The sequence below is a fragment of the Geodermatophilus amargosae genome, assembly GCF_041028265.1.
In the GTDB taxonomy this organism is placed as follows: Bacteria; Actinomycetota; Actinomycetes; order Mycobacteriales; family Geodermatophilaceae; genus Geodermatophilus; species Geodermatophilus amargosae_A.
Map to the genome: position 1 here is coordinate 113432 of NZ_JABGCW010000014.1, position 54302 is coordinate 167733.

A 54302-nucleotide genomic window follows, 5' to 3' on the forward strand; every position below is an offset into this window, starting at 1 on the left:
CAGGCCCATGACCGTCATGCCGCCCATCGAGTGCCCGACCAGTACGACCGGCCCCTCGGGGACCCGCGCGGCGAGCACGGTGCGCAGGTCGTGGGCGAGCTGCTCGATCGTCGAGTGCTCGGCCGGGCCGCGCGAGGAGGACCCGTGGCCCCGGTGGTCGTAGAACACCAGCCGGGCCCCGGGGCGGTGCCCGTTGGCGGTGGCCAGCTCCGCGCCCAGCGAGCGCCGCTGGTAGGTCCACGACGCCATCGACAGCGTGTACCCGTGCACGAAGACGACGGTCAGCGGCGCGTCCAGCGGGCCGATCTCCTCCACCGCCAGCAGCACGCCGTCCTCGGCCTGGACCAGGGCGGTGCGGTCGGCCCGGCGCGACGCGGCACCGAGCGGGTCGTCCTCGCGCAGCTCGGCGTCGCTGGCGCCCTCCGGCAGCGCGCCCGTCGGGCTGACCCGGTCGGCGCGCACCCGCCGGGTGGCGATCCGGGCCACGGCCACGCCGACGGCGGTGGTGGCCGCCGCCAGGCCGACGACGGCGCCGGCGATCCCGACCGCCGGGTGCCGCTCCAGCGCGCCGGTCACGCCCGAGCGCGCCGGTCCGCTGCCGCGTGCCATCAGATCGCCCCCGCGGACCCGACGTGGCGGCGCGTGAAACGCCCGCCGACCCGGGTCACCAGCTCGTAGTGGATGGTGTCGACCGCGTCGGCCCACTGCTGCGCGGTCGGCTCACCGCGGTCGCCGGGGCCCCACAGGACCACCTCGTCGCCCGGCGCCACGGCCGCGTCGCCGACGTCGAGGACGAACTGGTCCATGCAGACCCGCCCGGCGATGGTGCGCTGCGCGCCGCCGGCGAGGACCGGCGCGCGGTTGCCCGCGGCCCGCGGCACGCCGTCGGCGTAGCCGACCGGGACCAGCGCGAGCGTGGTCTCGGCGTCGGTCGTGTAGGTGTGGCCGTAGGAGACGCCGGCGCCCGCGGGCACCCGCTTGGTCAGCGCCACCCGCGCGCGCACGGTCATCGCCGGCGTCAGCCCGTGGACGCCGGCGTCGCCGCCGAGCGGGTCGAGGCCGTAGAGGGCGATCCCGGGGCGGACCATGTCGTACCAGGTGTCCGGCAGGGCCACGGTGGCCGCGGAGTTGGCCAGGTGGCGGCGCCCGTGCAGCCCGGCGTCGTGGGCGATCCCCACGGCCTCCTCGAAGAGCCGCACCTGCGCGCCGATCGTCGGGTGGGTGGGGGCGTCGGCGTAGGCCATGTGGCTCCACAGGCCCACCACCTCGACCTCGCCGTCGGCCTGCGCGCGGGCGGCCGCGGCGACCAGACCGGGCCAGTCGGCCGTCGTGGCGCCCTCGCGGGACAGCCCCGTGTCGGCGAACAGGTGCAGCCGCGCGGTCCGGCCGGTGCCGCGGGCGGCGGCGACCACCTCGGCGAGGCCCCACTCCGCGTTGACCGACACCTCGACGTCGGCGGCCAGCGCGGGCGCGAAGTCGGTGCCGGGCGCGTGCAGCCAGGCCAGCAGGGGCGCGCTCACCCCGGCGGCGCGCAGCGCGAGCGCCTCCTCGAGGACGGCGACCCCGAGCGCGTCGGCGCCCCCGGCGAGCACCGCCCGGGCGGCGGGCACCAGCCCGTGCCCGTAGCCGTCGGCCTTGACCACCGCCATGAGCGGCCGGCCGACCCGCCCGCGCAGCACGGCGGTGTTCGCCGCGATCGCGTCGAGGTCGACGACCACCTCGGCCCGGGGTTCGCTCACGCCTCCGAGTCTCGCAGGCCCGGGCCGCGCACCCGGCCCACGGTCGCGGAGAGCCGCCTCACCAGGTCGCCGGCGATCAGCGGCCCGGTCTCGCTCGCGACCTGCCCGGCGCGGCCGTGCAGGTGCGCGGCCGCCGCGGCCGTCTCGGCGGGCGGGGTGCCCCTGGCGAGCAGGGCGCCGAGGATCCCGGAGAGGACGTCGCCGGTGCCGGCGGTGGCCAGCTCGGTGGTGCCGGTGGCGTTGACGAACGCCGTCCCGTCGGGGTCGGCGACGACGGTGGCGTTGCCCTTGAGCAGCACGACGGCGCCCAGGTCGGTGGCCAGCCGCCGGGCGCTGCCGATGCGGTCGGCGCCCACCGGGACACCGAAGCGCTCGAACTCGCGGTCGTGCGGGGTGAGCACGGTGGGCGCGCTGCGCCTCCGCACCAGGTCGGGCTCGCGGGCGGCCAGCGTGAGCGCGTCGGCGTCGACCACCACGGGCAGGTCGGTGGCCAGCACCTCGGCCAGCACGCTGCGGGCGTCGTCGTCGGTGCCCGCGCCGGGGCCGACCACCCAGGCCTGCACGCGGCCGGCGTCGCGGGGGCGGGCGTCGGTGACGATCGCCTCGGGCCAGGAGGCGCGCACGCCGTCGGCGGCGGTCCCGGCGTAGCGGACCAGGCCGGGGCGGGTGCGCAGGGCGGCGCCGGTGCACAGCACGGCGGCACCGGGGTAGGCGGCCGAGCCCGCGACGATGCCGACGACGCCGCGGGAGTACTTGTCGTCGCCGTCGCCGGGCGGCTCGAGGTGCGCGGCGACGTCGTCGTCGGTGAGCTGGTGTGCGCGCGGCCGGGTCAGGTGCGGGCCGAGGCCGATGTCGACCAGGTGCACCGTGCCGGCGTACCCGCGCCCCTCCCCCACGACGAGGCCGGGCTTGACCGCGCCGAAGGTCACGGTGTGGACGGCGGGGAAGGCCGCGCCCTCGACCGCGCCGGTGTCGGCGTCCACCCCGCTCGGGACGTCGACGGCGACTCCGATCCCCGGGCCGGTGGCCGCGCGCTCCGCCAGCCGCGCCGCCTCCGGCCGCAGCCCACCGCGGCCGCCGATGCCGGCGATCCCGTCGAGGACGAGGTCGGCTCGGTCGAGCCCGTCGGGGTCGCCGGGGCCGGCCACCCGCCCACCGGCCCGGCGCAGCGCGGCGAGCCCGGCGGGGTGCGCGCGCGCGGGATCGAGCAGGACGGCGGTGACCCGGGCGCCGCGGGCGGCGAGGTGCGCGCCGGCGAACAGCGCGTCCCCGCCGTTGTTGCCGCCGCCGACCACCGCGGTGACCCGCGTGCCGTGCGCCCGGCCGAGCAGCCGCAGGCAGACGGCGGCCAGGCCGGTGGCCGCCCGCTGCATGAGAGCGCCCTCGCGGGTGCGGGCCAGGAGCACGTCCTCGGCGGCGCGCACCTCGGCGACCGTCGACAACCCGATCACCGGGGACTCCCGCTCTGCGCGACCCCACCCTCGGCGACGACCACCGCCGAGGCGATGCCGCCGTCGTGGCTGAGCGAGAGGTGCCAGCTGGTGATGCCCAGGTCGGCCGCCCGCTGCGCCACGCTGCCGCGCACCGCGAGGTGCGGGCGGCCGTGGTCGCCGACGGTCACCTCGGCGTCGTGCCAGCGCAGGGCTCCGGGTGCGCCGAGCGTCTTGGCCACGGCCTCCTTGGCGGCGAACCGCGCGGCCAGCGACTCCGCGGTGCGGGCGCCCCCGGAGGGTGTCGTCTGCTCCTCGGCGGTGAACAGGCGGTCGCGCAGCCCGGGGGTGCGCTCCAGCGACTCGGCGAAACGGGCCACGGGGACCACGTCGATCCCGACCCCGACGATCACCGGCTCAGTCTGCCGTGCGCCCGCCCGGCCCGCCGTCCTGGCTTCCCGTGGAGCGTCCTGGCTCACCGTCGACCGTGAGCCCGGACGCAGCACGACCAGGTCACCTGATCCTGCTGCGGGCCCTCACTCGACGGTGACGCTCTTGGCCAGGTTGCGCGGCTGGTCGACGTCGAACCCGCGGGTGTCGGCGATCTCGCAGGCGAGGATCTGCAGCGGCACCGTGGTGACGACCGGGGCGAGCAGGGTCGGCGTGCGCGGCACCCGGATCAGGTGGTCGGCGTAGGGGACGACGTCCTCGTCGCCCTCCTCGGCGATGACGATGGTGCGCGCGCCGCGGGCCCGGATCTCCTGGATGTTGGAGACGACCTTGCCGTGCAGCAGGCTGCGCCCGCGCGGCGACGGCGCGATGACCACCACCGGGGTGCCCTGGTCGATGACCGCGATCGGGCCGTGCTTCAACTCGCCGGCGGCGAAGCCCTCGGCGTGGATGTAGGCGAGCTCCTTGAGCTTGAGCGCGCCCTCCAGCGCCACCGGGAAGCCCACGTGGCGGCCGAGGAACAGGATCGTGCCGGCGTCGGCCAGCGACCGGCCCAGCTCGCGCACCGGCTCCATCTGGGTCAGCACCTGCCCGACGGCCTCGGGCAGCCGCTGCAGCTCGTGGACGATCGCGGCGACCTCGTCGGTGTACTTGATGCCGCGGATCTGGGCGAGGAATAGGCCGACCAGGTAGCAGGCGACGATCTGCGCCAGGAAGCTCTTGGTCGAGGCGACGGCGATCTCCGGGCCGGCGTGGGTGTACAGCACCGCGTCGGACTCGCGCGGGATGGTCGACCCGTTGACGTTGCAGATGGCCAGCACGCGCGCCTTCTGCTCCTTGGCGTGGCGCAGCGCCATGAGGGTGTCCATCGTCTCGCCGGACTGGCTGATGACGACGACGAGCGTGGAGCGGTCCAGCACCGGGTCGCGGTAGCGGAACTCGCTGGCCACCTCGACCTCGACCGGGATGCGGGTCCAGTGCTCGATGGCGTACTTGGCGATCAGCCCGGCGTGGTAGGAGGTGCCGCAGGAGACGACGAAGATCTTGTCGATGTCGCGCAGCTCCTGGTCGGACAGCCGCACCTCGTCGAGGATCAGCTCGCCGTCCTCGCCGAGGCGGCCGAGCAGGGTGTCGGCGACCGCCTGGGGCTGTTCGGCGATCTCCTTGAGCATGAACCAGTCGTGACCGCCCTTCTCGGCGGCCGCGGCGTCCCAGTCGACGGTGTAGGCGACCGGCTCGACCGGGGCGCCGTCGAAGTCGGTGACGCTCAGGCCGCGGGCGCGGTCGATCTCGACGACCTGGTCCTGGCCGAGCTCGCGGGCCTCCCGGGTGTGGGCGATGAACGCCGCGACGTCGGAGCCCAGGAAGTACTCGCCGTCGCCGACGCCGACCACCAGCGGGCTGTTGCGGCGGGAGGCGACCAGCGTGTCGGGCTGGTCGACGTGCGCGGCCACGAGGGTGAAGGCCCCCTCGAGCCGGCGGCTCACCGCGCGCATCGCGTCGGCGAACCGGCCGGGCCCGTCGGGCTGCTCGTCGTAGGCGGCGGCCAGCAGGTGGGCGACGACCTCGGTGTCGGTCTCGGAGACCATCTCGATCCCCGCGGCCTCGCACTCGGCGCGCAGCGCGGCGAAGTTCTCGATGATCCCGTTGTGGATGACGGCGACCCGGCCGTCGGCGGACAGGTGCGGGTGGGCGTTGCGGTCGGTGGGACCACCGTGCGTCGCCCACCGGGTGTGGCCGATGCCCAGCGTCGCCTCGGGCAGCGGGGAGTCGGCCAGGGCCTTCTCCAGGTTGGCCAGCTTGCCCGCCTTCTTGGCCGAGGTCAGCTCACCGGAGTCGGCGCCGCCCACCCGGACGGCCACACCCGCGGAGTCGTATCCGCGGTACTCGAGCCGGCGCAAGCCCTCCAGGACGACGTCCAGGGCGTTCTGGGGACCGACGTAACCCACGATGCCGCACATGTGGACAGAGGGTACCGGCGGAGGCGGACCGATCCGTCCACTCGCGTCCGGGACACGGTCGGGCCGCACCATCCGTCACAGCGACATCGCCGTCCTGCGACGCCCCGGGACGCGGAGGCCTCCGGCCGCCACCCGCCGGACCGACGCCCGGGTCAGGACCAGGGGGTGACCGGGCGGGAGCGGTTCACGCCGTCGACGGCGACGTCGACGCGCTCGTCGGAGAAGCAGAGCAGGTCGCGCAGCTGCGCGGCGTCGGGCAGGGGGTCGCGGTAGCTCCACACGGCGTCCCGGACGAGTCCGTCCCCGGTCTCCGCCGACCAGTGGCTCGCCTCGCCCTCGTAGGCGCACCACGTCCGTGTGTCGCTGGGCACCAGGGTGGCGGTGACGTCCTCGGCGGGCAGGTACCAGCGGGCCGGCAGCAGGGTCTCGAACACCAGTCGCGGCCGGGTGGACTCCGCGAGCAGCCGCCCGCCCGAGGACACCCGGACGTGCCGGGAGCCGGCCCGGACGTCGATCCGGTGGAAGGGGTCACGCGGGTGTCCGTGCAGCGGCTCGTCCTCCTCGTACCAGGCGTCGGGACCGTCGAAGTCCAGGACGACGTACCCGGCCAGCGCGGGGTCGGCCGGGCAGGAGCCCTCGACGACGCGGTCGCTGCCCGGCACCCGCACCCCGACCGGCTCCCCCGGGGGTGCTGTGCGCCGCGAAGGGGACCCGCGGGTCGAGCACCCGCAGTGCCGTCACGTCGGGGAGGGCGGAGCCGGTGCCGGCGGGCGCGTCCAGCGCGGCCGGACCCGGTGCGGCGGCGAGTCCCGCGGGCAGGTCATCGGCCGGGACGGCGTACGCCGGCACCACGCGGCGCGGCTCCCAGACCAGCAGCGCGCGCTCGGTCCGCGCCACGACCGCGCCGTCGGCCTCGGCCGGTACCTGCTTCGTCGTCGGCTCGTACCGCAGCTGGTCGAGCGCCCCGGCGAGCGGGTCCCGCATCCGCACGGTCACGGCGTCCCTCCCGCCTGGACGGTCGGGCACAGGATCGTCCGGGGCAGCGCCCCGGTCCGGGGCCGCAGGGCTCAGTCGACGGCGGCGACGACGGCGGCCAGGCGCTGGGCGATGCCGTCGGCGAGCTGCTGCGTCGGCGCCTCGACCATCACCCGCACCAGCTGCTCGGTGCCCGACGGGCGCAGCAGCACCCGGCCCTCGTCGCCGAGCTCCGCCTCGGCGGCGTTGACCGCACCGGCCACCGTGTCGCTCTCCACGACCCGGATCCGGTCGCGGACCGGCACGTTGACCAGCGTCTGCGGCAGCCGCTGCACGACCGAGGCCAGCTCGGCCAGCGAGGCGCCGGTGGCGGCCATGCGGGACAGCAGCGACAGGCCGGTGAGCGTCCCGTCGCCGGTGGTGGCGTGGTCGAGGAAGACCAGGTGGCCGCTCTGCTCCCCGCCCAGGGACAGGCCGCTGGCGCGCAGCGCCTCGAGCACGTAGCGGTCGCCGACGGCGGTGGTCTGCACCGTGATGCCGGCGTCACGCATCGTGTGGTGGAAGCCCAGGTTGCTCATCACCGTGGCGACGACGGTGTCCTGCCGGAGCTCGCCGCGCTCCTTGAGGCCGAGCGCGCACACGGCGAGGATCGCGTCGCCGTCGACGACCTGGCCGTCGGCGGTGACCGCCAGGCACCGGTCGGCGTCGCCGTCGTGGGCGATGCCGAGGTCGGCGCCGGTGTCCCGGACGGCCTGCGTGAGCGGGCCGAGGTGGGTGGAGCCGATGCCGTCGTTGATGTTCCAGCCGTCGGGCTCGCCCCCGATGACGGTGACCTCGGCGCCGGCGCGGCGGTAGACCTCGGGAGCCACCGTGGCGGCGGCGCCGTGTGCGCAGTCGACGACGAGGCGCAGGCCGGACACCGGCGCCGGCAGCGTGCCCAGCAGGTGCGCGGCGTAGTCCGCGGCGCCGTCGGTCAGGTCGCGGACCCGGCCGACGTCGCCGCCGGTGGGACGGACGCCGTCGGTGCTCCGGCGGGAGGTGGCCACGGCCGACTCGATCGCCGCCTCGAGCGCGTCGGGCAGCTTGTGGCCGCCGCGGCTGAACAGCTTGATGCCGTTGTCGGGCATCGGGTTGTGGCTGGCCGAGATCATGACGCCGAGGTCGGCGCCGGTCCCGGCGGTGAGGAAGGCGACAGCCGGCGTCGGGAGCACGCCCACGCGCAGGACCTCGGCGCCCGCGCTCGCCAGGCCCGCCACGACGGCGGCCTCGAGCATCTCCCCGCTGGCGCGGGGGTCACGGCCGACGACCGCGACGGGACGCGAGGTCCCGTCGCGGTCGGCGAGCACGGTGGCGGCGGCACGGGCCACCGACAGGGCCAACTCCGGCGTGAGGTCGGCATTGGCCCGACCCCGGACGCCGTCGGTCCCGAAGAGGCGACCCACGGCGGTGCCGGTCAGCGCTTCGAGTACTGGGGCGCCTTGCGGGCCTTCTTGAGCCCGTACTTCTTGCGCTCGGTGACGCGGGGGTCACGGGTCAGGAAGCCGGCCTTCTTCAGGGCCGGACGGTCGTCGGGCTCGACCTCGATGAGCGCGCGGGCGATCGCGAGGCGGAGCGCACCGGCCTGACCGCTGACGCCGCCACCGTGGAGGATGCCGACGACGTCGTACTGCTCGCCCTTCTCCAGGATCACGAACGGCTCACGGATGAGCTGCTGGTGCACCTTGTTGGGGAAGTACTCCTCGATGGTGCGGCCGTTGAGCTTGAACTGGCCGGTGCCGGGGAGCAGCCGCACCCGGACGATGGCCTCCTTGCGCCGGCCGACCGTCTGGACGGGACGCCCGTCGGCGTCGGTCACGGTCGTCGCCGTGGTCATGGGGGAGGTCACTGGGCCACCTGCTTGATCTCGAAGGTCTGGGGCTGCTGCGCGGAGTGCGGGTGCTCCGGCCCCGCGTACACCTTGAGCTTCTTGGCCATCTGCCGGCCGAGGCTGTTGTGCGGCAGCATGCCCTTGACGGCGCGCTCGACGACGCGGTCGGGGTGGGTGCGCAGCTGGTCGCCGACGTTGATGGCGCGCAGGCCGCCCGGGTAGCCGGAGTGGCGGTAGGCGGTCTTCTGGTCGCGCTTGGAGCCGGTCAGCGCGATCTTGTTGGCGTTCACGACCACGACGAAGTCACCGACGTCGACGTGGGGCGCGAACTGGGGCTTGTGCTTGCCGCGCAGCAGGATCGCGATCTGGCTGGCGAGTCGACCGAGCACCACGTCGGTGGCGTCGATGACGTGCCAGTCCCGTGCGATCTCGCCGGGCTTGGGGGTGTACGTGCGCACGGCGCTCGTGTCCTCCGTCGTCGTCGGGGTGGCTGGTGGGATCGCCTCACCGAGCACGGGAGACGGGGCGGCACGCGCGCACCAGCCGGCGGCCGCGCACCAGCCGACGACGATACCAGCAGGCGACCGGCTGGAACGGCCCCGTCCAAGGGCTCACCCCGAGCGTGCGAGGGGTGAGGAGGACGGGGTCCTTCAACCGTCGATGAGGTCGCGCTGCGCGGGCAGCAGGCGGTCCATCGCGGCGACGTCGTCGGGGGCGTCGAGGCCGAGGACGTCCACGCTGGCGAGGTGGCTGCCGTAGCCGACGTAGCAGCGCTGGTAGTAGCTCTCCCCCGACTCGAACCAGAAGCACGGGGCGTCGGGGACGGAGGGCAGCTGGAACGGGGTGCCGCCGAACTCGGCGTCCTCGAGCCGGGCGAAGGCCGAGTAGACGGCGTTCGTCTGCAGGGACGAGGGGAAGGCGTAGAGCGCGACGGCGTAGCTGAGGTCGGCCTCCTCGGACTGCTTGGAGTAGAAGCCGGTGAACCCGTTGGCGGTGAGCAGGTCGCGCTCCACGGCCGGGTCGATGGCCAGCCGCAGGTACCCCTCGAGGTCGTAGGGGCCGGAGGAGTCGGTGAGGTCCCCAGGCGGGTCGAGGGTCAGCCGCTGCAGGCCGTTCGGGTCGGTGGGCAGCGTGGGCACCTGGTCCTGCGGGGTGGGCCGGAACGACTGCAGCAGCGGCACCTGGTCGGCCATCAGCCGGCCGACGTCCTCGAGGCCCTGACCGGAACCGGCGGTGTGGTAGGCGTAGGCCAGCATCCGGCCGACGGGCACGAACGCCTGGACGACGTCCTCCTCGCCGCTCTCCTGCAGCAGCACCTCACCGTCGAGTCCGGGCACCTGCGCGGGCTCGTAGCCGCCGGTCGCCTGGTCCTCGGCGAGCTCCCGGGCGGCCCGCGCGGCCGACTCGGGGTCGGACAGCTCGGCCACCATCGTCAGCGTGCCGCGGCCGTCGGCGGGGTCGCTGTTGCACTGGCCCCACGCGGTGACGAAGCCCCAGCGGTCGAGGACCGGCCCGGCGGTCCCGCTGCCGAAGTAGGCCGCGTCGAGGGCGCCGGCGTCGCTCCACGGGCCCGAGGGGAAGCAGGTCTCGGTCCGGCTCGGGAAGGTGACCGGCACCAGCGAGGTCACCGACGCGATCCGGTGGGCCTCCACCAGGGTGCCCACGGTCGGTCCCGGTGCGGGCGTGACGTCGATCGGCGGCTCCGACGGCGTGGTGGGAGCCGGCGACCCGCTCGTGGTGGGTGCGGCACTGGCCAGCGGCGTCGCCGTCCCGCTGACCGTGCTCGTGCACCCCGCCAGCAGCACCCCCGCTGCCACGGCGGCCGCCACGCCTCCCACCCGCCGGCCCCGCGTCCCCGTCACGAGCGGGGAGCCTAGGAGGGGGATCGGCGCAGGTCACGCAGCAGCGTCGGGTTCCACCCGGTGGAGCCGTCCGGTCGCGACGTCGTAGACGGTGCCGCAGACGTCCTTCGCCAGCAGGTACGGGCTCTCCCGCAGCAGCCGGATCGACTCGCGGACGTCCTCGTCGGCGTCGGTGAAGGTGCGCGCCGGCCACGGCGGGCGGGCCCCGGTGGCCTGCTCGACCAGGTCGGCGAAGGAGGCGTCGTCGATCTTCTGCAGGCCGCAGTCGGTGTGGTGCACCAGCACGATCTCGCGGGTCCCGAGCACGTGCTGGGAGATGGTGAGCGAGCGGATGGTGTCCTCGGTGACGACCCCGCCGGCGTTGCGGATGACGTGCGCGTCGCCCACCGCCAGACCCAGCAGCGGGAACAGGGGCATGCGGGAGTCCATGCAGGCGACGACGGCGACCTTGCGTGCCGGCGCCACGGGCAGGCCGCCCTGGAAGTCCCGGGCCCACTCCTCGTTGGCGGCCAGCATCCGCTCGTACTCGGGCACGTGCGGCTCCTCTCGGGTCGGCGGCAAAGGAAGCTCTCCGCACGTTCTGCCGTGCGGACCCGAGGGACAGCTTCCTATGCCGCGGGTACGCGCTCGCGGGTGACCCCGGGCGCGCGGCGGCCGCGCGGGGGCGCATCCGCCAGGATGGCCGGGTGCGCACGGTCGAGGAACACCAGGCGGTCGTCGCCGCCCTGCTCGCCCCGCTCGGCGAGGAGGAGGTGCCGGTGGCCGCGGCGCACGGCCGCGTGCTCGCCCGCGACGTCGCGGCCGGCGTGCCGCTGCCGGGCCACGACAACTCGGCGATGGACGGGTACGCCGCGCGCTCGGCCGACCTGGCCGGCCTCCCCGTCCGGCTGCCGGTCGCCGACGACATCCCGGCCGGCCGGACCGAGGTCGTCCCCCTCGCCCCGGGCACCGTACAGCGGATCATGACCGGCGGGCTGCTGCCGCCGGGTGCCGACGTCGTCGTGCCGGTGGAGCTCACCGACGCCGCGACCGACGTCGTCGAGATCCGGGACGCCCCGGCCGCCGGCACCCACCTCCGCCGCGCCGGGGAGGACATCACCGCCGGGACGGTGGCGCTGGAGGCCGGGAGCCCGCTCGGCGCCGCGCAGCTGGGGCTGGCCGCCGCCGTCGGCGCGCGCACGCTGTGGGTCCGCCGCCGCCCGCGGGTGCTGGTGCTGTCCACCGGCAGCGAGCTGGTCGAGCCGGGCGAGCCGCTGCTGCCCGGGCAGGTCTACGAGTCCAACTCGCTGCTGCTGTGCGCCGCCGTGGAGGACGCCGGTGGCACCGCCCGGCGGCTGCACTTCGTCCCCGACGACGTCGACCAGTTCCTGACCACGGTGCGCAGCGAGCTCGCGGACGCCGACCTGCTGGTCACCAGCGGCGGCGTGAGCGCGGGCGCCTACGAGGTGGTCAAGGACGCGTTCCGGACACTGGGCACCGTCGAGTTCGGCAAGGTGGCCATGCAGCCGGGCGGGCCGCAGGGCGCCGGCACGGTCGACGGCGTCCCCGTGGTCACGCTGCCGGGCAACCCGGTGAGCTCGTTCGTGTCCTTCGAGGTCTTCGTCCGCCCGGCGCTGCGGCGGGCGCTGGGCCACGCCTCCCCCGACCGGCTGCGGGCGCCCGCGGTGCTCACCGCGCCGCTGCGCTCCCCCGCCGGGCGGCGGCAGTTCCTACGCGGCCGCTACGACGCCGGCCGCGTCTCCCAGGTCGGCGGGCCCGGCTCGCACCTGGTCGCCCACCTGGCCCGGGCCAACTGCCTGGTCGTCGTGCCCGAGGACGTCACCGAGCTGCCCGCGGGTGCCGCGGTCGACGTCGTGCTCATCGAGGGAGCCCTGCAGTGAGTGAACGCCTGACGCACGTCGACGAGAAGGGCGCCGCCCGGATGGTCGACGTCTCGGCCAAGCCGGTCACCGCCCGGGAGGCCACCGCCGCGGGCCGGGTGCTGGTGAGCCCGGAGGTGGTGGCGCTGCTGCGCGGCGAGGGCGTGCCCAAGGGCGACGCCGTGGCGGTCGCGCGGATCGCGGGCATCGCCGGGGCCAAGCGGACGCCGGACCTGGTGCCGCTGTGCCACCCGATCGCGCTGCACGGCGTCACCGTCGACGTCGAGGTCACCGACGACGCCGTGGAGATCACCGCCACCGCCCGCACCGCCGACCGCACCGGCGTGGAGATGGAGGCGCTGACCTCGGTCGCGGTCGCGGGACTGACCGTCATCGACATGGTCAAGGCCGTCGACCCGCGCGCCTCGATCACCGACGTGCGACTGCTGGCCAAGTCCGGCGGCAAGAGCGGCGAGTGGCGGCGGTGAGCGGGGTGCCGGCCGGCGCCCGCGCCGTCGTCGTCACCGCCTCCAACCGCGCCTCGGCGGGGGTGTACGAGGACCGCAGCGGGCAGGCGCTCGCCGAGGGGCTGCGCGAGCTCGGCTTCGCCGTCGAGGGGCCGCACGTGCGCCCCGACGACGTCGAGGCGCTGGCCGCGGTGATCCGCGAGGCCGTCGCGTCCGGGGCCGACGTCGTCCTGACCACCGGCGGCACCGGCCTGTCCCCCACCGACGTCACGCCCGAGGCCACGCGCGCCGTGGTCGAGCGCGAGGCGCCCGGCCTGGCCGAGGCAGTGCGCCGGTACGGGCAGGAGCAGGTGCCGACGTCGGTGCTCTCCCGCGGGATCGCCGGTACCGCGGCGCGGACGCTGATCGTGAACCTGCCCGGCTCGACCGGCGGCGTCCGCGACGGCCTCGCGGTGCTCGGTCCGCTGCTCCCCCACGTGGTCAGCCAGCTCCGCGGCGGCGACCACTGAGCCGCCGGCACAGGAGGCTTTCCGCACGTCTGGAGTCCGAGAACGTGCGCAGAGCTTCCTATGCCTGGTCCGGGAGGACGATGCGCTCCTGGCGGCTGTAGACGTTGCAGCCGTCGCCGCGCAGGAAGCCGACCAGCGTGATCCCCACGTCGGCGGACAGCTCGACCGCCAGCGACGACGGCGCCGACACCGCCGCGAGCACCGGGATGCCGGCCATCGCCGCCTTCTGGGTCAGCTCGAAGCTCGCGCGGCCGCTGACCATCAGCACGTGCCCGGTCAGCGGCAGCCGCCCGGCGCGCAGCGCGTCGCCGATCACCTTGTCCACGGCGTTGTGCCGGCCGACGTCCTCGCGCAGCACCACGAGCTCGCCGTCGGCGGTGAACAGCCCGGCCGCGTGCAGGCCGCCGGTCTTGGTGAACACCTCCTGCGCCGCGCGCAGCCGGTCGGGCAGCGCCAGCAGGGTGGCCAGCTCCAGGCGGGTGGCGTCGGCGGCGACGTCGTGGCGGGTGCGCGTCCGGATCGCGTCGATGCTCGCCTTGCCGCAGACGCCGCACGAGCTCGAGGTGAGGAAGTTGCGGTCCAGCGCGGTGTCCGGCGGCTCCACGCCCGGCGCCAGGTCGACGTCGACGACGTTGTAGGTGTTGCGGCCCTCGTCGTCGACGCTGTTGCAGTAGCGCAGCCCGGCGACGTCTTCGATGCCGGCGATGACCCCCTCGGTGGCGAGGAAGCCGTGCACGAGGTCGAAGTCCGCCCCCGGCGTGCGCATGGTGACCGCCAGCGGCGACCCGTCGAGGCGGATCTCCAGCGGCTCCTCCGCGGCCACCGTGTCGGGTCGGGTGGTGTGCACGGGGCCCCGGATGCGGAGCACCGGGGTGCGGCTGGTGACTCGTCCCACGATCAGCGACGGTACCCACGTCCGGCCCCTACGGTCTGTCCGTGACCGCACCGGACCCCCTCGCGCCCTACGCCGCGGTGGTGCTGGCCGGTGGCCGTGCGGCCCGGCTCGGCGGGCGGGCCAAGCCGCAGCTCGAGGTGGGCGGCCGCACGATGCTCGAGTCGGTGCTCGCCGCGGTCGCCGACGCGGCCCCGCGGGTCGTCGTCGGGCCGCCGCAGCCGGTGCCCGCGGGTGTCCGCGTCGTCCGCGAGCGGCCCCCCGGCGGCGGGCCGGTCGCCGCGATGCGCGCGGGACTGGCCGTCGTCGACACCGACGTCGTCGCGGTGCTCGCCGGCGACCTGCCGTTCGTGACGCCCGCGCTGCTGGCCGACCTGCGGGCGCGGCTCACGGCCGACGGCGTCCTGGTCGTCGACGACACCGGCCGCGACCAGTACCTGCTGGGGGTGTGGCGCACCGTGGCGCTGCGCGCGGCGCTGACCGGGGCCGACGGTCCGGTACCGGTGCGCCGGGTGCTGGCCCGGCTGTCGGTCACCCGGCACTCCCCCGCCCGCGAGCCGGGGACGCCGCCGCCCTGGACCGACTGCGACACCCCCGCCGACCTGGCCCGCGCCCGCGCCGCCGCGGGCGGGTGACCGGTCCGGGCGAGGGGTAGGGGCTGGGCATGCGCGTCGTCATCGCCGGAGCCCACGGTCAGGTCGCCCGCCGCCTCGGCCGGCTGCTCAGCGGCCGCGGGGACACCGTGGTCGGCATCGTCCGCAATCCCGACCACACCGCCGACCTCGAGGCCGACGGCGTCATCCCCGCGGTGCTGGACCTGGAGTCCGCGGCGGTCGACGACGTCGCCGAGGTGGTGCGCGGCACCGACGCGGTGGTCTTCGCGGCCGGTGCCGGGCCGAACAGCGGCGAGGCCCGCAAGCACACCGTCGACCACGGCGCCGCCGTCCTGCTGGCCGACGCCGCCGAGCGGGCCGGCGTCCGCCCCTACCTGCTGGTGTCCTCGATGGGCGTCGAGCAGGCGCGGAAGGGCACGCCGAAGGGCATGGACCCGGTCTTCGCCGTGTACCTGCAGGCCAAGCTGCGCGCCGAGGACGTGATCCTGCCGCGCACGGCGCTGGACGTCGTGATCCTGCGGCCGGGTGCTCTGACCGACGAGCCGGGCACCGGGCGCGTCCGGCTCGAGCACGGCGTCGGGTACGGCGAGGTCCCCCGCGACGACGTCGCCGCGGTGCTGCTCGCCCTGCTCGACGCGGGCAAGGCGAACGAGGTCGTGGAACTCGTCTCCGGCGACACCCCGATCGCCGACGCCGTCGCCGCGCTGCCCTAGGTGCGCAGCGCGCGCGTGACGAGCGCGCGGGCGGCCAGGTCGGCGTCCGGCGGGTAGTCGACCCGCAGCAGGGTCAGCCCGCCCGGCGGTGCGACGACGACCTCGTCGGCCCGCTGCCGGCGCTCGAGCAGGGCGGCGGGCCACTCCGGCGACCGGCGGCCCTCCCCGACGGCGATCAGCGCGCCGACCAGGCTGCGGACCATCGAGTGGCAGAACGCGTCCGCGGACGTGGTGACGGTCACCAGCTCCCCGTCGCGGGCCACCGCGAGCTCCAGCAGCGTGCGGATCGTCGTCGCCCCCTCGCGGCGGCGGCAGAAGGCGGCGAAGTCGTGCCGGCCGGTCAGCAGGCGTGCAGTGGCGTCCATGGCGGCGGCGTCGAGCCGGCGGGGCCAGCCGACGGTGTCGGCGCGGCGCAGCGGCGGCGGACCGGCGTCGCTGTCGGTGAGCCGGTAGGCGTAGTGCCGCGCCAGCGCCCCGAAGCGGGCGTCGAAGCCCGGTGGGGCCTCCGCCACGGCGCGCACGGCCACGTCGGCCGGCAGGAGCCCGCGCAGCCGGCGTACCAGCCGCTCCCGCTGGTCCTCCCACGCCGCCGGCGGGACGTCGGCGTGCGCGACCTGGCCGGTGGCGTGCACCCCGGCGTCGGTCCGGCCGGCCACGGTGAGCCCGACCGGGGTCCGCAGAACGGTGGTCAGCGCGGCCTCGAGCTCGGCCTGCACGGTGCGGCGCCCGGGCTGCCGGGCCCAGCCGGAGAAGTCCGTGCCGTCGTAGGCGACGGCCAGCCGGAGACGGACGAGCCCGCCCCCGGGGTCGGGGGCGGGCTCGTCGGAGTCGTGCGGGGTGTTCAGGAGCTCACTGGGGGTCGGGCGCCGACTCGCCGCCGGGGGCGTGGGTGCCCGCGGTCGCGGCGTCGCCGATCTCGGCGGCCTCGATCTCGGCGGCCGCCGCGGCCGCCACGTCCGGCGACAGCGCGGGGTCGTCGACCACGGCCAGGTTCTCCGCGCGCGGCTGCGGGGTCACGTCCCCGTCGTCCTGGCGGTCGCCGTCGGGGTTGTAGAGATCGGTGACGATCTCCTGCGCCTCGGGGTCGACGCCGCCCCCGGTGACGGCCGGCGAGGTGTCGCCGCCGGGCCCGGTGGTCTCACCCACGGAGCCGGCGCCCTGGTCACCGCCGCTGGCGGGGACCCCGGCAGCGCCGGCGTTGCCGCCCTCGCCCGGCTGCTCGGTCACTTGGTGCCGTCCGCGTCCCCGGCGTCGCCCGGGGTCTCGGCGTCGGCGGCCACGACCTCGGTGGTGTCGTCGGCGGCGGCCGCCTCGACGGCGACCGTGTCGTCGGCGACGGTGTCGCCGACGGCCGTGTCGTCCGTGGCAGCGGCGTCGGTGGCAACGGCGTCATCGGCAACGGCGTCATCGGCAACGGCGTCATCGGCAACGGCGTCGTCGGCGTCGGTCTCGTCGGCGTCGGCGGCCTCGATCACGTCGGCGGTGACCTCACCGGAGGCGGAGGCCGCACCGGCGCCGGCGGCGAAGCGGGTGCCGCGGGCACGCTCGGCCTCGCCGACGGCCTGCTGGCCGACGGTCAGGGCCTCGACCAGCTCGATCACGGCCATGGGGGCGTTGTCGCCCTTGCGCGGACCGACCTTGGTGATGCGGGTGTAGCCGCCGGGCCGGTTCTCGTAGCGCGGGCCGATCTCGGCGAACAGGTGGTGGACGACGTCCTTGTCGCGGATGACCGTCATGACCTGCCGGCGGGCGTGCAGGTCACCGCGCTTGGCGAAGGTGACCAGCTTCTCGGCGTACGGACGCAGCCGCTTCGCCTTCGCCTCGGTGGTGGTGATCCGCCCGTGCTCGAACAGCGACGTGGCCAGGTTGGCCAGCATCAGCCGCTGGTGGGCGGCGGAGCCGCCGAGACGGGGGCCCTTGGTGGGGGTGGGCATGTCGGTCCTTCCTCAGGCGGCCGGGCGGGGCGTGCGCCGGCTGCTACCAGGTGGTGCTGTCGTCGCTGTTCTCAGTGTGGCGGGCGCTGCCGGTGCCGTGGACACCGGCCCGGCCGGGCGGCGGACCTCCGCCGCCCGGCCGGTGCGGCGTCAGAGCTGCTCGGTCTCCTGGAAGGAGCCGTCGTCGTACTGGACCTGGCCGTACTCGGCGCCGTACTCGGCGGTGCCGTGGTAGGCGTCGGTCTCGTAACCCTCGTCGTAGCTCTCGACCGAGGTCGGGATGAACCCGGGCGGGCTGTCCTTGAGCGCCAGGCCCATGGCCGCCAGCTTCATCTTGACCTCGTCGATCGACTTGGCCCCGAAGTTGCGGATGTCGAGCAGGTCGGCCTCCGAGCGGGTGACCAGCTCGCCGACGGTGTGCACACCCTCGCGCTTGAGGCAGTTGTAGGACCGGACGGTGAGGTCCATGTCCTCGATCGGCATCGAGAAGTTCGCGATGTCGGCGGCCTCGGCCGGGCTGGGCCCGACCTCGATGCCCTCGGCGTCGACGTTGAGCTCGCGCAGCAGGCCGAACAGCTCGACCAGGGTCGAGCCGGCGCTGGCGATGGCGTCGCGGGGGGCGATCGAGGGCTTCGTCTCGACGTCGACCACGAGGCGGTCGAAGTCGGTGCGCTGCTCGACGCGGGTGGCCTCGACGGCGTAGGTGACCTTGAGGACCGGCGAGTAGATCGAGTCGACCGGGATGCGGCCGATCTCCTGGCCGGGCTGCTTGTTCTGCGGCGCCGGGACGTACCCGCGGCCCCGCTCGACGACCAGCTCGATCTCGAGGCGGCCCTTGCCGTTCAGGGTGGCGATGTGCAGGTCGGGGTTGTGCACCTCGACACCGGCCGGGGGCGCGATGTCGGCGGCGGTGACCTCCCCGGGGCCCTGCTTGCGCAGGTACATGGTCACCGGCTCGTCGGAGTCGGAGCTCACCACGAGGCCCTTGAGGTTCAGGATGATCTCGGTGACGTCCTCCTTGACCCCGGGCACGGTGGTGAACTCGTGCAGGGTGCCCTCGATCCGGATGCTGGTGACAGCAGCGCCGGGGATCGACGACAGGAGGGTGCGGCGCAGCGAGTTGCCGAGGGTGTAGCCGAAGCCGGGCTCCAGCGGCTCGATGACGAACCGCGAGCGCTGCTCGGTGATCGTCTCCTCGGTCAGCGTCGGACGCTGTGCGATGAGCATGGGTGTTCTCCTTCTGGTCCTCCGGCGACCGCCATATGACGCCGTGAGGGGGGTGGTGCAGGCCCCGGCGGACATCGGTCCGCCCGCCGGGGCCGGGTGCTGCGGTGGTGCTGTCTCGCGGTGGTGCTGTCTCGCTGTGGTGCTGCGAGCCCCTACTTGGAGTAGAGCTCGACGATCAGCTGCTCCTGGACCGGGGTGTCGATCACCTGGCGGGCCGGGACGCTGTGCACGACGGCACGCAGCTGGCCGCCGATGACCTCCAGCCACGGCGGCACGGGGCGCTCGCCGGCACGGGCCTGGGCGATCTCGAAGGGCACCATCCGCCGCGACTTCTCGGCGACCTCGACGATGTCGTTCGCGCTCACCCGGTAGGACGGGATGTCGACCTTGCGGCCGTTGACCCGGATGTGGCCGTGCTTGACCAGCTGGCGGGCCATGTCGCGGCTCTCGCCCCAGCCGGCCCGGTACACGACGTTGTCCAGCCGCGACTCGAGGATCTGCAGCAGGACCTCACCGGTCTTGCCGGTCTTGCGGTTGGCCTCCTCGTAGTAGCCACGGAACTGCTTCTCGAGGACGCCGTAGATGCGGCGGGCCTTCTGCTTCTCGCGCAGCTGCAGGAGGTACTCGCTGTCCTTGCTGCGGCCCCGGCCGTGCTCGCCCGGCGGGTACGGCCGGATCTCGATCGGGCACTTCGGGGACTCGCACTTGCTGCCCTTGAGGAACAGCTTCATCTTCTCGCGCCGACACAGGCGGCAGTCGGCTCCGGCGTAACGGGCCACGTCAGGTACTCCTCGTTCTTCTCGTCAGTGGCCGGTCAGACCCGGCGGCGCTTCTTCGGGCGGCAGCCGTTGTGCGGCTGGGGGGTGACGTCCTGGATCTGCCCGACCTCGAGGCCGGTGGCCTGCAGCGAGCGGATCGCGGTCTCCCGACCCGAACCCGGGCCCTTCACGAAGACGTCGACCTTGCGCATGCCGTGCTCCTGGGCCTTGCGCGCGGCGTTCTCGGCGGCCATCTGCGCCGCGAACGGCGTCGACTTGCGCGAGCCCTTGAAGCCGACGTGGCCGGCGGAGGCCCAGCTGATCACGTTCCCGGTCGGGTCGGTGATCGACACGATCGTGTTGTTGAACGTGCTCTTGATGTGAGCGGCGCCGTGGGCGACGTTCTTCTTCTCCTTGCGGCGGACCTTCTTGGCACCAGCCGCGGCGCGAGCCCTGGGAGGCATGTCTCTCCGGATTCCTTCTGACGTATGGCCTGGGAACACACGCGCAGCCCGTCGTCCCCGCCCTCACGGGTCGCCACGACGGGCCGCTGCGCGGCTTACTTCTTGCCGGCCTTCTTCTTGCCGGCGATGGTCTTGCGCGGGCCCTTGCTCGAGCGCGCGTTGGTCTTGGTGCGCTGACCGTGGACCGGCAGTCCACGGCGGTGACGCAGGCCCTGGTAGCAGCCGATCTCCACCTTGCGGCGGATGTCGGCGGCCACCTCGCGGCGCAGGTCACCCTCGACGCGGAAGTGCTCGTCGATGTAGTCGCGCAGCCGCAGCAGGTCCTCGTCGGAGAGGTCCCGGACGCGCAGGTCCGGGCTGACGCCGGTCGCCGTCAGGGTCTCCTTGGCGTGGGTCTTGCCGATGCCGTAGATGTAGGTGAGCGCGACCTCCATCCGCTTGTCGCGGGGCAGGTCGACGCCGGCCAGTCGTGCCATGTCTCAGGTACTCCCTCAGCCCTGCCGCTGCTTGTGGCGGGCGTTGTCGCAGATGACCATGACCCGGCCGTGCCGGCGGATCACCTTGCACTTGTCGCAGATCTTCTTCACCGACGGCTGGACCTTCACCGGTGCCGCCCCTCATTCCTGTCGATCGATGGCCGCCCACGCGACACCCGGAGGTGTCCCGCGCCGGCGGCGGTCACTTGTAGCGGTAGACGATGCGACCGCGGGTCAGGTCGTAGGGCGAGAGCTCCACGACGACGCGGTCTTCCGGCAGGATGCGGATGTAGTGCTGCCGCATCTTGCCGCTGATGTGGGCGAGCACCCGGTGCCCGTTCTGCAGCTCGACCCGGAACATCGCGTTGGGCAGCGGCTCGACGACGCGACCCTCGACCTCGATGGCCCCGTCCTTCTTCGCCATGCCCTACACGGCCTCCCTGACTCGGTGGTGCTGGTGGTGTGGTGCTGGAGTCGCGTGCGTCCATGCCGGGGCCCAGCCCCAGGTCGCACACGGTGGTTGCAGAACGTGTGGTGCAGACACTCCCGCGAGGGCGCCCAGCATCGCGCGGCCACAGCACGACGACAGGACGGCGCGAGCGCCATCGGCCACTGTACCCCGCCTGTGGACGGCGATCCAACCCGGCCTCGGTCACACGGGGGCCTCCCCCTGCGTGCCCGGGTCGGGGCACGGGGGAGCCGGGTTCAGGTGCGGGGGGTGATCCCGAACGGTGCCAGCCCCGCGACGCCGCCGTCCTCGGCCGTCAGGACCCAGGGGCCCTCCGGCGTGATGGCGACGGTGTGCTCGAAGTGCGCGGCGCGCGACCCGTCCTTCGTGACGACCGTCCAGCCGTCGTCGAGCTCGGCGGTCGCGGCGTCGCCCACCGTCACCATCGGCTCGATGGCCAGCGCGAGGCCGGGCACGAGCTTGGGGCCCCGACCGGGCCGGCCGTAGTTGAGGACGTGCGGGTCCTGGTGCATCTCGGTGCCGATGCCGTGCCCGCCGTAGTGGTCGACGATGCCGTAGGCGTGCTGCTCGGCGGTGACCACCCCCTCGACGGCGGCACCGATGTCGGTCAGCCGGCCACCGGCGACGGCGCGGGCCAGACCGGCCCACATGCTGCGCTCGGTGACGTCGATGAGCGCGGCGTCCTCGGCCGACGGCGGGCCGACGGTGACGGTGACGGCGGAGTCACCGTGCCAGCCGCGCAGGATGGCGCCGCAGTCGATGGAGATGTTGTCGCCCTCGGCGAGGGCCCGCTCCGGGTCCGGGATGCCGTGGACGATCTCGTCGTTGATCGAGGCGCAGATGCTGCCGGTGAAGCCGTGGTAGCCCAGGAACGACGGGATCGCCCCGGCCGACCGGATGGTGTCCTCGGCGATCGCGTCGAGTTCCCCGGTGGTCACGCCGGGCCGCACCGCCGCCCGGACGGCGGCGATGGCCTGCGCCACGACGAGACCGGCGCCGCGCATGAGCTCGATCTCGTGCGACGTCTTGATCTGGATCATGCGTCCACTCCACTTCGCCAGCAGCGGGAGGCGGGTCAGGATCCCGGCCGACATCGGCGGCGCCGTCCCCTCAGCTGTCGCTCGGCTGCCCGGGCTGCGGGGGGCGGCCCAGGGCGGTCATCACCCGGGCGGTGACCTCGTCGACGGACCCGATCGCGTCGATGCGCGACAGCAGCCCCTCGCCGTCGTAGAACCCCGACAGCGGAGCGGTCTGTTCCCGGTAGACCTCGAGCCGGCGCCGGACGGTCTCGGGCTTGTCGTCCTCGCGCTGCACCCACTCGCCGTCCACCAGCATCCGGCGGCCGGAGAGCCGGCGCACCAGCTCGTCCTCCTCGACGACGAGCTCCACGACGCGGTCCAGGCCGTGCCCGAGGTCCTCGAGGGAGCTGCGCAGCTGCTCTGCCTGCGGGATGGTGCGGGGGAAGCCGTCGAGCAGGAAGCCGCCCTCCGCGTCGGGCTCGCCGAGGCGGCCCTTGACCATGGCGACGGTGACCTCGTCGGGCACCAGGTCGCCGGCGTCCATGTAGACCTTGGCCTTCAGGCCGAGCTCGGTCTGGCCGCTGACGTTGGCGCGGAAGATGTCGCCGGTCGAGATCGCCGGGACACCGAGCCGGCCGGCGATCACCTGGGCCTGGGTGCCCTTGCCGGCGCCGGGCGGACCCAGCAGCACGATGCGCACTACTTCAGGAACCCTTCGTAGTTGCGCTGGTTGAGCTGCGTCTCGATCTGCTTCACGGTCTCCAAGCCGACTCCCACCATGATCAGCACTGCCGTCCCGCCGAACGGGAAGTTCTGGTTCGCTCCCTGCTGCGTCACCGACAGGAAGAAGTTGGGCAGCACCGCGACGATGCCCAGGTAGATCGACCCGGGCAGGGTGATCCGGGACAGCACGTACTGCAGGTACTCCGCCGTCGGCCGTCCCGGACGGATGCCGGGGATGAAGCCGCCGTAGCGCTTCATGTCGTCGGCCCGCTCCTCCGGGTTGAAGGTGATCGACACGTAGAAGTACGTGAAGAACACGATCAGGCCGAAGTACAGCGCCACGTGGACCGGGCTGCTCTGGTCGATGACGTAGTTCTCGAAGAACTGCCGGACCGGGCCGGTCTCGTCGCCCTGCAGCTGGGTGATCAGCTGGGGCAGGTACAGCAGCGACGAGGCGAAGATGACCGGGATGACGCCGGCCTGGTTGACCTTCAGCGGCAGGTAGGTCGAGGTCCCGCCGTACATGCGGCGGCCGACCATGCGCTTGGCGTACTGGACCGGGATGCGGCGCTGCGCCTGTTCGACGTAGATGACCGCCCCGATGATCAGCAGGGCGAAGGCGCAGACGACGGTGAAGACGACGCCGCCGCGGGTCTGCAGGATCGAGCCGCCCTCGGCCGGGATGCGTGCCGCGATCGAGGTGAAGATCAGCACGGACATGCCGTTGCCGATCCCCTTCTCGGTGAGCAGCTCGCCCAGCCACATGATCACCGCGGTGCCGGCGGTCAGGGCGATGACCAGGACGACCGTCGTCCAGATGCTGTCCGAGGGGATGATGTCCTGCTGGCAGCCGGGGAACAGCTGGCCGCTGCGGGCCAGGGCGATGATGCCGGTGCTCTGCAGGACCGCCAGCGCGATCGTCAGGTAGCGGGTGTACTGGGTCAGCTTCTGCTGGCCCGACTGCCCTTCCTTCTTCAGCTGCTCGAAGCGCGGGATGACCACGACCAGCAACTGCACGATGATGCTGGCGGTGATGTAGGGCATGATCCCCAGCGCGAAGATCGACAGCCGCAGCAGCGCTCCACCGGAGAACAGGTTCACCAGCGAGTAGACGTCGCGCTGACTGCCCGCCTGGGCCTGCTCGAGACAGCTGTTGATCGCCTGGACGGAGACGCCCGGCCCGGGCACGGAGGCGCCCAGCCGGTAGACGGCGATCATCGCCAGGGAGAACAGCAACTTGCGCCGGAGGTCTGGCGTCCGGAACGCCGCGGCGAACGCCTGCAGCACGTGCCCTCCCCTGCTCGGTCGGATGAGGTTAGCAACGACGACGGGCCCCTCTGCCCCCGCCACTCGAGAGCGCGGCGGGGCCCTGCCGAGGGGCGCACCAGGCGGCCCGCCGGACGGCGGACCGGGCAGCAGACGACCCCCGGGGCGATGGTGCTCCCGGGGGTCGTCGGCGGTCAGATGCGGGTGGTGCTGCCCCCGGCCGCGGAGATCTTCTCGGCGGCGGAGGCGGAGAAGGCGTGCGCGTGCACGGTGACCTGGACGCCGCCCAGGTCACCGGTCCCGAGGACCTTCACCGGCTGGCCCCGGCGCACCGCGCCGGCGGTGGCGAGGCTGTCGGGGTCGACGTGCCCGCCCTGGGGGAACAGCGCCGCGATCCGGTCGAGGTTGACGACCTGGAACACGACCCGGTTGGGGTTCTTGAAGCCCGACATCTTGGGCAGCCGCATGTGCAGCGGCGTCTGACCGCCCTCGAAGCGCGCGGAGGTGTTCCCGCGCGCCCCGGTGCCCTTGGTGCCGCGACCGGCGGTCTTGCCCTTCGAGCCCTCACCACGGCCGACTCGCGTCTTGGGGGTGTGGGCGCCCGGGGCCGGACGCAGGTGGTGGATCTTGATGGTCATGAGGGGTCCCTGCTCAGATCTCTTCGACGGCGACGAGGTGCGTCACCGTGGCGACCATCCCGCGGATCTCGGGACGGTCCTCCTGCACGACCGTGTCGTGGATCCGCTTGAGGCCCAGCGAGCGCAGCGTCTGCCGCTGGTTGGGCTTCGAGCCGATCGCCGACCGGACCTGGGTGACCTTCAGCTGCGCCATGTCAGACCCCCTGACCCGCGCGCGCCCGGAGCATGGCGGCCGGGGCGACGTCCTCGAGGGGCAGCCCGCGGCGGGCGGCGATCTCCTCGGGGCGGACGAGGTCCTTCAGCGCCTGCATGGTGGCGTGCACGATGTTGATCGGGTTCGACGAGCCGAGGCTCTTGGAGAGGACGTCGTGGATGCCGGCGCACTCGAGCACGGCACGCACCGGGCCACCGGCGATGACACCGGTACCGGGGCTGGCCGGCTTGAGCAGCACCACGCCGGCCGCCGCCTCACCCTGCACCGGGTGCGGGATGGTGCTGGCGATGCGCGGCACCTTGTAGAAGTGCTTCTTGGCCTCCTCGACGCCCTTGGCGATGGCCGCGGGCACCTCCTTGGCCTTGCCGTAGCCGACGCCCACGGTGCCGTCGCCGTCGCCGACGATCACGAGGGCGGTGAAGCTGAAGCGCCGACCGCCCTTGACGACCTTCGACACGCGGTTGATGGCGACCACGCGCTCGATGTAGTTGCTCTTCTCGGCAGGCGCGCCGCCGGGCCCTCGCCCGCCGTCACGACGGTCGCGGCGGTCGTTACCGCCGCCGGCGCCGCCGCCGCGTCGCTGTGGTCCTGGCATCAGACGTCCCTCTCGATCTGCTGGTTGGCGGAGCTGCTCATCAGAAGTCCAGCCCGCCCTCACGTGCGCCGTCGGCCAGCGCGGCGATGCGGCCCTGGTAGCGGTTGCCACCCCGGTCGAACACGACCTTGGTGATGCCGGCGGCCTGGGCGCGCTCGGCGACCAGGGCACCGACCCGGCGGGCCAGGGCGGACTTGTCGCCCTCGGCCTGACGCAGGTCGGCGTCCAGCGTCGAGGCGCTGACCAGCGTACGGCCGACGGTGTCGTCCACGACCTGGACGTGGATGTGCCGCGAGCTGCGGTTGACCACCAGGCGCGGACGCTCCGCCGTGCCGGCGACCCGCTTGCGCAGCCGGTTGTGGCGGCGCAGCCGCGAGACGCGGCGCGCGGTGCTGATGTCGGTGCCGACGGGCGTGTGCACCCGGGCCCCCTTGGCCCCGTTCTGTGAACTGGTCTGTGCCATCACTTACCCGTCTTCCCGACCTTGCGCTTGACGACCTCGCCCTGGTAACGGACGCCCTTGCCCTTGTACGGGTCCGGCCGGCGCAGCTTGCGGATGTTGGCGGCCACCTGGCCGACCTGCTGCTTGTCGATGCCGGTGACCCGCAGGCGGGTCGGCGACTCGACGGTGAAGGTGATGCCCTCCGGCGCACGCACGGGCACCGGGTGGCTGAAGCCGAGGGCGAACTCCAGGTCCGACCCGCGGGCCTGGACGCGGTAGCCGACGCCGACGATCTCGAGGGTCTTGGTGAACCCCTCGGTGACGCCGGTGATCATGTTGGCGATCAGGGTGCGGGACAGGCCGTGCAGCGCCCGGCTCTCGCGCTCGTCGTCGGGACGCTGGACGCTCAGGGTGCCGTCCTCGCCGCGGTCGACGGTGATCGGCGTCGCGACGGTGTGGGCCAGGGTGCCCTTGGGGCCCTTCACGCTGACCGTCTGGCCGTCGACGGTGACGTCGACACCGCCGGGCACCGGAATCGGCAGTCGTCCGATCCGTGACATCTCGCTCGCTCCTCTTACCAGACGTAGGCGAGGACTTCCCCGCCCACGCCCTTCTTGTTCGCCTGCCGGTCGGTCAGCAGCCCGGTGGAGGTGGAGATGATCGCCACCCCGAGGCCGCCGAGCACCTTGGGCAGTGCGTTCGACTTCGCGTAGACCCGCAGGCCCGGCTTGGACACCCGGCGCACCCCGGCGATGCTGCGCTCGCGGTTGGGGCCGTACTTCAGGTCGATCACGAGCTCCTTGCGGGTGCTGCCGTCCTTCTCGACCTCGTCGACGCGCCAGCCGGCGATGTAGCCCTCCTGCTGGAGGATCTCGGCGATGTGCGTCTTGAGCTTGGACGACGGCATGGCCGCCGAGTCGTGGTAGGCCGTGTTCGCGTTGCGCAGCCGCGTGAGCATGTCCGCGATCGGGTCGGTCATCGTCATGGGTGTCGTGCCTCTCTCGCCGCGGTTCCGCACGCGTCCTTCGCGTGGGCCTCTCGGCGACCGGGTGGTGCTGTGCTCCCGCCCCGCGCGGTCAGCGCGCGGGGCGGGATCCGTGCGACTACCAGCTGGACTTGGCCACGCCCGGCAGCTCGCCGGCGTGCGCCATCTCCCGCAGGCAGATCCGGCACAGGCCGAACTTGCGGAAGACGGAGTGCGGACGTCCGCACCGCTGGCAGCGGGTGTAGCCGCGGACCGCGAACTTGGGCTTGCGGGCCGCCTTGTTGATGAGCGCCTTCTTGGCCATCTCGGTGTCTCCCTGCTCCTCTGTCCGGTACCCGGCTCAGCGGATGGTGGTGACGACGGTCTGGCCGGCGAACGGGAAGCCCAGGAGGCGGAGCAGCTCGCGACCCTCCTCGTCGTTCGTGGCGGTGGTGACCAGCGTGATGTCCATGCCGCGCGGCCGGTCGATCTTGTCGACGTCGATCTCGCGGAACATCGACTGCTCGGTCAGTCCGAACGTGTAGTTGCCGTGCCCGTCGAACTGCTTGGCGTTGAGGCCACGGAAGTCACGGATGCGGGGCAGGGCCAGCGCCAGGAGCCGGTCGAGGAACTCCCACATGCGGTCGCCGCGGAGGGTGACCTTGGCGCCGATGGGCATGCCCTCGCGCAGCTTGAACTGGGCGATGGACTTGCGCGCCCGGACGACGGCCGGCCGCTGCCCGGTGATGGCGGTGAGGTCGCGGACCGCGCCGTCCATCAGCTTGGCGTCGCGGGTGGCCTCGCCGACGCCCATGTTGACGACGATCTTCGTCAGCCGCGGGATCTGCATGACGTTCTCGAAGCCGAACTCCTCCTGCAGCGCAGGGGCGATCGACTCGCGGTAGTACGCCAGGAGGCGCGGGAGCTCACGGGTGGGTGCAGTCATCGTCAGAGGTCCTTACCGGTCCGCCGCGACACCCGGATGTTGCGGCCTTCCTCGTCCTTGCGGTGGCCGACCCGGGTCGGCGTCCCCTCGGAGTCGATCACCATCACGTTGCTCACGTGGATGGGCGCCTCCTGGGTGACGATGCCGCCCTGCTGCGCACCGCGCTGGTTCGAGCTGATGCGGGTGTGCTTCTTCACCCGGCCGACGCCCTCGACGAGGACCTTCTGCAGCTTGGGGTAGGCGGCGATCACCCGGCCCCGGGCGCCCTTGTCCTTGCCGGCGAGCACCACGACGGTGTCGCCCTTCTTGACCTTCATGGACGGCTTCTTGTCAGCCATGGTCAGAGCACCTCCGGGGCCAGCGAGATGATCCGCATGAAGCGCTTGTCCCGCAGCTCGCGGCCGACGGGGCCGAAGATGCGGGTACCGCGCGGGTCGCCGCTGTCGCGGATGATCACGGCGGCGTTCTCGTCGAAGCGGATGTAGGAGCCGTCCGGACGGCGACGCTCCTTGGCGGTGCGGACGACGACGGCCTTGACCACGTCGCCCTTCTTGACGCCGGCACCGGGGATGGCGTCCTTCACGGTGCCGACGATCACGTCACCGATGCCCGCATAGCGCCGCCCGGATCCGCCGAGCACCCGGATGCAGAGGATCTCCTTCGCACCGGTGTTGTCGGCGACCCGGAGCCGCGACTCCTGCTGGATCACGTCCTACTCCCAATCTCAGTGGTGACAGCCGGGCCAGAACGGTGAACCGGCTGTCCGGCACCCACGTGCGGACGCACCGGCAGCGCTTGCCGCCGGTGCGTCCGACACGGGTACCGGGATGTGGCGCTCACCCGGAGGGGCGCCAGTGGTCCAGGGTACCCGGTCCCGTGACCCGCTCCCCGGGGGAGTGGGTCACAGGACCGCGCGGACCCGGACGGGGCCTACTTGGCCTTCTCGACGACCTCGACCAGACGCCACCGCTTGGTGGCCGACAGCGGCCGGGTCTCCATGATCTGCACGCGGTCACCGATGCCGGCGACCCCCTGCTCGTCGTGGGCCTTGAGCTTGCTCGTGCGGCGGAGGACCTTGCCGTACAGGCCGTGCTTCACGCGGTCCTCGACCTCGACCACGATCGTCTTGTCCATCTTGTCGCTGACGACGAGGCCCTCACGGACCTTGCGGTACCCACGACCGGCCAGGCCGGGGCCGCTGGCGACAGCGGCGTTGTCGGTCTCGCTCATGCCACACCCTCGTTCGGGGCGACCGAGAGACCCAGCTCGCGCTCGCGCATGATCGTGTAGATCCGGGCGATGTCGCGACGCACGGTCTGCAGTCGCCGGTTGTTGTCCAGCTGGCCGGTGGCCACCTGGAACCGCAGGTTGAACAGCTCTTCCTTGTGCTCACGCAGCCGCGTGGCGAGCTCGTCGGCCGAGAGCTCGCGCAGCTCCGGGGCGGTCAGACCGGCGGCCATCACACCTCTCCTTCGCGCGTGATGAAGCGGCACTTCATGGGTAGCTTGTGGATGGCGCGGCGCATGGCCTCGCGGGCCACGGGCTCGGACACCCCCGACAGCTCGAACATGACCCGGCCGGGCTTGACGTTGGCCACCCACCACTCCGGCGAACCCTTGCCGGAACCCATGCGGGTCTCGGCCGGCTTCTTCGTGAGCGGACGGTCCGGGTAGATCGAGATCCACACCTTGCCGCCACGGCGGATGTGGCGGGTCATGGCGATACGGGCGGACTCGATCTGCCGGTTCGTCACGTAGGCCGGCTCCAGGGCCTGGATGGCGTACTCACCGAAGTTGATCTCGGTGCCGCCCTTGGCCCGGCCGGAGCGGCCCGGGTGGTGCTGCTTGCGGTGCTTGACGCGCCGTGGGATCAGCACGTGTCAGCCCTCCGTCGTCTCGTTCGCGGTCGACTCAGCCGCAGCGGTCGCCTCGGGACCGGCGGCCTCGGCGAGGGTCTGCTCGGAGCCGAGCTCACCCGAGGTCACGGCCACGGTGCTCTCGGCCGCCGTGTCCTCGGCGGCCGTCTCCGGGCCGGTCGTGCCCTCGGCCGCCGCGCGGCCGGCCTCGGTGCCACCGGCGGTGGTGCCGCTGGAGCCCGAACGGCGCGGACGCTGGGGACGCTCGCGGCGCTGCTGACGAGCGGCGAGGGCCTCGAGGGCCTCGCGCTCGGCACGGGAGCCGCTGACGTCGCCCTTGTAGATCCACACCTTCACGCCGATGCGGCCGAAGGTGGTGCGGGCCTCGTACAGGCCGTAGTCGATGTTCGCCCGGAGGGTGTGCAGCGGCACGCGGCCCTCGCGGTAGAACTCCGACCGGCTCATCTCGGTGCCGCCCAGACGCCCGGAGCACTGCACCCGGATGCCCTTGACCTGCGGGCTGCGCTGGGCCGACTGCATGGCCTTGCGCATGGCACGGCGGAAGCTCACCCGGCTCGACAGCTGCTCGGCCACGGCCTGCGCCACGAGCTGGGCGTCGGCCTCGGGGTTCTTCACCTCGAGGATGTTGAGCTGCACCTGCTTGCCGGTGAGCTTCTCCAGCTCGCCGCGGATGCGGTCGGCCTCGGCGCCGCGGCGGCCGATGACGATGCCCGGCCGGGCGGTGTGGATGTCGACCCGCACCCGGTCACGGGTGCGCTCGATCTCCACCTTGGAGATGCCGGCGCGCTCCATGCCCTTGGACATGAGCTTGCGGATGGCCACGTCTTCCTTGACGTAGTCCTTGTAGAGCTTGTCGGCGTACCACCGGGACTTGTAGTCGGTGGTGATGCCCAGGCGGAACCCGTGCGGGTTGACCTTCTGACCCACTAGCGGGTCCCTCCCCTCGTGTTGGAGCGCTGCTGCGTGCCCTGCTGCTGCGTCGCCGGGCCGGACTGGCCGGTGCGGCGGCGGGCGGTGCGCGACTTGCCGGCGAGCTCGGCGCTGGCGCCGATCTCGCTCACCTCGACGGTGATGTGGCTGGTCCGCTTGTTGATGCGGTAGGCGCGGCCCTGGGCGCGCGGCCGGATCCGCTTCATGGTCGGGCCCTCGTCGACGTAGGCCGCGCTCACGACGAGCGCCGCCGGGTCGAGCCGGAGGTTGTGCTCGGCGTTGGCGACGGCGCTGGCGACGACCTTGGCCACCGGCTCACTGGCGGCCTGCGGCGCGAACCGCAGCAGCGCCAGGGCCTCGTCGGTGGGCAGGTAGCGGATGAGGTCCACCACCCGCCGTGCCTTCATGGGGGCGACGCGGACGCCACGGGCAACGGCCCGGGCGACCTGCGTCTCCTCACCCAGCTGGGAAGTCATCTCGTGTCTCTCTCTCAGACCAGGCTCAGCCGCGCCGCGACCGGCGGTCGTCCTTGACGTGACCCCGGAAGGTCCGGGTCGGGGCGAACTCGCCGAGCTTGTGCCCGACCATGGCCTCGGTCACGAAGACCGGGACGTGCTTGCGCCCGTCGTGCACGGCGATGGTGTGGCCGAGCATGTCGGGGATGATCGTCGAGCGGCGGGACCAGGTCCGGATGACCGTCTTGGTGCCCTTCTCGTTCTGGACGTCCACCTTCTTGAGCAGGTGGTCGTCGACGAACGGGCCCTTCTTGAGGCTGCGTGGCATGTCTGTCGGACTCCTCTACCCGCTCAGCGCTTCTTGTTGGTGCGCCGGCGGCGCACGATCAGGGCATCACTGGCCTTGCGCTTGCGCGTGCGGCCCTCCGGCTTGCCCTTCGGGTTCACCGGGTGGCGACCACCGGAGGTCTTGCCCTCACCACCACCGTGCGGGTGGTCCACCGGGTTCATGGCGACACCGCGGACGGTCGGGCGCTTGCCCTTCCACCGCATGCGGCCGGCCTTGCCCCAGTTGATGTTCGACTGCTCGGCGTTGCCCACCTCGCCGACGGAGGCGCGGCAGCGGACGTCGACGTTGCGGATCTCGCCCGAGGGCATCCGCAGCTGGGCGAACCGGCCCTCACGGGCGACCAGCTGGACGCTGGTGCCGGCCGAGCGGGCGATCTTCGCGCCGCCACCGGGGCGCAGCTCGATGGCGTGCACCACCGTGCCGACCGGGATGTTGCGCAGCGGCAGGTTGTTGCCCGGCTTGATGTCGGCCGCGGGGCCGCACTCCACCGTGTCGCCCTGCTTGAGCCGGGCCGGCGCGATGATGTAGCGCTTCTCGCCGTCGGCGAAGTGCAGCAGCGCGATGCGGGAGGTGCGGTTCGGGTCGTACTCGATGTGCGCGACCTTCGCCGGCACGCCGTCCTTGTCGGCACGACGGAAGTCGATGACGCGGTAGGCGCGCTTGTGACCGCCCCCCTGGTGGCGGGCGGTGACCTTCCCGTGGACGTTGCGCCCGCCGCGACCGTGCAGCGGTCGGACCAGCGACTTCTCGGGATGGTCGCGGGTGACCTCGGCGAAGTCGGCGACGCTCGAGCCACGGCGGCCCGGCGTCGTCGGCTTGTACTTGCGGATAGCCATTGCTGACTCAGTCCTCTATCTCTGGTCCGATCGGTCCGGGCGCTCAGGCGCCGGGACCACCGAAGATCTCGATGCGGTCGCCGGGGGCCAGCGAGACGATGGCGCGCTTGGTGTCCTTGCGCTTGCCCATCTGCGTGCCGCGGCTGCGCTTGCGCTTGCCCTGGCGGTTGATCGTGTTCACGGCGAGGACCTTCACGTCGAAGACCTGCTCGACCGCGATCTTGATCTGGGTCTTGTTCGCCTCGGGCAGCACCACGAACGTGTACTGGTTGTCGTCCAGCAGCCCGTAGCTCTTCTCCGAGATGACCGGCGCCAGCAGGACGTCCCGGGGGTCGCGGACGCTCATGCCTTCTCCTCGGTGGTGTCAGCGGCGGTGTCCAGGTCGGTGGTGCCCTGGGCCGGCTGGATCGACGGGATGGCGCCGGGGATGTCCGGCGTCGTCAGGTCGGGCTTGACCAGCGAGGTGCCGCCGGTGCCGCCGGTGCCGCCGTGCGGACCGGAGACGAACTCGGCGAGGGCGGTCTCGGTGAAGACCACCTCGTCGCTGACCAGGACGTCGTAGGTGTTGAGCTGGCCGGCCTCGATGAGGTGCACGCGCGGCTCGTTGCGCAGGCTCATCCAGTTCAGGGTGTCGTCGCGGTCGAGGACCACGAGGACGCGCTTGGCGCTGGTCACCGCGTCGAGGGTGGCCAGGGCGGCCTTGGTCCTCGGGGCGTCGCCGTCGACGAAGGTGCTGACGACGTGCACGCGGCCCTCGCGCGCCCGGTCGGAGAGGGCACCGCGCAGGGCGGCGGCCTTCATCTTCTTGGGCGTGCGCTGCGAGTAGTCCCGCGGCTGCGGGCCGTGGACGGTGCCACCGCCGGTGAACTGCGGGGCGCGGATCGAGCCCTGACGGGCGCGGCCGGTGCCCTTCTGGCGGTAGGGCTTGACGCCACCACCGCTGACGGCGCCGCGCGTCTTCGTCGAGTGCGTGCCCTGGCGGGCCGCGGCGAGCTGCGCCACGACCACCTGGTGCAGCAGCGAGACGTTCGCCGTGCGGTCGAAGAGGTCACCGGGCAGCGTCACGCTGCCGGCGGTCTCCCCCGCCGGCGTGCGGACGTCGACCTGACGGTCGGCGCGCGCGCCCTCGGTCCGGGTCGACTGGGTCACTTGGTGTCACTCCCCACGGGGCCGCCCTTGACGGCCGAACGGACGAGCACGAGGCCGCCCTTCGGACCGGGGATCGCGCCCTTGATCAGCAGCAGCCCGCGCTCGGTGTCCACCTTGTGGACCACGAGCGACAGGGTCGTCGTCTTGACGGCGCCCATGCGCCCGGCCATCTTCAGGCCCTTGAACACGCGGCCGGGGGTGGAGGCGCCGCCGATGGAGCCCGGCGACCGGTGCTTGCGCTGGGTGCCGTGCGCCGCGCCGAGGCCCTTGAAGCCGTGACGCTTCATGACACCGGCGGTGCCCTTGCCCTTGCTGGTGCCGATGACGTCGACCTTCGCCACACCGTCGAACACGTCGACGGTCAGCTCCTGGCCGGCCGTGTACTGGCCGGCGTCCTCGGTGCGCAGCTCCACCACGTGACGGCGGGGCGTGACACCGGCCTTCGCGAAGTGGCCGCCCTCGGGCTTGTTCACCTTGCGGGGGTCGATCTCACCGAAGCCGAGCTGGACGGCCGAGTAGCCGTCGACCTCGGGGGTGCGCACCTGCGTCACCACGTTGGGGCCGGCCTTGACCACCGTCACCGGCACCATGCGGTTGTTCTCGTCGAAGACCTGGGTCATCCCCAGCTTTTCGCCGAGGAGTCCGCGGAAAGTACTCGCCATGACTGGTCTCGGTCCTTACTGGATGTTGACGTCGACCGAGGCCGGCAGGTCGATGCGCATGAGCGCGTCGACCGTCTTCGGCGTCGGGTCGAGGATGTCGATGAGCCGCTTGTGCGTGCGCATCTCGAAGTGCTCGCGCGAGTCCTTGTACTTGTGCGGCGAGCGGATGACGCAGTACACGTTCTTCTCCGTCGGCAGCGGCACCGGGCCGACGACGCGCGCACCGGTCTTCGTGACCGTGTCGACGATGCGCCGCGCCGAGGCGTCGATGGCCTCGTGGTCGTAGGCCTTCAGCCTGATGCGGATCTTCTGTCCCGCCATCGCTGTCTCTCGCTCCTGCCGATCGCTGTTCTGCTAGCTGGGGAACGCCGGGTGCGTCCGGACGTCATCCGGTCTGGCCCCAGCGGATGGGTGGCGGTGCACACACCTGTGCGCGTCCGGCCACCCGAGGACGGGCGGCGGCCGCAACCGGCCGCCGCCCGTCGGAGGTGTTACTTGATGATCTTCGTGACGCGACCGGCGCCGACGGTGCGGCCACCCTCACGGATGGCGAACCGCAGGCCCTCCTCCATGGCGATCGGCTGGATCAGCTCGACCGTCATCTCGGTGTTGTCGCCCGGCATGACCATCTCGGTGCCGGCCGGCAGGGTCACGACGCCGGTGACGTCGGTCGTCCGGAAGTAGAACTGGGGACGGTAGTTGTTGAAGAACGGCGTGTGACGGCCACCCTCGTCCTTCGAGAGGATGTAGACCGAACCCTCGAAGTTGGTGTGCGGGGTGATCGAGCCGGGCTTCACGACGACCTGGCCGCGCTCCACGTCCTCGCGCTTGATGCCGCGCAGCAGCAGGCCCACGTTGTCGCCGGCCTGGCCCTGGTCGAGCAGCTTGCGGAACATCTCGACGCCGGTGACGGTGGTGGAGGTCGAGTTCGGGCGGATGCCGACGATCTCGACGGTCTCCGACACCTTGACGATGCCGCGCTCGACGCGACCGGTGACGACGGTGCCGCGACCGGTGATCGTGAAGACGTCCTCGACGGGCATGAGGAACGGCTTGTCGATCTCGCGCTCGGGCTCGGGGATCGCCGTGTCGACGGCGTTCATGAGCTCCATGAGCTTGTCGCCCCACTCGGCGTCGCCCTCGAGGGCCTTCAGCGCCGAGACGCGGACCACGGGGACGTCGTCGCCCGGGAACTCGTACTCGCTGAGCAGCTCGCGGACCTCCAGCTCGACGAGCTCGAGGATCTCCTCGTCGTCGACCATGTCGGCCTTGTTGAGCGCCACGACGATGTAGGGGACGCCGACCTGGCGGGCCAGGAGGACGTGCTCCTTGGTCTGCGGCATCGGGCCGTCGGTCGCGGCGACCACCAGGATGGCGCCGTCCATCTGCGCCGCACCGGTGATCATGTTCTTGATGTAGTCGGCGTGCCCGGGGCAGTCGACGTGCGCGTAGTGACGGTTCTCCGTCTGGTACTCGACGTGGGCGATCGAGATCGTGATGCCGCGGGCCTTCTCCTCGGGCGCCTTGTCGATCTGGTCGAAGGCCGACGCCTCGTTGAGGTCCGGGTACTTGTCGTGCAGGACCTTGGTGATCGCCGCGGTGAGCGTGGTCTTGCCGTGGTCGATGTGCCCGATGGTGCCGATGTTGACGTGCGGCTTGGTCCGCTCGAACTTGGCCTTGGCCACTGGGTTCCTCTCCTCGTGGTGTCGCAGTCGTGCTGACGCTGGGGTGGGCTTGCTGGGGGGCCGGGCGGGGGGCTACCCCGCCCGGCGGGTCACTCGCCGGTGGCCTTGGCGATGATCTCCTTGGCCACGTTCTGCGGGACCTCGGCGTAGGTGTCGAACACCATGGTGTAGCTCGCCCGCCCCTGGGTGCGGCTGCGCAGGTCGCCCACGTAGCCGAACATCTCCGAGAGCGGGACCAGGGCCCGGACGACGCGGGCGCCGGAGCGCTCCTCCATCGCCTGGATCATCCCGCGCCGGGAGTTCAGGTCGCCGATGACGTCGCCCATGTAGTCCTCGGGCGTGACGACCTCGACGGCCATCATCGGCTCGAGCAGTGCCGGGCTGGCCTTGCGCGCGGCCTCCTTGAAGACCATCGAGCCGGCGATCTTGAAGGCCATCTCCGAGGAGTCGACCTCGTGGTACTGGCCGTCCACCAGGGTGGCCTTGACGCCCACCATCGGGTAGCCGGCGAGGATGCCGTACTGCATGGCGTCCTGCATGCCCTGGTCGACCGAGGGGATGTACTCCCGCGGGATGCGACCACCGGTGACGGCGTTGACGAACTCGTAGGTCGGGCCGTCGGCGGCGACCTCGAGCGGCTCGATGCTCACCTGCACCTTGGCGAACTGGCCGGACCCACCGGTCTGCTTCTTGTGGGTGTAGTCGACCTTCTCGACCGCCTTGCGGATGGTCTCGCGGTAGGCGACCTGCGGCTTGCCGACGTTGGCCTCGACCCGGAACTCGCGCCGCATGCGGTCGACGAGGATCTCCAGGTGCAGCTCGCCCATGCCGGAGATGACCGTCTGACCGGTCTCCTCGTCGAGGCGGACCTGGAAGGTCGGGTCCTCCTCGGCCAGCTTCTGGATGGCGGTGCCGAGCTTCTCCTGGTCGCCCTTGGTCTTGGGCTCGATGGCGACCGAGATGACCGGCGCGGGGAACGTCATCGACTCCAGGATCACCGGCTTCTGCGGGTCGCAGAGGGTGTCCCCGGTCGTCGTCTGCTTGAGGCCGTTGACGGCGACGATCTCGCCGGCGCCGACACCCTGACGCTCCTCACGCTTGTTCGCGTGCATCTGGTAGATCTTGCCGACCCGCTCCTTGCGGTCCTTGGTGCTGTTGAGCACCGGGGAGCCGGAGTCGAGCTTGCCCGAGTACACGCGGACGTAGGTCAGCTTGCCCAGGTGCTGGTCGGTCTGGATCTTGAAGGCCAGCGCCGAGAACGGCTCGTCCTCGTCGGCGTGCCGCAGGACCTCGGTCTCGCCGTCGAGGGCGGTGCCCACGATCGCCTCGATGTCCAGCGGGCTGGGCAGGTAGTCGACGACCGCGTCGAGCAGGGGCTGCACGCCCTTGTTCTTGAACGCGGTGCCGGTGAGCACCGGGTTGACCTGGCCGGCGATGGTCGCCTTGCGGATGGCCGCCTTGAGGCGGTCGACCGTGATGTCCTCGCCGCCGAGGTAGTCCTCCATCAGCGAGTCGTCGAAGTCCGCGATGTTCTCGAGCAGCTTCTCGCGGTACTCGGCGGCCTGGTCGGCGAGCTCGGCGGGGATCTCCTCGACGGCGTAGTCCTCGCCCATCTTGGTCTCACCGCGCCAGGTGAGCGCCCGCATCTGGACCAGGTCGACGACGCCGATGAAGTCGGCCTCGGCACCGATCGGCAGCTGCAGCACCAGCGGGTTGGCCGCGAGGCGCTCGATCATCATCTGGACGCAGCGGAAGAAGTCGGCACCGGTGCGGTCGAGCTTGTTGACGAAGCACATGCGCGGGACGCCGTACTTCTCCGCCTGACGCCACACCTGCTCGGTCTGCGGCTCCACGCCGGCGACGCCGTCGTACACGGCCACGGCACCGTCGAGCACGCGCAGGGACCGCTCCACCTCGACGGTGAAGTCGACGTGACCCGGGGTGTCGATGATGTTGATGTCGTGGTCGTTCCAGGAGCACTTGGTCGCGGCGGACGTGATGGTGATGCCGCGCTCCTGCTCCTGCTCCATCCAGTCCATCGTGGCCGCGCCGTCGTGGACCTCACCGATCTTGTAGTTGATACCGGTGTAGAAGAGGATGCGCTCGGTCGTCGTGGTCTTGCCGGCGTCGATGTGCGCCATGATCCCGATGTTGCGGGTCTTGGCGAGCTGGGCCGCGTTGCTGGCCATCTCTGTCGTCTCCTCTTTGACTCTGGTCCGCGTGCGGGGTGTCCGGGGGTGGCCCGGCGTTCCCGCCGGCGGGTGCTGGTGGACGGGTGCGTCACCAGCGGGGTGCGACTACCAGCGGTAGTGCGCGAATGCCTTGTTCGACTCGGCCATCTTGTGGGTGTCCTCGCGGCGCTTGACCGCGGCACCGAGGCCGTTGCTCGCATCGAGCAGCTCGTTCATGAGGCGCTCGGTCATCGTCTTCTCGCGGCGCGCCCGGCTGTACTGGATGAGCCAGCGCAGGCCGAGGGTGGTGCTGCGGGAGGCGCGGACCTCGACCGGGACCTGGTACGTCGCGCCACCGACACGGCGGCTGCGGACCTCGAGGGCCGGCTTGACGTTGTCCAGCGCCCGCTTGAGCGTGACCACCGGGTCGGTGTCGGTCTTGGCGCGGGCACCCTCGAGGGCGCCGTAGACGATCGCCTCGGCGACCGAGCGCTTGCCGTCGACCAGGACCTTGTTCACCAGCTGGGTGACCAGCGGCGACTGGTAGACCGGGTCGGCGACCAGCGGTCGGCGCGGCGCGGGGCCCTTGCGCGGCATTAGCTCTTCTCCTTCTTCGCGCCGTACCGGCTGCGAGCCTGCTTGCGGTTGCGGACACCCTGGGTGTCCAGCGAGCCACGGATGATCTTGTAGCGCACACCCGGGAGGTCCTTCACGCGACCGCCGCGCACGAGCACCATCGAGTGCTCCTGCAGGTTGTGGCCGACGCCCGGGATGTACGCGGTCACCTCGATGCCACTGGTGAGGCGGACGCGAGCGACCTTGCGCAGCGCCGAGTTCGGCTTCTTCGGCGTCGTCGTGTACACGCGGGTGCACACGCCGCGACGCTGAGGGGAGCCCTTCAACGCCGGGGTCTTGGTCTTCTCGACCTTGTCCTCGCGGCCCTTTCGGACCAGCTGGTTGATCGTGGGCATGGGTGGCCTGGATCTCCTACCTGCGCTGGGTCGTGCTGTGGACGGTGCTGCTGTCGTGTCGTCGGTGCCGGTCCTGCCGGGGTCGTCCGCCCTGGTCACGAGCCATCCACCGGCCCCCGAGGTCGGGCGTGTCGCCCTTCCCGGGACCGGTCGTGGTCGGACCGGACTGGTCGCCCCCCGCGACTCGGCGCCGCCACCTCCGGGACCGTCCGTCGTGGACGGCTCACCGGGGCGGACCCGCGGCCTGGAGGACGGACCTCCGGACACCCAGGCGCACCGCGAACGGGAGCAGGCCCAGGGCACCCTGGGCACGGCTGCCCACGATACCCGCGTCTCCGGACCCGGTCAAAACCGGGTCCCGATGGCCGACCGGGCAGGACCTGCCTGCCTCCCGGGCCCACTCGGCGAGGTCAACGGCGCGGGGTCACCGGCCATTCCCGGCGACCGAGGGGCCGTCCGCGACGGTCCCGGGGGGAGGACGCACCGTACCGCGACCCGGGGCCTCCGCAGCGCTGCGACCCGGGCTGGCACGCCCGGCGGTCGCGCGACTGTCGGTGGGTCCCCCTACCGTCGGTCCCAGCAAGACCACTCACCGCAACGGAGGCCACGGTGCAGATCGACTCGGCGCGCGAGCTCAAGGCCCGGCTGTCCGCCCGGCTGTCGGAGGGCTTCCCCCTGGTGACCGCCAGCGGACTGGGCGGCCGGCCGTGGACCCGCCCGGCCATCGGACTGACCCCGGTGGGGCCGGGGAGGGCGCACCTGGCCATCCGCGTGGCCGCCCAGGACGACGCCCGGGTGCTGCTGACCGGCCTGGACGACGCGGTGCGCGCCGAGGTCGACGTCCGCGTGACCGGGCCGATACTGCCCTTCTCCTCCCCTCCCCCGGCCCTGCAGCGGCGCACCCGCCCGCTGCGCCCGGGGCTGTCGGTGGCGCACCCGGCGGTGAGCGCCGGGACGCTGGGGGGCTTCGTCCGGCTCGGCGGCCGCCTGGCGATCCTGTCGAACAACCACGTGCTGGCCGCCGGCGACGCCGCGGCGGTGGGCGACGCGGTGCTGCAGCCCGGGCCGGCCGACGGCGGGGCCGCCGCAGACCGGGTCGCCACGCTGAGCGGCTTCCAGCCCTTCTCCGACGGCCCCAACCGGGTCGACGCTGCCGTCGCCGTCCTCGACGAGGGCGTCGACGCCGAGCCCGGCCTGGTGCCGGGCGGGCCACTGGCGGCCACCGTGGCCGACGGCGAGGAGGTGGAGCCCGACGAGGAGGTCGAGAAGGTCGGCCGCACCACGGGGCACACGCGCGGGCGGGTCACCGCCGTCGAGGTGGACGGGGTGGCCGTCCAGTACGACGACGGCGTGCACGTCTTCGACGACCAGATCGAGATCGAGGGGGTGTCGGGGGCCTTCTCCGAGGGCGGGGACAGCGGCTCGGTCATCTGGCGCACCGCCGACCGCGTGCCCCTGGCCCTGTTGTTCGCCGGCAGCAGCGAGGGCGGCAGCGGCGGCGCCGGGCTGACCTTCGCCAACCCGCTGTCGACGGTGCTGGCCACCCTGGGTGTGGAGTGGGTCGCCTCCTGACCCCGGCAGGTCGTTCCCCCGGGTCAGGGGGATGTCGCTCCGGGCGGGAACGAGGCACCATGGGGAGGTGACCGAGCCCGCGCGGCCGTCCGGGATCCCCCGAGTCCCGGGCACCGAGCCCGCGGGCGTCAGCGAGGAGACCTCGTGACCGACCGTGCCGCCGCTCGTGCCGCCAAGACCACGCTCGCCGGTCAGCTGTCCGCCCAGCCCGGCGTCGTCGGCATCGGGCTGGCACGGCGGGACAGCGGCTACGTCGTCAAGGTCGACGTCGCCGACGCGGCCGCGGCCGGACTGGTCCCCCGCGACGTCGACGGCGTCCGCGTGGTCACCGAGGTCGTCGGCGTGATCCGCCCCCTGCGCAGCCGCACCGCCTGAGCCGCTCCCGCACGTCCCGGGGTCCGCTGGCCCCGCTACGGTCGCCGGTGGTGCCGACGCGGGCGCCGCAGACCAGAGGAGTGCAGGTGCGCATCGGCATCCAGGCCAGTTACGCGGGGGGTTTCCAGGAGACGGCGGCAGAGATCGTCGACCTGGAGGCCGCGGGGCTCGACCTCGCCATGTGCGCGGAGGTCTACACCTTCGACGCCGTCAGCCAGCTCGGCTACCTGGCCGCCGTCACGGAGCGCGTGGAGCTGATGAGCGCGATCCTGCCCATCTACAGCCGCACGCCGGCCCTGACGGCCATGACCGCGGCCGGGCTGGACTTCGTCTCCGGCGGCCGGTTCACGCTGGGGCTGGGCGCCTCGGGCCCGCAGGTGATCGAGGGCTGGCACGGCGTCCCCTACGACGCGCCGCTGCAGCGCACCCGCGAGGTCGTGGAGATCTGCCGCCGGGTGTGGCGGCGTGAGCGGCTGGTGCACGAGGGCCCCAAGTACACCGTGCCGCTGCCGGCCGAGCAGGGCACCGGCCTGGGCAAGCCGCTGAAGCTGATCAACACCCCGGTACGCGACCGGATCCCGGTCATGCTGGCCGCGCTCGGCCCGAAGAACGTCGAGCTGGCCGCCGAGATCGCCGAGGTGTGGGAGCCGATCTGGTTCATGCCGGAGCGCGCCGACGACGTCTGGGGCGCCTCCCTGCGGGCCGGGAAGGCCAAGCGCGACGCCGAGCTCGGTGACCTGCAGGTCATCTGCGGCGTGCCCGTGGCGATCGGCGAGGACGTCGACCACCTGCACGACCAGGTCCGGCCGCAGCTGGCGCTCTACGTCGGCGGCATGGGCGCCAAGGGCAAGAACTTCTACAACGACCTGGCGCGGCGCTACGGGTACGAGGACGCGGCCGAGACCGTCCAGGACCTCTACCTGACGGGGAAGAAGGACGAGGCGGCCGCGGCGCTGCCCGAGGACTTCGTCCGCAAGGTGTCGCTGATCGGGCCGGAGTCCTACGTGGCGGAGCGGGTGGCCGCCTACGCCGAGGCCGGCGTCACCACCCTCGCGCTGCAGCCGCTCGACGACAGTCGCGAGAGCCGGCTGCGCACGGTGGAGACCATGCGGAGGCTGGCCGACGGATAGGACGGGCGTTGCGTCACGTGACGCTGCCGTCGTCCCAGCTCACCGCCGAGCGTCCTGGCTCACCGTCGACGGTGAGCCAGGACGCAGCATGATCAGCTGACCTGATCCTGCTGCGTCCCAGGAACGCGGGAGGGCCCCCAGGTCATCGACCTGGGGGCCCTCCTCACGTGCTACCGGGGATCAGCCCCGCCAGTCGTACTCCTCGAGGCGCACGGCCTCACCGGAGCCCGACCCGAACACGTCCGGGCTGTAGTACTGCCCGTCGTCGTACCCGGCCATCGTGTAGACGGCGGCGCGGGCCTCCTCGGTCGGCTCGACCGTGATGTTCCGGTAGCGGCTGATGCCCGTACCCGCCGGGATCAGCTTGCCGATGATCACGTTCTCCTTGAGGCCGAGCAGGCTGTCGCTCTTGCCCTGGATCGCGGCGTCGGTGAGCACCTTGGTCGTCTCCTGGAAGGAGGCGGCCGACAGCCACGACTCGGTCGCGAGCGAGGCCTTGGTGATGCCCATGAGCACCGGACGGGCCGAGGCCGGCTCGCCGCCCTCGGCGACGACGCGGCGGTTCTCGGTCTCGAACAGCGTCCGCTCGACCAGCGCACCGGGGAGGAACTCCGTGGCGCCCGAGTCGATGATGGTCACCCGCTTGAGCATCTGGCGGATGATCACCTCGATGTGCTTGTCGTGGATCGACACGCCCTGGCTGCGGTAGACCTCCTGGACCTCGCGGACCAGGTGCAGCTGCACCTCGCGCGGGCCCATGATCCGCAGCACCTCGTGCGGGTCCACCGCACCCTCGGTCAGCTGCTCGCCGACCTCGACGTGGGCGCCGTCCTCGACCCGCAGCCGCGACCGGCGCGACAGCTTGTCGTAGACGACCTCGTCGGAGCCGTCGTCCGGGGTGATGGTGAGCTTGCGGAACTGCTCGCCGTCCTCGATCCGGACGGAGCCGGCCAGCTCGGCGATCGGGGCCTTGCCCTTGGGGACGCGGGCCTCGAAGAGCTCCACCACACGCGGCAGACCGTGGGTGATGTCCTCACCCGCGACACCACCGGTGTGGAAGGTGCGCATCGTCAGCTGGGTGCCGGGCTCGCCGATCGACTGGGCGGCGATGATGCCGACCGCCTCGCCGACGTCGACGAGCTTGCCGGTGGCCAGCGACCGGCCGTAGCAGGTGGCGCAGGTGCCCAGCAGGGACTCGCAGGTCAGCACGCAGCGGACCTTGACCTCGGCGACACCGGCGTCGACCAGGGCGCCGATGAGCACGTCACCCAGGTCCTCGCTGGCGCGCGCGATCAGGGTGCCGTCCTCGGCCGTCACGTCGGCGGCCAGGGAGCGGGCGTACACGCTGGTCTCCACGTGCGCGTCCCGGGTGAGCCGGCCGTCGATGACGGTCGCGATCGGCATGATCACGCCGCGCTCGGTGCCGCAGTCCTCCTCGCGGATGATGACGTCCTGGGAGACGTCGACCAGCCGCCGGGTGAGGTACCCGGAGTCCGCGGTCCGCAGCGCCGTGTCGGCCAGGCCCTTGCGCGCGCCGTGCGTGGAGATGAAGTACTCCAGCACGGACAGACCCTCCCGGAAGTTGGCCTTGATCGGCCGCGGGATGATCTCGCCCTTCGGGTTGGCCACCAGGCCACGCATGCCGGCGATCTGGCTGATCTGCATCATGTTGCCTCGGGCGCCCGAGTTGACCATGACCCAGACCGGGTTGGTGGTCGGGAAGTTGTCCACCATCGCCTGGCTGACCTCGGCCCGCGCGCGGGTCCAGATCTCGATGAGCTCGCCACGGCGCTCCGAGTCGGTGATGACACCGCGCTCGTACTGCCGCTCGATGCCCCGCGCCTCGGCCTCGTGCCGGTCGAGGATCTCCTGCTTGGCCGGCGGGGTGACGACGTCGTCGATGGCGATCGTGACGCCCGAGCGGGTCGCCCAGCGGAAGCCGGCCGACTTGAGGGCGTCCAGCGTCGCCGCGACCTGCACCTTGGGATAGCGCTCGGCGAGGTCGTTGACGATCGCCCCGAGCTCCTTCTTCGGCACCTGGTAGTTGACGAAGCGGTAGTCCTCGGGCAGGGCCTCGTTGAACAGCACCCGGCCCAGGCTCGTGCGCACCAGCGAGGGGGCACCCGGGGTCCAGTCCTCTGGCTGCTCCCAGGCCTCGTTGACCTTGCCGTTGTCGACGCCGAACACCTCGTCGAGGCGGATCAGCGCCCGCTCCTGCAGACCCAGCGCACCCTTGTCGTAGGCCATGATCGCCTCGGCCGTCGACGCGAAGGCCGCCGGCTGGCCACCGTCGGCCTCGTACCGGCTCGGCACCAGGGTGGTCAGGTGGTACAGGCCCAGCACCATGTCCTGGGTCGGCGCGGTGATCGGGCGACCGTCGGCCGGGCTCAGGATGTTGTTGCTGGACAGCATGAGGATGCGGGCCTCGGCCTGCGCCTCGGCCGACAGCGGCAGGTGGACCGCCATCTGGTCACCGTCGAAGTCGGCGTTGAAGGCCGTGCAGACCAGCGGGTGGATCTGGATGGCCTTGCCCTCGACCAGCTGCGGCTCGAAGGCCTGGATGCCCAGGCGGTGCAGCGTCGGCGCGCGGTTGAGCAGCACCGGGTGCTCGGTGATGACCTCCTCGAGCACGTCCCACACGACGGGGCGGGCGCGCTCGACCATGCGCTTGGCGCTCTTGATGTTCTGCGCGTGGTTGAGGTCGACCAGCCGCTTCATGACGAAGGGCTTGAACAGCTCCAGCGCCATCTGCTTGGGCAGGCCGCACTGGTGCAGCTTCAGCTGCGGGCCGACGACGATGACCGAACGGCCGGAGTAGTCGACGCGCTTGCCGAGCAGGTTCTGGCGGAACCGGCCCTGCTTGCCCTTGAGCAGGTCGCTCAGGGACTTGAGCGGGCGGTTGCCCGGGCCGGTGACCGGCCGGCCGCGGCGGCCGTTGTCGAACAGCGCGTCCACGGACTCCTGGAGCATCCGCTTCTCGTTGTTCACGATGATCTCGGGCGCGCCGAGGTCGAGCAGCCGCTTGAGCCGGTTGTTCCGGTTGATCACCCGGCGGTACAGGTCGTTCATGTCGCTGGTGGCGAAGCGGCCACCGTCGAGCTGCACCATCGGGCGCAGGTCCGGCGGGATGACCGGGACGCAGTCCAGCACCATGCCCATGGGCGAGTTGCGGGTCTGCTGGAAGGCCGCGACGACCTTCAGCCGCTTGAGGGCCCGCAGCTTGCGCTGGCCCTTGCCGTTGCGGATGGTGTCGCGCAGCGAGGCGGCCTCGGCGTCGAGGTCGAAGTCGCTGAGCAGCTTCTGCAGGGCAGCGGCACCCATGCCGCCCTCGAAGAACTCACCGAAGCGGTCGCGCAGCTCGCGGTAGAGGCCCTCGTCGGCGATGAGCTGCTTGACCTCGAGCTTGCGGAAGGTGTCGAGCACCTCCTCGAGGCGGTCGATCTCCCGCTGGGCGCGGTCGCGCAGCTGGCGCATCTCGCGCTCGCCGCCCTCGCGCACCTTGCGGCGGACGTCGGACTTGGCACCCTCGGCCTCGAGCTCGGCCAGGTCGGCCTCGAGCTTCTGCTGGCGGGCCTCGACGTCGGCGTCGCGCCGGCTCTCGAGGTTGTGCTTCTCCGCGCTGATCTCGGCCTCGATGGTCGGGAGGTCGCGGTGGCGCGCCTCGTCGTCGACCGAGGTGATCAGGTAGGCGGCGAAGTAGATGATCTTCTCGAGGTCCTTGGGCGCCAGGTCGAGCAGGTAGCCCAGGCGCGACGGCACGCCCTTGAAGAACCAGATGTGGGTGACCGGCGCAGCCAGCTCGATGTGGCCCATCCGCTCGCGGCGGACCTTGGCCCGGGTCACCTCGACGCCGCAGCGCTCGCAGATGATCCCCTTGAAGCGGACGCGCTTGTACTTGCCGCAGTAGCACTCCCAGTCCCGCGTGGGACCGAAGATCTTCTCGCAGAAGAGACCGTCCTTCTCGGGACGGAGCGTGCGGTAGTTGATGGTCTCGGGCTTCTTCACCTCACCGTGCGACCACTGACGGATGTCGTCGCCGGTGGCCAGACCGATGCGGAGCTCGTCGAAGAAGTTGACGTCGAGCACTGAGTGGACCCCTTTCCCGGGGCTCGGTTACTGCTTTTCGATCGGAATGTCGGGGGGCGCCGGCCGGCCCTGGGTCCCCAGGGCCGGCCGGCGGCCGATCACACGTCCTCGACGCTGGAGGGCTCGCGGCGGGACAGGTCGATGCCCAGCTCCTCCGCGGCCCGGAACACCTCGTCGTCGGTGTCGCGCAGCTCGATCGCCTGCCCGTCGCCGGACAGCACCTCGACGTTGAGGCAGAGCGACTGCAGCTCCTTGAGCAACACCTTGAACGACTCGGGGATGCCCGGCTCGGGGATGTTCTCGCCCTTGACGATGGCCTCGTAGACCTTGACGCGCCCGAGGATGTCGTCGGACTTGATGGTCAGCAGCTCCTGCAGCGCGTAGGCCGCGCCGTAGGCCTGCATCGCCCAGCACTCCATCTCACCGAAGCGCTGGCCACCGAACTGCGCCTTGCCACCCAGCGGCTGCTGCGTGATCATCGAGTAGGGGCCGGTCGACCGGGCGTGGATCTTGTCGTCGACCAGGTGCAGCAGCTTCAGGATGTAGACGTAGCCCACCGAGATCGGCTCGGGGAAGGGCTCCCCGGAGCGGCCGTCGAACAGCCGCGCCTTGCCGGTCTCCTGCACCATCCGGTTGCCGTCGCGGTTCGGGACCGTCGAGCCCAGCAGGCCGATGATCTCCTCCTCGCGGGCGCCGTCGAACACCGGCGTCGCGGTCCGGGTGCCCGGCTGCGCCTCGCGCGCCTGCTCGGGCAGGTTGGCCGCCCAGCCGGGGGTGCCCTCGACCTGCCAGCCGGACTTGGCGATCCACCCGAGGTGGGTCTCCAGGACCTGGCCGACGTTCATCCGGCCGGGGACGCCGAGCGGGTTGAGGACGATGTCCACCGGGGTGCCGTCCTCGAGGAACGGCATGTCCTCCTGCGGCAGGATCTTCGCGATGACGCCCTTGTTGCCGTGGCGGCCGGCGAGCTTGTCGCCGTCGGAGATCTTGCGCATCTGGGCGACGTAGACCCGGATCAGCTCGTTGACGCCGGCGGGCAGCTCGTCGCCGTCCTCGCGCGAGAACACGCGGACGCCGATGACCTTGCCGGACTCACCGTGCTTGACCTTGAGGCTGGTGTCGCGGACCTCGCGGGCCTTCTCACCGAAGATCGCCCGCAGCAGCCGCTCCTCGGGGGTCAGCTCGGTCTCGCCCTTGGGCGTGACCTTGCCGACGAGGATGTCGCCGGGGACGACCTCGGCACCGATGCGGATGATGCCGCGCTCGTCGAGGTCGGCGAGGACCTCCTCGGAGACGTTCGGGATGTCCCGGGTGATCTCCTCGGCACCGAGCTTGGTGTCACGGGCGTCGACCTCGAACTCCTCGATGTGGATCGAGGACAGGACGTCGTCCTGCACGAGGCGCTGCGACAGGATGATCGCGTCCTCGTAGTTGTGGCCCTCCCACGGCATGAAGGCGACGAGCAGGTTCTTGCCCAGCGCCATCTCACCCTGGTCGGTGCACGGCCCGTCGGCGATGACCTGGCCGACCTCGACCCGCTGGCCCTCGTCGACGACGGGGGTCTGGTTGATCGAGGTGCCCTGGTTCGAGCGGCGGAACTTCAGCAGCCGGTAGGTCTGCCGGGTCCCGTCGTCGGCCATGACGGTGACGTAGTCGGCCGTGGAGTCCTCCACGACGCCGGCCTTCTCCGCCACGACGACGTCGCCGGCGTCGACGGCGGCCCGCAGCTCCATGCCGGTGCCGACCAGCGGCGCCTCGCTGCGCAGCAGCGGGACGGCCTGGCGCTGCATGTTCGCGCCCATGAGCGCGCGGTTGGCGTCGTCGTGCTCGAGGAACGGGATCATCGCCGTCGCGACCGAGGTCATCTGCCGCGGCGAGACGTCCATGTAGTCGACGTTCTCGGGGACGAGGTAGTCGACCTCACCGCCCTTGGTGCGGACCAGCACGCGGTCCTCGGCGAACCGGCCCTGGGCGTCCAGCGGCGAGTTGGCCTGGGCGACGACGAAGCGGTCCTCCTCGTCGGCGGTCAGGTAGTCGATCGAGTCGGTGACCGTGCCGTTGACGACCCGCCGGTAGGGCGTCTCGATGAAGCCGAAGGCGTTGACCCGCCCGTAGGCCGACAGCGAGCCGATCAGGCCGATGTTCGGGCCTTCCGGGGTCTCGATCGGGCACATCCGGCCGTAGTGGCTCGGGTGCACGTCGCGGACCTCCATGCCGGCGCGCTCACGGGACAGACCACCCGGGCCCAGCGCCGACAGGCGGCGCTTGTGGGTCAGGCCCGCGAGCGGGTTGGTCTGGTCCATGAACTGCGACAGCTGGCTGGTGCCGAAGAACTCCTTGATGGAGGCGACGACCGGCCGGATGTTGATCAGGGTCTGCGGCGTGATCGCCTCGACGTCCTGGGTCGTCATCCGCTCGCGGACGACGCGCTCCATGCGGGAGAGGCCGACCCGGATCTGGTTCTGGATCAGCTCGCCGACGGTGCGCAGGCGGCGGTTGCCGAAGTGGTCGATGTCGTCGACGCCGTGGTCGGGCTCGCCGGCGTGCAGCCGCACGACGTACTCGATGGTGGCGACGATGTCGTCCTCGGTCAGCGTCGAGGTCGGCTGCGGCACGGCGACGCCGAGCTTCTTGTTGACCTTGTAGCGGCCGACCTTGGCCAGGTCGTAGCGCTTCGGGTTGAAGAAGAGGTTCTCCAGCAGCGCCTGCGCCGACTCACGCGTCGGCGGCTCGCCCGGCCGCAGCTTGCGGTAGATGTCGAGCAGGGCCTCGTCCTGCCCGGCGATGTGGTCCTTCTCGAGCGTGGCGAGGACCGTGGGCGACCACTGGAAGTGCTCGCGGATGCGGTCCTCGGTCCAGCCCAGCGCCTTGAGCAGCACGGTGACCGGCTGGCGGCGCTTGCGGTCGATGCGGACGCCGACGGTGTCGCGCTTGTCGACGTCGAACTCCAGCCACGCACCACGGCTGGGGATCACCTTGGCGCTGAAGACGTCCTTGTCGGAGGTCTTGTCCAGGGTCTTGTCGAAGTAGACGCCGGGGCTGCGGACCAGCTGGGAGACCACGACGCGCTCGGTGCCGTTGATGACGAACGTGCCCTTGTTCGTCATGATCGGGAAGTCGCCCATGAACACCGTCTGGCTCTTGATCTCGCCGGTGGTGTTGTTCATGAACTCGGCGGTGACGAACAGCGGCGCCGCGTAGGTCATGTCCTTGTCCTTGCACTCCTCGAGGGACGCCTTGACGTCCTCGAAGCGCGGGTTGGAGAAGGACAGCGACATCGAGCCGCTGAAGTCCTCGATCGGGGAGATCTCCTCGAGGATCTCGGCCAGGCCGCCGACGGCGGCGGCCTGCTCCTCGGGCGAGAGGGTGGCGCGCCACTCGGGGCTGCCGACCAGCCAGTCGAAGGACGCGGTCTGGAGGGCGAGCAGGTCCGGGACCTCGAGGGGCTCGGAGATCTTCGCGAACGAGACGCGGAGGGGGGCGCCGGGGATCTTCTGCTGGTCGGCCTCTCCGGTGCGGGGGCCGGCCTGCGGAGTCTGGTTCTGCTGGCCGTAGCCGCCGGACTCGGTGGTGCTGGGGGAGATGCTGGTGGGGCGAGAGCCTGCCAAGATGCGTCCTTCCAAGGACCTCACGACGTGCGGGCGGTGGGTGCTTGTTCGTCCTGGGTCGTCGTCGGTTTCGGCGGCGCTGTCCACGGCGTTCGGCCCGCTGGGTCGACGGTGTCGTCACCGGGGTGCCGGGTGATCCCGGGCACCCCAGGTGACCCGTCTCGGCGGGCAGGCAGTCAGGGGGCAGCGCAACAGAGAACCCTACCCCTGCTCGCGAACGCTGTCCACGTCGGGGGAAGTGGCGACCCACACCACGTCCCCCGGAAGGACAGCGCCGACACGACGGGCGGCATTCCGCGCGCCGATGATGCCAGTCCGGGTGCCCGGTTGTCGCCGCCACGCCGCGAAGCGCCCGCACAGCCGGGCCGCCGGGAGGTCGCGGGCGGCACGGCGTCGCGGTGTGCCGGCCGGCGGGGAACCGTCGTGGACCGGACGCGACAGGGGCCGCTCCCCCGGAGGAGAGCGGCCCCTGTGGCGTGCTGGGTCGTGCAGGTCCCCGGCTCGGGCCGGGGACGGCGTCACTCAGGTGACGCACCCGGCCGTCGGGACGGCCGGGTGGGGGGTCACTTGACGGTGACGGTGGCGCCGGCGCCCTCGAGAGCGGCCTTGGCCTTCTCGGCGGCGTCCTTGGCGACCTTCTCCAGGACCGGCTTCGGCGCGCCGTCGACCAGGTCCTTGGCCTCCTTGAGGCCGAGCGAGGTCAGGCCGCGCACCTCCTTGATGACCTGGATCTTCTTGTCACCGGCGGCCTCGAGGATGACGTCGAACTCGTCCTGCTCGGCGGCCTCCTCGGCGGCACCGCCGCCGCCACCGGCGGCCGGGGCGGCTGCGACGGCGACGGGAGCAGCCGCGGTGACCTCGAAGGTCTCCTCGAACTGCTTCACGAAGTCGGACAGCTCGAGCAGCGTCATCTCCTTGAACGCGTCGAGCAGCTCCGTGGTGGACAGCTTGGCCATGATCTCTCCTTCTGGGGTCAGTCGGTGCTGGCCGCGGCGTCCGCGGCGTCAGCGTCTTCAGTGGCCGGGGCGGCCGTGGGGGTGTCGGCAGCAGTGCCATCGGCGGCCGGGGCGTCCGCGGCAGCCGGAGCGTCGCCCTCGGCGGGCTTCTTCTCCTGCAGCGCGGCGGCCAGGCGGGCGACCTGCGACAGCGGGGCCTGGAACAGCCCGGCGGCCTTGGTGAGGTTGCCCTTCATCGCGCCGGCCAGCTTGGCCAGCAGCACCTCGCGCGGCTCGACGTCGGCGAGAGCGGTGACCTCGGCGGGGCTGACGGTGCGGCCCTCGACGACACCGCCCTTGACGACGAGCAACGGGTTGGCGCGCGCGAAGTCACGGATGGCCTTGGCGGCCTCGACGACGTCGCCCTCGATGAAGGCGATCGCGGTCGGGCCGTTGAGCAGCGGGGCCAGGTCGGTGTGACCGACCGAGTCCGCCGCCCGCTTCGTCAGGGTGTTCTTGACGACGGCGTAGCTGCTGCCCGCACCGAGGGAACGACGCAGCTGGGTCAGCTGCGTCACGGTCAGCCCGCGGTACTCGGTGAGCACGGCCGCGCTGGACTTCTGGAACCGCTCGGTGATCTCGTCGATCACCGCGGCCTTCGCCTGCGTGGGCATGGGCCTCCTCTCGTCTGACGGGCGACCACTCGTGCGCCGTACGAGAGCGGGCGATCGGTGCCCGGAGACGAGGAACGCCCCGGCGCAGGCGCACGGGGCGAGGGACGGCGGGCACGGGGCACCGCGTCGATCGAACCGTCCTCCTGCGCGGGCGCCCGGGATCCGGGCCTTCGATCGCACGCGGACGTGCGACGACCAGCGGTCGTGGGGGGAACGCCGACGAGCATACGCGACCGCGCGGCGGGGGCGGCGGGCGGTGCCCGGAACGGCCGAGGCCCCGCCGCGCTCGCGCGCGACGGGGCCTCGGGGAGCCGCGGGGTCCTATGCGGTGGGCTCGTCCACCGTCAGGTTGCGGGTGCGGTTCGGGTCGACCGGGATGCCCGGGCCCATGGTCGTGGAGATGGTGACCTTCCGCAGGTACCGGCCCTTGGCGGCGGCGGGCTTGGCGCGCAGCACCTCGTCGAGGGCGGCGGCGTAGTTCTCGACGAGGCGGGTCTCGTCGAAGGAGGTCTTGCCGATCACCAGGTGCAGGTTGGCCTGCTTGTCGGTGCGGAAGTTGACCTTGCCGCCCTTGATGTCGTTGACGGCCTTGGTGACGTCGGGGGTCACGGTGCCGGTCTTCGGGTTCGGCATCAGGCCTCGGGGCCCGAGGATGCGGGCGACGCGACCGACCTTGGCCATCTGGTCCGGGGTGGCGACCGCGGCGTCGAAGTCCAGGAAGCCGCCCTGGATGCGCTCGATCAGGTCGTCCGAGCCGACGACGTCGGCGCCGGCGGCCTCGGCCTCGGCGGCCTTGTCGCCGGTCGCGAAGACGATGACGCGGGCGGTCTTGCCGGTGCCGTGGGGCAGGTTGACCGTGCCGCGGACCATCTGGTCGGCCTTGCGCGGGTCGACGCCCAGGCGGATGGCCACCTCGACGGTCGCGTCGTAGGCGGTCGGCGAGGTCTCCTTCGCCAGGCCCGCCGCCTGCAGCGGGCTGTAGAGGTTCTCGCGGTCGACCTTGGCCGCCGCCTCGCGGTACTTCTTGCCGTGCTTCGCCATGGTGGTGTCCTCTCCCCCGGGCACGCGGCCCGGGGATCTCGTGGTGTGCGGGCCTGGCGCGGCCCTCCCACTGGTGACGTGCCGATCGGCTCCCTGCAGGGTCCCGCCGCGAGCCTGCGAGCGGTGGGGCAGGGGGTCCTCCTACTGGACGGTGATGCCCATCGAGCGGGCGGTGCCGGCGATGATGCGCTCGGCCTCGTCCAGCGAGTTGGCGTTCAGGTCGGGCATCTTGGTCTGCGCGATCTCGCGGACCTGGTCGCGGGTGACGGTGGCGACCTTGGTCTTGTGCGGCTCGCCGGAGCCCTTCTCGACACCCGCGGCCTTGAGCAGCATGCGCGCGGCCGGCGGCGTCTTGGTGACGAAGGTGAACGAGCGGTCCTCGAACACCGAGATCTCGACGGGCACGACGTCACCGCGCTGCGACTCGGTCGCCGCGTTGTACGCCTTGCAGAACTCCATGATGTTGACGCCGTGCTGGCCGAGCGCCGGACCGACGGGCGGCGCGGGGGTGGCCGCACCGGCCTTGATCTGGAGCTTGATGACCGCGGTCAACCGCTTCCTGGGGGGCATGACTTCCTTCTTCGTGACGGGATGGAACGGCCGCGTCGCAGGGTCCCGCCGCGAGCTTACGAGCGGCGGGGAGCGACGCGGTCCTTGCTCAGATCTTGGCGACCTGCGTGAACGAGAGCTCGACCGGTGTCTCGCGGCCGAAGATCGAGACCAGCACCTGCAGCTTCTGCTGCTCGGCGTTGATCTCGTTGATGGTCGCCGGGAGGGTGGCGAAGGGGCCGTCCATCACGGTGACCGACTCGCCGACCTCGAAGTCGACCAGCGTCGTCGTCGCGGCCGCCGCGGCCGGCGAGGTGGCCTCGGCCGCCTTGGCCGCCTGGGGCGGGGCGTCGGGGACCAGCAGGTTGACGACCTCGTCGATCGTCAGCGGCGAGGGGCGCGAGGTGGCACCGACGAAGCCGGTGACGCCGGGGGTGTTGCGGACCGCGCCCCAGGACTCGTCGTTGAGGTCCATCCGGACGAGCAGGTAACCGGGCAGCTTCTTCCGGTTGACCTGGGTCCGCTTGCCGTTCTTGATCTCGGTGACCTCCTCGGTGGGCACCTCGATCTGGAAGATGTAGTCCTCCATGTCCAGCGACTGGATGCGGGACTCGAGGTTGGTCTTCACCTTGTTCTCGTAGCCCGCGTAGGAGTGGATGACGTACCAGTCGCCGAACTGGGTGCGCAGCGTGCGCTTGAGGGTCTCCCGGGGGTCCTCGTCCTCCGCTTCGGCCTCGGCCAGCGCCTCGGTCACGATCGGGTCGTGGTCGGGGGCGGGCGCGGCCAGCGGGTCGCCGACTAGGCTGTCGCGGCCACCGCTCTCCACGACCGGGGTCACGTCGGCCACGCCGGTGGCGGTGTCCTGGTCGGTGGTGTCGCTGGAGCCCTCGGCCGAGCCGGGCTCGCCGGCACCGGTCTCGAGGTCGACGCTGCCGCGGACGTCCATGCGCGCGTCGTCGAGGTCGATGGCCTCGACGTCGCTGTCGGTGTCGAAGGGCTCGCGGGGGTCGGTCACGGGGATCTCTTCCTTGTCGGGTGCGTGCAGGCGCAGGGGGCGGTCAGCCGAAGACGGCGAGCACGCCCTGCGCGAAGAGGACGTCGAGGCCCGCGACGAGCGCCACCATGAACGCCACGAAGATGATGACCACGGTCGTGTAGGTGATGAGCTCGCGGCGGCCCGGCCAGATGACCTTGCGCAGTTCGGCCACGACCTCGCGGAGGAAGCGGCGCAGGCTCCGGCGGCGACGGACGTCCTCGGACCGGGCGCGCTGCGCGGCGGACCGCGACCGGGTACCGGCACCCTCGTCGGCAGCCCGGCCGGAGGCACTGCTGCCGGTGGAGCGCTCCCGGGCGGCACGGCGGGTGCGCGGGGCGGCGGTCTCGTCGTCCTCGTCGTCGCCGGCGGTGATCCGGCCACCCCGGCGGCGGGCCGGGGTGTTGACGACCTTGTCCTCGCCGGCCGCGGCCTCCGCGGCCACCTCGTCCTCGGCGGCCTCCAGCTCCGCGGCGTCCTCGACGCCCGGGGCCTCGCGGTCGAGCTGTTCGTCGGTCAGCTCGGCGTCCGAGGCGGAGCGGGGGTCCTCCCCCGGGCCCGGCTTCTCGCTCACTGCGCCTCGCTCGCGTCGTGGTGGTGCCCGCTGCTGTCGGGCCGTCTGGTGTCGTGCCGGCCGGCCGGCGACCGTGTCCGGGATGGCGGTGCACGGTCGGTGCCGGGTCGTGCTGCGCGCCGGCACGGGCCGGCGGCACGGGCAGGGGTGACAGGACTTGAACCTGCA

General features: G+C 72.3%; 65 protein-coding genes and 1 tRNA gene (2 of these 66 running past the window's edge). 8 read left to right on the forward strand and 58 right to left on the reverse strand.

Annotated features, from left to right (window positions below):
- The 11 genes from HLV61_RS17525 to HLV61_RS17575 form a co-directional block, all read right to left on the reverse strand.
- Positions 1 to 609, reverse strand: partial view of an alpha/beta fold hydrolase gene (locus tag HLV61_RS17525; RefSeq protein ID WP_369257718.1) — the 5' portion only. It extends 594 nt beyond the left edge of the window; 609 of the gene's 1203 nt are visible here — the first part of the coding sequence; the start codon lies at positions 607 to 609; its stop codon lies off the left edge, out of view.
- Entirely contained in the window at positions 609 to 1739 is a 1131-nt protein-coding gene (gene alr / locus HLV61_RS17530; protein WP_369257719.1) for an alanine racemase, read from the reverse strand. Before alr ends, HLV61_RS17525 begins: the two co-directional genes overlap by 1 nt.
- Positions 1736 to 3190, reverse strand: a complete 1455-nt coding sequence (locus HLV61_RS17535) for an NAD(P)H-hydrate dehydratase (RefSeq protein WP_369257720.1) — start codon at positions 3188 to 3190, stop codon at positions 1736 to 1738. The genes alr and HLV61_RS17535 overlap by 4 nt, the downstream gene beginning before the upstream one ends.
- On the reverse strand, positions 3187 to 3582 hold the full coding sequence (locus HLV61_RS17540; RefSeq protein ID WP_369257722.1) for a holo-ACP synthase: 396 nt from the start codon (positions 3580 to 3582) through the stop codon (positions 3187 to 3189). The genes HLV61_RS17535 and HLV61_RS17540 overlap by 4 nt, the downstream gene beginning before the upstream one ends.
- A gap of 123 nt (positions 3583 to 3705) precedes the next feature.
- Positions 3706 to 5580, reverse strand: coding sequence for a glutamine--fructose-6-phosphate transaminase (isomerizing) (glmS, locus tag HLV61_RS17545; protein ID WP_369257724.1), 1875 nt, complete (start codon positions 5578 to 5580; stop codon positions 3706 to 3708).
- Between the two features lie 152 nt (positions 5581 to 5732).
- Positions 5733 to 6248: a DUF427 domain-containing protein gene (locus HLV61_RS17550; protein WP_369257726.1), complete on the reverse strand. Its 516-nt coding sequence runs from the start codon at positions 6246 to 6248 to the stop codon at positions 5733 to 5735.
- Positions 6249 to 6647: 399 nt separating this feature from the next.
- On the reverse strand, positions 6648 to 7997 hold the full coding sequence (gene glmM / locus HLV61_RS17555; protein ID WP_369257728.1) for a phosphoglucosamine mutase: 1350 nt from the start codon (positions 7995 to 7997) through the stop codon (positions 6648 to 6650).
- Positions 7998 to 8008: 11 nt separating this feature from the next.
- Positions 8009 to 8440 (reverse strand): 30S ribosomal protein S9, encoded by a 432-nt coding sequence (gene rpsI, locus HLV61_RS17560; RefSeq protein ID WP_440284980.1) that lies wholly within the window; start codon positions 8438 to 8440, stop codon positions 8009 to 8011.
- Positions 8437 to 8880: a 50S ribosomal protein L13 gene (gene rplM, locus HLV61_RS17565; protein WP_093578172.1), complete on the reverse strand. Its 444-nt coding sequence runs from the start codon at positions 8878 to 8880 to the stop codon at positions 8437 to 8439. Before rplM ends, rpsI begins: the two co-directional genes overlap by 4 nt.
- A gap of 192 nt (positions 8881 to 9072) precedes the next feature.
- Positions 9073 to 10284 carry a DUF7373 family lipoprotein gene (locus tag HLV61_RS17570; RefSeq protein WP_369257730.1) on the reverse strand — a complete coding sequence of 404 codons (1212 nt, stop codon included), beginning with the start codon at positions 10282 to 10284 and terminating at the stop codon, positions 9073 to 9075.
- A 33-nt stretch (positions 10285 to 10317) separates the two neighbouring features.
- Entirely contained in the window at positions 10318 to 10818 is a 501-nt protein-coding gene (locus tag HLV61_RS17575) for a beta-class carbonic anhydrase (RefSeq protein WP_369257732.1), read from the reverse strand.
- Between the two features lie 152 nt (positions 10819 to 10970).
- Here HLV61_RS17575 and moeA point away from each other — a divergent pair, with 152 nt between their 5' ends.
- Genes moeA through HLV61_RS17590 form a run of 3 tightly spaced genes read left to right on the forward strand, consistent with a single transcriptional unit; the run spans position 10971 to position 13119 of the window.
- The gene (gene moeA / locus HLV61_RS17580; protein ID WP_369257733.1) at positions 10971 to 12164 is read left to right on the forward strand and encodes a molybdopterin molybdotransferase MoeA; all 1194 of its coding nucleotides are present in this window, start codon (positions 10971 to 10973) and stop codon (positions 12162 to 12164) included.
- Positions 12161 to 12631: a cyclic pyranopterin monophosphate synthase MoaC gene (gene moaC / locus HLV61_RS17585; protein ID WP_369257735.1), complete on the forward strand. Its 471-nt coding sequence runs from the start codon at positions 12161 to 12163 to the stop codon at positions 12629 to 12631. The genes moeA and moaC overlap by 4 nt, the downstream gene beginning before the upstream one ends.
- Complete coding sequence (locus tag HLV61_RS17590; protein WP_369257737.1) at positions 12628 to 13119, forward strand: MogA/MoaB family molybdenum cofactor biosynthesis protein; 492 nt, start codon at positions 12628 to 12630, stop codon at positions 13117 to 13119. The genes moaC and HLV61_RS17590 overlap by 4 nt, the downstream gene beginning before the upstream one ends.
- Before the next feature lie 58 nt (positions 13120 to 13177).
- Here HLV61_RS17590 and fdhD read toward each other — a convergent pair whose 3' ends face one another.
- Positions 13178 to 14014 (reverse strand): formate dehydrogenase accessory sulfurtransferase FdhD, encoded by an 837-nt coding sequence (gene fdhD / locus HLV61_RS17595; protein WP_369257739.1) that lies wholly within the window; start codon positions 14012 to 14014, stop codon positions 13178 to 13180.
- A 41-nt stretch (positions 14015 to 14055) separates the two neighbouring features.
- Here fdhD and mobA point away from each other — a divergent pair, with 41 nt between their 5' ends.
- Entirely contained in the window at positions 14056 to 14646 is a 591-nt protein-coding gene (mobA, locus tag HLV61_RS17600; protein ID WP_369257741.1) for a molybdenum cofactor guanylyltransferase, read from the forward strand.
- A 29-nt stretch (positions 14647 to 14675) separates the two neighbouring features.
- Positions 14676 to 15338, forward strand: a complete 663-nt coding sequence (locus HLV61_RS17605; RefSeq protein ID WP_369257743.1) for an NAD(P)H-binding protein — start codon at positions 14676 to 14678, stop codon at positions 15336 to 15338.
- Here the strand turns inward: HLV61_RS17605 and truA are convergent.
- The 37 genes from truA to rpsL form a co-directional block, all read right to left on the reverse strand.
- A complete protein-coding gene (truA, locus tag HLV61_RS17610; RefSeq protein WP_369257911.1) occupies positions 15335 to 16183 on the reverse strand; it encodes a tRNA pseudouridine(38-40) synthase TruA in 849 nt (282 codons plus the stop codon). The two genes, HLV61_RS17605 and truA, sit on opposite strands and share 4 nt — an antisense overlap.
- Positions 16184 to 16187: 4 nt before the next feature.
- Positions 16188 to 16565 (reverse strand): hypothetical protein, encoded by a 378-nt coding sequence (locus tag HLV61_RS17615; protein WP_369257745.1) that lies wholly within the window; start codon positions 16563 to 16565, stop codon positions 16188 to 16190.
- Complete coding sequence (rplQ, locus tag HLV61_RS23215) at positions 16562 to 17272, reverse strand: 50S ribosomal protein L17 (protein ID WP_440284984.1); 711 nt, start codon at positions 17270 to 17272, stop codon at positions 16562 to 16564. The genes HLV61_RS17615 and rplQ overlap by 4 nt, the downstream gene beginning before the upstream one ends.
- A 150-nt stretch (positions 17273 to 17422) precedes the next feature.
- Positions 17423 to 18499 carry a DNA-directed RNA polymerase subunit alpha gene (locus HLV61_RS17625; RefSeq protein WP_369257747.1) on the reverse strand — a complete coding sequence of 359 codons (1077 nt, stop codon included), beginning with the start codon at positions 18497 to 18499 and terminating at the stop codon, positions 17423 to 17425.
- Between the two features lie 152 nt (positions 18500 to 18651).
- Positions 18652 to 19278, reverse strand: a complete 627-nt coding sequence (gene rpsD, locus HLV61_RS17630) for a 30S ribosomal protein S4 (protein WP_163477519.1) — start codon at positions 19276 to 19278, stop codon at positions 18652 to 18654.
- 35 nt (positions 19279 to 19313) lie between these two features.
- Positions 19314 to 19721, reverse strand: coding sequence for a 30S ribosomal protein S11 (gene rpsK / locus HLV61_RS17635; RefSeq protein WP_012950456.1), 408 nt, complete (start codon positions 19719 to 19721; stop codon positions 19314 to 19316).
- A gap of 95 nt (positions 19722 to 19816) precedes the next feature.
- On the reverse strand, positions 19817 to 20197 hold the full coding sequence (gene rpsM / locus HLV61_RS17640) for a 30S ribosomal protein S13 (protein WP_369257750.1): 381 nt from the start codon (positions 20195 to 20197) through the stop codon (positions 19817 to 19819).
- Between the two features lie 15 nt (positions 20198 to 20212).
- Complete coding sequence (rpmJ, locus tag HLV61_RS17645; protein ID WP_012950458.1) at positions 20213 to 20326, reverse strand: 50S ribosomal protein L36; 114 nt, start codon at positions 20324 to 20326, stop codon at positions 20213 to 20215.
- Between the two features lie 73 nt (positions 20327 to 20399).
- Positions 20400 to 20621 carry a translation initiation factor IF-1 gene (gene infA / locus HLV61_RS17650; RefSeq protein ID WP_012950459.1) on the reverse strand — a complete coding sequence of 74 codons (222 nt, stop codon included), beginning with the start codon at positions 20619 to 20621 and terminating at the stop codon, positions 20400 to 20402.
- Between the two features lie 281 nt (positions 20622 to 20902).
- Positions 20903 to 21706, reverse strand: coding sequence for a type I methionyl aminopeptidase (map, locus tag HLV61_RS17655; protein ID WP_369257752.1), 804 nt, complete (start codon positions 21704 to 21706; stop codon positions 20903 to 20905).
- Positions 21707 to 21776: 70 nt separating this feature from the next.
- Complete coding sequence (locus tag HLV61_RS17660; protein WP_440284989.1) at positions 21777 to 22376, reverse strand: adenylate kinase; 600 nt, start codon at positions 22374 to 22376, stop codon at positions 21777 to 21779.
- 8 nt (positions 22377 to 22384) lie between these two features.
- A complete protein-coding gene (gene secY / locus HLV61_RS17665; protein ID WP_369257756.1) occupies positions 22385 to 23695 on the reverse strand; it encodes a preprotein translocase subunit SecY in 1311 nt (436 codons plus the stop codon).
- Positions 23696 to 23868: 173 nt separating this feature from the next.
- Positions 23869 to 24312 (reverse strand): 50S ribosomal protein L15, encoded by a 444-nt coding sequence (gene rplO / locus HLV61_RS17670; protein WP_440284991.1) that lies wholly within the window; start codon positions 24310 to 24312, stop codon positions 23869 to 23871.
- 13 nt (positions 24313 to 24325) lie between these two features.
- A complete protein-coding gene (gene rpmD / locus HLV61_RS17675; RefSeq protein WP_093578188.1) occupies positions 24326 to 24505 on the reverse strand; it encodes a 50S ribosomal protein L30 in 180 nt (59 codons plus the stop codon).
- Between the two features lies 1 nt (position 24506).
- Entirely contained in the window at positions 24507 to 25121 is a 615-nt protein-coding gene (rpsE, locus tag HLV61_RS17680; RefSeq protein ID WP_026857030.1) for a 30S ribosomal protein S5, read from the reverse strand.
- Between the two features lie 40 nt (positions 25122 to 25161).
- Positions 25162 to 25542: a 50S ribosomal protein L18 gene (rplR, locus tag HLV61_RS17685; RefSeq protein WP_440284994.1), complete on the reverse strand. Its 381-nt coding sequence runs from the start codon at positions 25540 to 25542 to the stop codon at positions 25162 to 25164.
- A gap of 41 nt (positions 25543 to 25583) precedes the next feature.
- Positions 25584 to 26123 (reverse strand): 50S ribosomal protein L6, encoded by a 540-nt coding sequence (gene rplF, locus HLV61_RS17690; RefSeq protein WP_369257760.1) that lies wholly within the window; start codon positions 26121 to 26123, stop codon positions 25584 to 25586.
- A 14-nt stretch (positions 26124 to 26137) separates the two neighbouring features.
- A complete protein-coding gene (gene rpsH / locus HLV61_RS17695) occupies positions 26138 to 26542 on the reverse strand; it encodes a 30S ribosomal protein S8 (protein ID WP_425454171.1) in 405 nt (134 codons plus the stop codon).
- 124 nt (positions 26543 to 26666) lie between these two features.
- A complete protein-coding gene (locus HLV61_RS17700) occupies positions 26667 to 26852 on the reverse strand; it encodes a type Z 30S ribosomal protein S14 (protein WP_093578191.1) in 186 nt (61 codons plus the stop codon).
- Between the two features lie 36 nt (positions 26853 to 26888).
- The gene (gene rplE, locus HLV61_RS17705) at positions 26889 to 27473 is read right to left on the reverse strand and encodes a 50S ribosomal protein L5 (RefSeq protein WP_369257763.1); all 585 of its coding nucleotides are present in this window, start codon (positions 27471 to 27473) and stop codon (positions 26889 to 26891) included.
- A 2-nt stretch (positions 27474 to 27475) separates the two neighbouring features.
- Entirely contained in the window at positions 27476 to 27811 is a 336-nt protein-coding gene (gene rplX, locus HLV61_RS17710; protein ID WP_440284997.1) for a 50S ribosomal protein L24, read from the reverse strand.
- A gap of 2 nt (positions 27812 to 27813) precedes the next feature.
- On the reverse strand, positions 27814 to 28182 hold the full coding sequence (gene rplN / locus HLV61_RS17715; RefSeq protein ID WP_073421359.1) for a 50S ribosomal protein L14: 369 nt from the start codon (positions 28180 to 28182) through the stop codon (positions 27814 to 27816).
- Positions 28183 to 28403: 221 nt separating this feature from the next.
- A complete protein-coding gene (rpsQ, locus tag HLV61_RS17720; RefSeq protein ID WP_369257765.1) occupies positions 28404 to 28703 on the reverse strand; it encodes a 30S ribosomal protein S17 in 300 nt (99 codons plus the stop codon).
- On the reverse strand, positions 28700 to 28933 hold the full coding sequence (gene rpmC / locus HLV61_RS17725) for a 50S ribosomal protein L29 (protein WP_093578194.1): 234 nt from the start codon (positions 28931 to 28933) through the stop codon (positions 28700 to 28702). Before rpmC ends, rpsQ begins: the two co-directional genes overlap by 4 nt.
- Positions 28933 to 29349, reverse strand: a complete 417-nt coding sequence (gene rplP / locus HLV61_RS17730) for a 50S ribosomal protein L16 (protein WP_093578195.1) — start codon at positions 29347 to 29349, stop codon at positions 28933 to 28935. The genes rpmC and rplP overlap by 1 nt, the downstream gene beginning before the upstream one ends.
- Before the next feature lie 3 nt (positions 29350 to 29352).
- Complete coding sequence (gene rpsC / locus HLV61_RS17735) at positions 29353 to 30276, reverse strand: 30S ribosomal protein S3 (protein ID WP_369257768.1); 924 nt, start codon at positions 30274 to 30276, stop codon at positions 29353 to 29355.
- Entirely contained in the window at positions 30276 to 30755 is a 480-nt protein-coding gene (gene rplV / locus HLV61_RS17740; protein ID WP_440285001.1) for a 50S ribosomal protein L22, read from the reverse strand. The genes rpsC and rplV overlap by 1 nt, the downstream gene beginning before the upstream one ends.
- Positions 30756 to 30780: 25 nt before the next feature.
- The gene (gene rpsS, locus HLV61_RS17745) at positions 30781 to 31062 is read right to left on the reverse strand and encodes a 30S ribosomal protein S19 (RefSeq protein ID WP_073421347.1); all 282 of its coding nucleotides are present in this window, start codon (positions 31060 to 31062) and stop codon (positions 30781 to 30783) included.
- Between the two features lie 23 nt (positions 31063 to 31085).
- Positions 31086 to 31919, reverse strand: coding sequence for a 50S ribosomal protein L2 (gene rplB / locus HLV61_RS17750; RefSeq protein ID WP_110005316.1), 834 nt, complete (start codon positions 31917 to 31919; stop codon positions 31086 to 31088).
- Positions 31920 to 31962: 43 nt separating this feature from the next.
- Positions 31963 to 32265: a 50S ribosomal protein L23 gene (gene rplW, locus HLV61_RS17755; protein ID WP_093578199.1), complete on the reverse strand. Its 303-nt coding sequence runs from the start codon at positions 32263 to 32265 to the stop codon at positions 31963 to 31965.
- A complete protein-coding gene (rplD, locus tag HLV61_RS17760; RefSeq protein WP_369257771.1) occupies positions 32262 to 33068 on the reverse strand; it encodes a 50S ribosomal protein L4 in 807 nt (268 codons plus the stop codon). The genes rplW and rplD overlap by 4 nt, the downstream gene beginning before the upstream one ends.
- The gene (gene rplC, locus HLV61_RS17765; protein WP_163477510.1) at positions 33065 to 33730 is read right to left on the reverse strand and encodes a 50S ribosomal protein L3; all 666 of its coding nucleotides are present in this window, start codon (positions 33728 to 33730) and stop codon (positions 33065 to 33067) included. Before rplC ends, rplD begins: the two co-directional genes overlap by 4 nt.
- A 15-nt stretch (positions 33731 to 33745) precedes the next feature.
- The gene (gene rpsJ, locus HLV61_RS17770; RefSeq protein WP_014742859.1) at positions 33746 to 34051 is read right to left on the reverse strand and encodes a 30S ribosomal protein S10; all 306 of its coding nucleotides are present in this window, start codon (positions 34049 to 34051) and stop codon (positions 33746 to 33748) included.
- A gap of 170 nt (positions 34052 to 34221) precedes the next feature.
- On the reverse strand, positions 34222 to 35415 hold the full coding sequence (gene tuf / locus HLV61_RS17775; protein ID WP_369257773.1) for an elongation factor Tu: 1194 nt from the start codon (positions 35413 to 35415) through the stop codon (positions 34222 to 34224).
- Positions 35416 to 35504: 89 nt separating this feature from the next.
- Positions 35505 to 37604 (reverse strand): elongation factor G, encoded by a 2100-nt coding sequence (gene fusA / locus HLV61_RS17780; RefSeq protein ID WP_369257775.1) that lies wholly within the window; start codon positions 37602 to 37604, stop codon positions 35505 to 35507.
- A gap of 108 nt (positions 37605 to 37712) precedes the next feature.
- Positions 37713 to 38183 carry a 30S ribosomal protein S7 gene (rpsG, locus tag HLV61_RS17785; RefSeq protein WP_073421335.1) on the reverse strand — a complete coding sequence of 157 codons (471 nt, stop codon included), beginning with the start codon at positions 38181 to 38183 and terminating at the stop codon, positions 37713 to 37715.
- On the reverse strand, positions 38183 to 38557 hold the full coding sequence (gene rpsL / locus HLV61_RS17790) for a 30S ribosomal protein S12 (protein ID WP_012950487.1): 375 nt from the start codon (positions 38555 to 38557) through the stop codon (positions 38183 to 38185). Before rpsL ends, rpsG begins: the two co-directional genes overlap by 1 nt.
- A 609-nt stretch (positions 38558 to 39166) precedes the next feature.
- Between rpsL and HLV61_RS17795 the strand changes: the two genes are divergently transcribed.
- The 3 genes from HLV61_RS17795 to HLV61_RS17805 all read left to right on the forward strand — a co-directional run bounded on the left by HLV61_RS17795 (position 39167) and on the right by HLV61_RS17805 (position 41634).
- Complete coding sequence (locus tag HLV61_RS17795) at positions 39167 to 40129, forward strand: hypothetical protein (RefSeq protein ID WP_369257777.1); 963 nt, start codon at positions 39167 to 39169, stop codon at positions 40127 to 40129.
- Positions 40130 to 40273: 144 nt separating this feature from the next.
- Positions 40274 to 40504 (forward strand): hypothetical protein, encoded by a 231-nt coding sequence (locus tag HLV61_RS17800; RefSeq protein WP_093578206.1) that lies wholly within the window; start codon positions 40274 to 40276, stop codon positions 40502 to 40504.
- Between the two features lie 86 nt (positions 40505 to 40590).
- A complete protein-coding gene (locus HLV61_RS17805) occupies positions 40591 to 41634 on the forward strand; it encodes an LLM class F420-dependent oxidoreductase (protein WP_369257779.1) in 1044 nt (347 codons plus the stop codon).
- A 180-nt stretch (positions 41635 to 41814) separates the two neighbouring features.
- On the opposite strand, the gene HLV61_RS17810 is transcribed toward HLV61_RS17805, so the two are convergent.
- The 9 genes from HLV61_RS17810 to HLV61_RS17850 form a co-directional block, all read right to left on the reverse strand.
- Positions 41815 to 45720: a DNA-directed RNA polymerase subunit beta' gene (locus tag HLV61_RS17810; RefSeq protein WP_369257781.1), complete on the reverse strand. Its 3906-nt coding sequence runs from the start codon at positions 45718 to 45720 to the stop codon at positions 41815 to 41817.
- A gap of 98 nt (positions 45721 to 45818) precedes the next feature.
- Positions 45819 to 49328, reverse strand: a complete 3510-nt coding sequence (gene rpoB, locus HLV61_RS17815) for a DNA-directed RNA polymerase subunit beta (protein ID WP_440285007.1) — start codon at positions 49326 to 49328, stop codon at positions 45819 to 45821.
- A 563-nt stretch (positions 49329 to 49891) separates the two neighbouring features.
- Positions 49892 to 50284 (reverse strand): 50S ribosomal protein L7/L12, encoded by a 393-nt coding sequence (rplL, locus tag HLV61_RS17820; RefSeq protein WP_369257783.1) that lies wholly within the window; start codon positions 50282 to 50284, stop codon positions 49892 to 49894.
- 17 nt (positions 50285 to 50301) lie between these two features.
- On the reverse strand, positions 50302 to 50937 hold the full coding sequence (gene rplJ / locus HLV61_RS17825) for a 50S ribosomal protein L10 (RefSeq protein ID WP_440285009.1): 636 nt from the start codon (positions 50935 to 50937) through the stop codon (positions 50302 to 50304).
- Between the two features lie 321 nt (positions 50938 to 51258).
- A complete protein-coding gene (gene rplA / locus HLV61_RS17830; protein ID WP_369257785.1) occupies positions 51259 to 51978 on the reverse strand; it encodes a 50S ribosomal protein L1 in 720 nt (239 codons plus the stop codon).
- 141 nt (positions 51979 to 52119) lie between these two features.
- Positions 52120 to 52548 carry a 50S ribosomal protein L11 gene (gene rplK / locus HLV61_RS17835; protein WP_163477504.1) on the reverse strand — a complete coding sequence of 143 codons (429 nt, stop codon included), beginning with the start codon at positions 52546 to 52548 and terminating at the stop codon, positions 52120 to 52122.
- A gap of 88 nt (positions 52549 to 52636) precedes the next feature.
- Positions 52637 to 53542, reverse strand: coding sequence for a transcription termination/antitermination protein NusG (gene nusG, locus HLV61_RS17840; protein WP_369257788.1), 906 nt, complete (start codon positions 53540 to 53542; stop codon positions 52637 to 52639).
- A 43-nt stretch (positions 53543 to 53585) separates the two neighbouring features.
- Positions 53586 to 54134 (reverse strand): preprotein translocase subunit SecE, encoded by a 549-nt coding sequence (secE, locus tag HLV61_RS17845; protein ID WP_369257790.1) that lies wholly within the window; start codon positions 54132 to 54134, stop codon positions 53586 to 53588.
- Positions 54135 to 54276: 142 nt separating this feature from the next.
- Positions 54277 to 54302 (reverse strand) — tRNA-Trp (locus tag HLV61_RS17850); it runs 47 nt beyond the window's last position.

What these genes read in the sequence shown, in the direction of transcription:
- glmS (WP_369257724.1), bottom strand. Translation starts at nt 5,580, where the DNA reads ATGTGCGGCATCGTGGGTTACGTCGGTCCCCAGAACGCCCTGGACGTC.
- HLV61_RS17605 (WP_369257743.1), top strand. Translation starts at nt 14,676, where the DNA reads ATGCGCGTCGTCATCGCCGGAGCCCACGGTCAGGTCGCCCGCCGCCTC.
- rplQ (WP_440284984.1), bottom strand. Translation starts at nt 17,272, where the DNA reads ATGCCCACCCCCACCAAGGGCCCCCGTCTCGGCGGCTCCGCCGCCCAC.
- HLV61_RS17625 (WP_369257747.1), bottom strand. Translation starts at nt 18,499, where the DNA reads ATGCTCATCGCACAGCGTCCGACGCTGACCGAGGAGACGATCACCGAG.
- rpsK (WP_012950456.1), bottom strand. Translation starts at nt 19,721, where the DNA reads ATGCCTCCCAGGGCTCGCGCCGCGGCTGGTGCCAAGAAGGTCCGCCGC.
- rpsM (WP_369257750.1), bottom strand. Translation starts at nt 20,197, where the DNA reads ATGGCACGACTGGCCGGCGTCGACCTGCCCCGCGACAAGCGGATGGAG.
- infA (WP_012950459.1), bottom strand. Translation starts at nt 20,621, where the DNA reads ATGGCGAAGAAGGACGGGGCCATCGAGGTCGAGGGTCGCGTCGTCGAG.
- map (WP_369257752.1), bottom strand. Translation starts at nt 21,706, where the DNA reads ATGATCCAGATCAAGACGTCGCACGAGATCGAGCTCATGCGCGGCGCC.
- rplO (WP_440284991.1), bottom strand. Translation starts at nt 24,312, where the DNA reads ATGACCATCAAGATCCACCACCTGCGTCCGGCCCCGGGCGCCCACACC.
- rpmD (WP_093578188.1), bottom strand. Translation starts at nt 24,505, where the DNA reads ATGGCGCAGCTGAAGGTCACCCAGGTCCGGTCGGCGATCGGCTCGAAG.
- rpsE (WP_026857030.1), bottom strand. Translation starts at nt 25,121, where the DNA reads ATGCCAGGACCACAGCGACGCGGCGGCGGCGCCGGCGGCGGTAACGAC.
- rplF (WP_369257760.1), bottom strand. Translation starts at nt 26,123, where the DNA reads ATGTCACGGATCGGACGACTGCCGATTCCGGTGCCCGGCGGTGTCGAC.
- rpsH (WP_425454171.1), bottom strand. Translation starts at nt 26,542, where the DNA reads ATGACCGACCCGATCGCGGACATGCTCACGCGGCTGCGCAACGCGAAC.
- HLV61_RS17700 (WP_093578191.1), bottom strand. Translation starts at nt 26,852, where the DNA reads ATGGCCAAGAAGGCGCTCATCAACAAGGCGGCCCGCAAGCCCAAGTTC.
- rplE (WP_369257763.1), bottom strand. Translation starts at nt 27,473, where the DNA reads ATGACTGCACCCACCCGTGAGCTCCCGCGCCTCCTGGCGTACTACCGC.
- rplX (WP_440284997.1), bottom strand. Translation starts at nt 27,811, where the DNA reads ATGGCTGACAAGAAGCCGTCCATGAAGGTCAAGAAGGGCGACACCGTC.
- rpsQ (WP_369257765.1), bottom strand. Translation starts at nt 28,703, where the DNA reads ATGAGCGAGACCGACAACGCCGCTGTCGCCAGCGGCCCCGGCCTGGCC.
- rpmC (WP_093578194.1), bottom strand. Translation starts at nt 28,933, where the DNA reads ATGGCCGCCGGTCTGACCGCCCCGGAGCTGCGCGAGCTCTCGGCCGAC.
- rplV (WP_440285001.1), bottom strand. Translation starts at nt 30,755, where the DNA reads ATGACTTCCCAGCTGGGTGAGGAGACGCAGGTCGCCCGGGCCGTTGCC.
- rpsS (WP_073421347.1), bottom strand. Translation starts at nt 31,062, where the DNA reads ATGCCACGCAGCCTCAAGAAGGGCCCGTTCGTCGACGACCACCTGCTC.
- rplB (WP_110005316.1), bottom strand. Translation starts at nt 31,919, where the DNA reads ATGGCTATCCGCAAGTACAAGCCGACGACGCCGGGCCGCCGTGGCTCG.
- rplW (WP_093578199.1), bottom strand. Translation starts at nt 32,265, where the DNA reads ATGAGCGTCCGCGACCCCCGGGACGTCCTGCTGGCGCCGGTCATCTCG.
- rplC (WP_163477510.1), bottom strand. Translation starts at nt 33,730, where the DNA reads ATGGCGAGTACTTTCCGCGGACTCCTCGGCGAAAAGCTGGGGATGACC.
- rpsJ (WP_014742859.1), bottom strand. Translation starts at nt 34,051, where the DNA reads ATGGCGGGACAGAAGATCCGCATCAGGCTGAAGGCCTACGACCACGAG.
- fusA (WP_369257775.1), bottom strand. Translation starts at nt 37,604, where the DNA reads ATGGCCAGCAACGCGGCCCAGCTCGCCAAGACCCGCAACATCGGGATC.
- rpsG (WP_073421335.1), bottom strand. Translation starts at nt 38,183, where the DNA reads ATGCCGCGCAAGGGCCCCGCGCCGCGCCGACCGCTGGTCGCCGACCCG.
- rpsL (WP_012950487.1), bottom strand. Translation starts at nt 38,557, where the DNA reads ATGCCCACGATCAACCAGCTGGTCCGAAAGGGCCGCGAGGACAAGGTC.
- rplL (WP_369257783.1), bottom strand. Translation starts at nt 50,284, where the DNA reads ATGGCCAAGCTGTCCACCACGGAGCTGCTCGACGCGTTCAAGGAGATG.
- rplJ (WP_440285009.1), bottom strand. Translation starts at nt 50,937, where the DNA reads ATGCCCACGCAGGCGAAGGCCGCGGTGATCGACGAGATCACCGAGCGG.
- rplA (WP_369257785.1), bottom strand. Translation starts at nt 51,978, where the DNA reads ATGGCGAAGCACGGCAAGAAGTACCGCGAGGCGGCGGCCAAGGTCGAC.
- rplK (WP_163477504.1), bottom strand. Translation starts at nt 52,548, where the DNA reads ATGCCCCCCAGGAAGCGGTTGACCGCGGTCATCAAGCTCCAGATCAAG.